Source organism: Pseudomonadota bacterium (assembly GCA_030860485.1).
In the GTDB taxonomy this organism is placed as follows: Bacteria; Pseudomonadota; Gammaproteobacteria; order JACCXJ01; family JACCXJ01; genus JACCXJ01.
The window spans coordinates 1-57,671 of record JALZID010000194.1 but is presented as its reverse complement, the minus strand read 5'-3'; the positions used below and the strand labels follow the sequence as shown (position 1 = coordinate 57,671).

53 protein-coding genes and 2 pseudogenes (1 of these 55 running past the window's edge) are annotated in these 57,671 nt (G+C 65.9%); 34 read left to right on the top strand and 21 right to left on the bottom strand.

The window, feature by feature from the left end; genetic code table 11:
* From M3461_10820 to hemB, 10 genes are all read left to right on the top strand, one after another.
* Positions 1-968 carry the 3' portion of an NAD(P)H-hydrate dehydratase gene (locus tag M3461_10820; protein ID MDQ3774808.1) on the top strand. The gene continues 526 nt to the left of window position 1, outside the view, so only the last 968 of its 1,494 coding nucleotides appear in the window; its start codon lies off the left edge, out of view; its stop codon occupies positions 966-968.
* 12 nt (positions 969-980) lie between these two features.
* Positions 981-1,487 carry a tRNA (adenosine(37)-N6)-threonylcarbamoyltransferase complex ATPase subunit type 1 TsaE gene (tsaE, locus tag M3461_10815; protein MDQ3774807.1) on the top strand — a complete coding sequence of 169 codons (507 nt, stop codon included), beginning with the start codon at positions 981-983 and terminating at the stop codon, positions 1,485-1,487.
* 124 nt (positions 1,488-1,611) lie between these two features.
* Positions 1,612-2,964, top strand: a complete 1,353-nt coding sequence (locus tag M3461_10810) for a cytochrome c family protein (GenBank protein MDQ3774806.1) — start codon at positions 1,612-1,614, stop codon at positions 2,962-2,964.
* Positions 2,965-3,029: 65 nt separating this feature from the next.
* Positions 3,030-5,462 (top strand): cyclic nucleotide-binding domain-containing protein, encoded by a 2,433-nt coding sequence (locus M3461_10805; protein MDQ3774805.1) that lies wholly within the window; start codon positions 3,030-3,032, stop codon positions 5,460-5,462.
* A 20-nt stretch (positions 5,463-5,482) separates the two neighbouring features.
* Positions 5,483-6,400, top strand: a complete 918-nt coding sequence (locus M3461_10800) for a hypothetical protein (GenBank protein MDQ3774804.1) — start codon at positions 5,483-5,485, stop codon at positions 6,398-6,400.
* Between the two features lie 9 nt (positions 6,401-6,409).
* Positions 6,410-8,281, top strand: a complete 1,872-nt coding sequence (locus M3461_10795; protein ID MDQ3774803.1) for a hypothetical protein — start codon at positions 6,410-6,412, stop codon at positions 8,279-8,281.
* Between the two features lie 175 nt (positions 8,282-8,456).
* Entirely contained in the window at positions 8,457-9,257 is an 801-nt protein-coding gene (locus M3461_10790; GenBank protein ID MDQ3774802.1) for a Stp1/IreP family PP2C-type Ser/Thr phosphatase, read from the top strand.
* A 9-nt stretch (positions 9,258-9,266) separates the two neighbouring features.
* Positions 9,267-12,824 carry a protein kinase gene (locus M3461_10785; protein ID MDQ3774801.1) on the top strand — a complete coding sequence of 1,186 codons (3,558 nt, stop codon included), beginning with the start codon at positions 9,267-9,269 and terminating at the stop codon, positions 12,822-12,824.
* A 164-nt stretch (positions 12,825-12,988) separates the two neighbouring features.
* The gene (locus M3461_10780; GenBank protein ID MDQ3774800.1) at positions 12,989-13,756 is read left to right on the top strand and encodes a hypothetical protein; all 768 of its coding nucleotides are present in this window, start codon (positions 12,989-12,991) and stop codon (positions 13,754-13,756) included.
* A gap of 220 nt (positions 13,757-13,976) precedes the next feature.
* A complete protein-coding gene (gene hemB, locus M3461_10775) occupies positions 13,977-14,933 on the top strand; it encodes a porphobilinogen synthase (GenBank protein ID MDQ3774799.1) in 957 nt (318 codons plus the stop codon).
* 16 nt (positions 14,934-14,949) lie between these two features.
* Here hemB and ntrC read toward each other — a convergent pair whose 3' ends face one another.
* From ntrC to M3461_10745, 6 genes and pseudogenes are all read right to left on the bottom strand, one after another.
* On the bottom strand, positions 14,950-16,359 hold the full coding sequence (gene ntrC, locus M3461_10770) for a nitrogen regulation protein NR(I) (protein ID MDQ3774798.1): 1,410 nt from the start codon (positions 16,357-16,359) through the stop codon (positions 14,950-14,952).
* Positions 16,360-16,374: 15 nt separating this feature from the next.
* The gene (gene glnL / locus M3461_10765; GenBank protein MDQ3774797.1) at positions 16,375-17,418 is read right to left on the bottom strand and encodes a nitrogen regulation protein NR(II); all 1,044 of its coding nucleotides are present in this window, start codon (positions 17,416-17,418) and stop codon (positions 16,375-16,377) included.
* Between the two features lie 237 nt (positions 17,419-17,655).
* Complete coding sequence (locus M3461_10760) at positions 17,656-18,222, bottom strand: DUF4124 domain-containing protein (GenBank protein MDQ3774796.1); 567 nt, start codon at positions 18,220-18,222, stop codon at positions 17,656-17,658.
* 207 nt (positions 18,223-18,429) lie between these two features.
* Positions 18,430-19,677 (bottom strand): diaminopimelate decarboxylase, encoded by a 1,248-nt coding sequence (gene lysA, locus M3461_10755; GenBank protein MDQ3774795.1) that lies wholly within the window; start codon positions 19,675-19,677, stop codon positions 18,430-18,432.
* On the bottom strand, positions 19,655-19,846 hold the full coding sequence (locus M3461_10750; protein MDQ3774794.1) for a lipoprotein: 192 nt from the start codon (positions 19,844-19,846) through the stop codon (positions 19,655-19,657). The genes lysA and M3461_10750 overlap by 23 nt, the downstream gene beginning before the upstream one ends.
* A 286-nt stretch (positions 19,847-20,132) precedes the next feature.
* Positions 20,133-20,324, bottom strand: a pseudogene (locus M3461_10745) (IS1634 family transposase).
* Between the two features lie 227 nt (positions 20,325-20,551).
* Between M3461_10745 and M3461_10740 the strand changes: the two are divergent.
* The 7 genes from M3461_10740 to M3461_10710 all read left to right on the top strand — a co-directional run bounded on the left by M3461_10740 (position 20,552) and on the right by M3461_10710 (position 25,816).
* Positions 20,552-20,866, top strand: coding sequence for a transposase (locus M3461_10740; protein ID MDQ3774793.1), 315 nt, complete (start codon positions 20,552-20,554; stop codon positions 20,864-20,866).
* Between the two features lie 831 nt (positions 20,867-21,697).
* Positions 21,698-22,033: a hypothetical protein gene (locus M3461_10735; protein ID MDQ3774792.1), complete on the top strand. Its 336-nt coding sequence runs from the start codon at positions 21,698-21,700 to the stop codon at positions 22,031-22,033.
* Positions 22,034-22,137: 104 nt separating this feature from the next.
* Positions 22,138-22,383 (top strand): acyl carrier protein, encoded by a 246-nt coding sequence (locus tag M3461_10730; GenBank protein ID MDQ3774791.1) that lies wholly within the window; start codon positions 22,138-22,140, stop codon positions 22,381-22,383.
* On the top strand, positions 22,380-23,624 hold the full coding sequence (locus M3461_10725; protein ID MDQ3774790.1) for an acyl--CoA ligase: 1,245 nt from the start codon (positions 22,380-22,382) through the stop codon (positions 23,622-23,624). Before M3461_10730 ends, M3461_10725 begins: the two co-directional genes overlap by 4 nt.
* Complete coding sequence (locus tag M3461_10720; protein ID MDQ3774789.1) at positions 23,621-24,355, top strand: SDR family oxidoreductase; 735 nt, start codon at positions 23,621-23,623, stop codon at positions 24,353-24,355. The genes M3461_10725 and M3461_10720 overlap by 4 nt, the downstream gene beginning before the upstream one ends.
* A gap of 177 nt (positions 24,356-24,532) precedes the next feature.
* Entirely contained in the window at positions 24,533-25,540 is a 1,008-nt protein-coding gene (locus M3461_10715; GenBank protein ID MDQ3774788.1) for a hypothetical protein, read from the top strand.
* 54 nt (positions 25,541-25,594) lie between these two features.
* Positions 25,595-25,816: a hypothetical protein gene (locus tag M3461_10710; GenBank protein MDQ3774787.1), complete on the top strand. Its 222-nt coding sequence runs from the start codon at positions 25,595-25,597 to the stop codon at positions 25,814-25,816.
* 190 nt (positions 25,817-26,006) lie between these two features.
* Here the strand turns inward: M3461_10710 and M3461_10705 are convergent.
* Positions 26,007-26,266: pseudogene (locus M3461_10705) on the bottom strand (IS3 family transposase).
* 418 nt (positions 26,267-26,684) lie between these two features.
* On the opposite strand from M3461_10705, the gene M3461_10700 reads away from it, so the two are divergent.
* The 6 genes from M3461_10700 to M3461_10675 all read left to right on the top strand — a co-directional run bounded on the left by M3461_10700 (position 26,685) and on the right by M3461_10675 (position 33,174).
* Positions 26,685-27,716 carry a hypothetical protein gene (locus M3461_10700; protein MDQ3774786.1) on the top strand — a complete coding sequence of 344 codons (1,032 nt, stop codon included), beginning with the start codon at positions 26,685-26,687 and terminating at the stop codon, positions 27,714-27,716.
* On the top strand, positions 27,698-29,089 hold the full coding sequence (pabB, locus tag M3461_10695; protein ID MDQ3774785.1) for an aminodeoxychorismate synthase component I: 1,392 nt from the start codon (positions 27,698-27,700) through the stop codon (positions 29,087-29,089). Before M3461_10700 ends, pabB begins: the two co-directional genes overlap by 19 nt.
* Entirely contained in the window at positions 29,076-29,681 is a 606-nt protein-coding gene (locus M3461_10690) for an amino acid kinase (protein ID MDQ3774784.1), read from the top strand. Before pabB ends, M3461_10690 begins: the two co-directional genes overlap by 14 nt.
* 31 nt (positions 29,682-29,712) lie before the next feature.
* Positions 29,713-31,188, top strand: coding sequence for a mannose-1-phosphate guanylyltransferase/mannose-6-phosphate isomerase (locus tag M3461_10685; protein ID MDQ3774783.1), 1,476 nt, complete (start codon positions 29,713-29,715; stop codon positions 31,186-31,188).
* A gap of 70 nt (positions 31,189-31,258) precedes the next feature.
* On the top strand, positions 31,259-32,167 hold the full coding sequence (gene galU / locus M3461_10680; GenBank protein ID MDQ3774782.1) for a UTP--glucose-1-phosphate uridylyltransferase GalU: 909 nt from the start codon (positions 31,259-31,261) through the stop codon (positions 32,165-32,167).
* A gap of 38 nt (positions 32,168-32,205) precedes the next feature.
* Entirely contained in the window at positions 32,206-33,174 is a 969-nt protein-coding gene (locus M3461_10675) for a L,D-transpeptidase family protein (protein ID MDQ3774781.1), read from the top strand.
* Between the two features lie 92 nt (positions 33,175-33,266).
* Here the strand turns inward: M3461_10675 and M3461_10670 are convergent, their stop codons facing one another.
* The 3 genes from M3461_10670 to M3461_10660 all read right to left on the bottom strand — a co-directional run bounded on the left by M3461_10670 (position 33,267) and on the right by M3461_10660 (position 35,685).
* Positions 33,267-33,557, bottom strand: coding sequence for an Lpp/OprI family alanine-zipper lipoprotein (locus M3461_10670; protein MDQ3774780.1), 291 nt, complete (start codon positions 33,555-33,557; stop codon positions 33,267-33,269).
* A gap of 228 nt (positions 33,558-33,785) precedes the next feature.
* On the bottom strand, positions 33,786-34,952 hold the full coding sequence (locus M3461_10665) for a pyridoxal phosphate-dependent aminotransferase (GenBank protein MDQ3774779.1): 1,167 nt from the start codon (positions 34,950-34,952) through the stop codon (positions 33,786-33,788).
* 160 nt (positions 34,953-35,112) lie between these two features.
* Positions 35,113-35,685: an HNH endonuclease gene (locus tag M3461_10660; GenBank protein MDQ3774778.1), complete on the bottom strand. Its 573-nt coding sequence runs from the start codon at positions 35,683-35,685 to the stop codon at positions 35,113-35,115.
* 188 nt (positions 35,686-35,873) lie between these two features.
* Here M3461_10660 and mazG point away from each other — a divergent pair, with 188 nt between their 5' ends.
* Positions 35,874-36,638, top strand: a complete 765-nt coding sequence (gene mazG / locus M3461_10655; GenBank protein MDQ3774777.1) for a nucleoside triphosphate pyrophosphohydrolase — start codon at positions 35,874-35,876, stop codon at positions 36,636-36,638.
* Between the two features lie 331 nt (positions 36,639-36,969).
* On the opposite strand, the gene folE2 is transcribed toward mazG, so the two are convergent.
* The 3 genes from folE2 to M3461_10640 form a co-directional block, all read right to left on the bottom strand.
* On the bottom strand, positions 36,970-37,809 hold the full coding sequence (gene folE2, locus M3461_10650) for a GTP cyclohydrolase FolE2 (protein MDQ3774776.1): 840 nt from the start codon (positions 37,807-37,809) through the stop codon (positions 36,970-36,972).
* Positions 37,810-37,911: 102 nt separating this feature from the next.
* Positions 37,912-38,805 carry a (2E,6E)-farnesyl diphosphate synthase gene (ispA, locus tag M3461_10645; GenBank protein MDQ3774775.1) on the bottom strand — a complete coding sequence of 298 codons (894 nt, stop codon included), beginning with the start codon at positions 38,803-38,805 and terminating at the stop codon, positions 37,912-37,914.
* Positions 38,806-38,943: 138 nt separating this feature from the next.
* On the bottom strand, positions 38,944-39,192 hold the full coding sequence (locus M3461_10640) for an exodeoxyribonuclease VII small subunit (protein MDQ3774774.1): 249 nt from the start codon (positions 39,190-39,192) through the stop codon (positions 38,944-38,946).
* A 277-nt stretch (positions 39,193-39,469) separates the two neighbouring features.
* Between M3461_10640 and M3461_10635 the strand changes: the two genes are divergently transcribed.
* From M3461_10635 to parE, 4 genes are all read left to right on the top strand, one after another.
* Complete coding sequence (locus tag M3461_10635) at positions 39,470-39,883, top strand: rubrerythrin family protein (GenBank protein ID MDQ3774773.1); 414 nt, start codon at positions 39,470-39,472, stop codon at positions 39,881-39,883.
* A 124-nt stretch (positions 39,884-40,007) separates the two neighbouring features.
* Positions 40,008-41,342, top strand: a complete 1,335-nt coding sequence (locus tag M3461_10630; GenBank protein MDQ3774772.1) for a heterodisulfide reductase-related iron-sulfur binding cluster — start codon at positions 40,008-40,010, stop codon at positions 41,340-41,342.
* A gap of 18 nt (positions 41,343-41,360) precedes the next feature.
* A complete protein-coding gene (locus M3461_10625; GenBank protein ID MDQ3774771.1) occupies positions 41,361-41,948 on the top strand; it encodes a DUF3501 family protein in 588 nt (195 codons plus the stop codon).
* Between the two features lie 44 nt (positions 41,949-41,992).
* Positions 41,993-43,885: a DNA topoisomerase IV subunit B gene (gene parE, locus M3461_10620; protein MDQ3774770.1), complete on the top strand. Its 1,893-nt coding sequence runs from the start codon at positions 41,993-41,995 to the stop codon at positions 43,883-43,885.
* Positions 43,886-44,399: 514 nt separating this feature from the next.
* On the opposite strand, the gene M3461_10615 is transcribed toward parE, so the two are convergent.
* The 3 genes from M3461_10615 to gspD form a co-directional block, all read right to left on the bottom strand.
* Positions 44,400-44,858 carry a hypothetical protein gene (locus M3461_10615; protein MDQ3774769.1) on the bottom strand — a complete coding sequence of 153 codons (459 nt, stop codon included), beginning with the start codon at positions 44,856-44,858 and terminating at the stop codon, positions 44,400-44,402.
* Positions 44,859-44,989: 131 nt separating this feature from the next.
* Complete coding sequence (gene glnA / locus M3461_10610) at positions 44,990-46,402, bottom strand: type I glutamate--ammonia ligase (GenBank protein MDQ3774768.1); 1,413 nt, start codon at positions 46,400-46,402, stop codon at positions 44,990-44,992.
* 388 nt (positions 46,403-46,790) lie between these two features.
* Entirely contained in the window at positions 46,791-48,989 is a 2,199-nt protein-coding gene (gspD, locus tag M3461_10605) for a type II secretion system secretin GspD (protein MDQ3774767.1), read from the bottom strand.
* A 319-nt stretch (positions 48,990-49,308) separates the two neighbouring features.
* On the opposite strand from gspD, the gene M3461_10600 reads away from it, so the two are divergent.
* A complete protein-coding gene (locus tag M3461_10600) occupies positions 49,309-50,904 on the top strand; it encodes a B12-binding domain-containing radical SAM protein (protein ID MDQ3774766.1) in 1,596 nt (531 codons plus the stop codon).
* A gap of 31 nt (positions 50,905-50,935) precedes the next feature.
* On the opposite strand, the gene M3461_10595 is transcribed toward M3461_10600, so the two are convergent.
* A complete protein-coding gene (locus M3461_10595) occupies positions 50,936-51,373 on the bottom strand; it encodes a phage holin family protein (GenBank protein MDQ3774765.1) in 438 nt (145 codons plus the stop codon).
* 288 nt (positions 51,374-51,661) lie between these two features.
* On the opposite strand from M3461_10595, the gene M3461_10590 reads away from it, so the two are divergent.
* Together M3461_10590 and M3461_10585 are read left to right on the top strand one after the other, a co-directional pair.
* On the top strand, positions 51,662-52,111 hold the full coding sequence (locus tag M3461_10590) for a hypothetical protein (GenBank protein MDQ3774764.1): 450 nt from the start codon (positions 51,662-51,664) through the stop codon (positions 52,109-52,111).
* 37 nt (positions 52,112-52,148) lie between these two features.
* Complete coding sequence (locus M3461_10585) at positions 52,149-53,177, top strand: hypothetical protein (GenBank protein MDQ3774763.1); 1,029 nt, start codon at positions 52,149-52,151, stop codon at positions 53,175-53,177.
* Here M3461_10585 and M3461_10580 read toward each other — a convergent pair.
* From M3461_10580 to queD, 4 genes are all read right to left on the bottom strand, one after another.
* Positions 53,158-53,367, bottom strand: coding sequence for a hypothetical protein (locus M3461_10580; protein ID MDQ3774762.1), 210 nt, complete (start codon positions 53,365-53,367; stop codon positions 53,158-53,160). The two genes, M3461_10585 and M3461_10580, sit on opposite strands and share 20 nt — an antisense overlap.
* 24 nt (positions 53,368-53,391) lie before the next feature.
* On the bottom strand, positions 53,392-54,399 hold the full coding sequence (moaA, locus tag M3461_10575) for a GTP 3',8-cyclase MoaA (GenBank protein MDQ3774761.1): 1,008 nt from the start codon (positions 54,397-54,399) through the stop codon (positions 53,392-53,394).
* A 236-nt stretch (positions 54,400-54,635) separates the two neighbouring features.
* Positions 54,636-54,998 carry a 4a-hydroxytetrahydrobiopterin dehydratase gene (locus tag M3461_10570; protein MDQ3774760.1) on the bottom strand — a complete coding sequence of 121 codons (363 nt, stop codon included), beginning with the start codon at positions 54,996-54,998 and terminating at the stop codon, positions 54,636-54,638.
* A gap of 32 nt (positions 54,999-55,030) precedes the next feature.
* Entirely contained in the window at positions 55,031-55,405 is a 375-nt protein-coding gene (gene queD, locus M3461_10565) for a 6-carboxytetrahydropterin synthase QueD (GenBank protein ID MDQ3774759.1), read from the bottom strand.
* 43 nt (positions 55,406-55,448) lie between these two features.
* On the opposite strand from queD, the gene M3461_10560 reads away from it, so the two are divergent.
* The 3 genes from M3461_10560 to M3461_10550 all read left to right on the top strand — a co-directional run.
* Positions 55,449-55,865, top strand: a complete 417-nt coding sequence (locus M3461_10560) for a hypothetical protein (protein MDQ3774758.1) — start codon at positions 55,449-55,451, stop codon at positions 55,863-55,865.
* A 674-nt stretch (positions 55,866-56,539) separates the two neighbouring features.
* Positions 56,540-56,641, top strand: coding sequence for a TonB-dependent receptor (locus M3461_10555; GenBank protein MDQ3774757.1), 102 nt, complete (start codon positions 56,540-56,542; stop codon positions 56,639-56,641).
* Positions 56,642-56,818: 177 nt separating this feature from the next.
* The coding region (locus M3461_10550; GenBank protein MDQ3774756.1) for a DUF11 domain-containing protein at positions 56,819-57,671 on the top strand (853 nt) is incomplete at its 3' end.

Genomic DNA, 57,671 nt, shown 5'->3' with positions numbered 1-57,671 from the left:
GTCGCGCGGTGATCGCCGAGGCCACCATCACCTTCATTGGCGTGAAACAGGGTCTCCTGACCGGGGCGGGGCCGGACCATTGCGGTCGCTTGTACCATGACGATCTGGGTGTCCCGGCGGCGGTGTATCGCGGCGTCGATCCCTCGGCCGAGAGGCTCGATCTCTCGCGCTGGTCAAGGTGGCTGCGGCCGCGACGCCGTTCGGCTCACAAGGGCCATTTTGGCCACGTGCTCGTGGTCGGCGGTGAGATCGGCTATGCGGGTGCCGCGCGCCTGACCGCCGAGGCGGCGCTCCGGGTCGGGGCCGGGCTCGTGAGCCTCGCCACCCGTGCCCGGCACGCGGCGGAGGCCGGCATCACGCGGCCGGAGATCATGTGCCATCCGATCGAGGGGGCCGCGGCGCTCGGGGCGTTGTGCGAAAAGGCCAATGTGATGGCCATCGGTCCGGGGCTCGGGCGGAGCCCCTGGGCCGTCGCGCTTTTCGCGCGAGCGCTCGATTCCGGATTGCCGCTGTGCGTGGATGCCGATGGCTTGCATCTCCTCGGTGACGAGCCTACGCGCCTCGCGGACTGGGTCTTGACCCCGCATCCCGGCGAGGCGGGTCGTCTGCTCGGGTGCCGCCCAGAGGCCGTGCAGGCAGACCGCTTCGAGGCCGCGCGAGGGCTGCAGCGCCGCTATGGCGGGGTGGTGGTCTTGAAGGGCACCGGCACCTTGGTGTGCGACCGAGTGGGCCGGATATCGGTGTGCGACCTAGGCAATCCGGGCATGGCGAGCGGCGGCATGGGCGACGTCCTGACCGGCGTGATCGCCGGCCTCATCGCCCAGGGGCTGTCACCCGATGAGGCCGCGGCGCTCGGCGTGTGCCTGCACGCGCTGGCCGGCGATCGCGCCGCGCTGGCGGGGCAGCGCGGCACCCTGGCCATGGACCTCATGCCCCATCTCAGGGCGCTCGTGAACCCAGGGGAATAGCAGGGGCCGGCGTTGGCCGAGGCGCGCTTCGAGGTCCCGAGGCCCGAGGACATGGAGGCCCTGGGCGCGCGCCTGGCGGGTGCCATTGCGGGTTCGGGCGCCACCTTTTTCTCTGCTTTGGCGGGCTCGGGCGGGGTCGTGTTCCTTTCCGGCGATCTCGGCGCCGGCAAGACCACCCTGGTGCGGGGATTCCTGCGGGCGCTGGGACACCGCGGGGCGGTGAAGAGCCCGACCTTTACCCTGGTCGAGCCCTATGAGCTGGAGGAACCGGATGGGAGGCGGGCCGTGAACCACTTCGACCTCTATCGGCTCTCCGGCGTCGCCGATCTCGAAGGGCTCGGTTTTCGCGATTACCTGGACGGGACCGCGCTATGCCTCATCGAATGGCCGGAGCGCGGGGCACGGGCCGCGGTCGCGCCCGACCTCGAGGTGCGCATCGATATCGTCGGAACGGGTCGCGTCGTCGTGATGTGCGCTCGGACGCCGTGGGGGAGGGTGGTCCTGTCGGCCCTGGGTTAAAAGAAGCTCGGGTTAGACCTTCGGTCGGGGACCGGGAAACCGCAGCAAGCGTCGGTTGAACTGTAGGTTCGCTGTGCAATAATGCCGTGTCCTACCCCACCGGAACGGTTAACGGAGGGTCGATATGCCACAGACACCCGCGCTCCGCAAGGTTAAACCGATTATCGTCGTCCTCGCCTGGCTCTCCGGCAGCGCGACGGCGCAGTCCGAGGCGCCGACCTTGCCCCAGTACGGTGGCGATTCGCATCTCGGTGTCGTGACCTGCGCCGGCAGCACCTGTCACGGGGCCACGCGGCCGTTCCAGAACGCCGCCATCAATCAGAACGAGTTCGTGATCTGGCAGCGCAAGGACAAGCACGCGCGCGCCTACAAGGTGCTCCTGAACGACCAATCCAAACGCATCGCCCGCAACCTCGGGCTCAAGGCGGCGCACGAGGCCGAGATCTGCCTGGACTGCCATTCGGACAATGCCGCGGAGGACCGGCGGGGCAAGCGCTTCCAGCTCTCCGATGGCGTCGGCTGCGAGGCCTGTCACGGCGGTTCCAAGCGTTACCTCGGGCCCCATGTATCGGGGGAGAATACCCGGCAACAGAACCTCGATGCCGGGATGTACCCCACCGAAACGCCCGAGTCGCGGGCGCTCCTGTGTCTCTCGTGCCATCTCGGCACCGATGATAAATTCGCCACGCATCGCATCATGGGTGCGGGGCATCCGCGCATCAGCTTCGAGCTCGACACCTTCACCGAGCTGCAGCCCGCGCATTACAAGGTCGACGAGGACTATCGCAAACGCAAACAGGTATTCTCCGGCGTGCAGGTGTGGGCGATCGGTCAATTGATCGCGGTGGAGAGGTTCCTGAAATTACTGGCCAGCCCCAAGTATCGGGGCATAGGCCCGTGGCCGGAGCTGGCGTTCTACGATTGCCACGCCTGCCATCACCCGATGAGCGATCGGCGCTGGCGGCCGCGCGAGTTGACCCGTGCGCTCGGGCCCGGTGTGGTGCGGCTCAACGATGCCAATTTCCTGATCCTAAGCCAGATAGCCAGCCGGCTCGCCCCCGATCTCGGCGAGCGTTTCAAGCGTGCCGTCGAAGACCTGCACCAGGCGACGATAAAGGACCAGGCCTCGGTGCAAGCCGCGGCCGCCCGGCTCGGCGAGGTGACGGCGAATCTGCGCGGGATTTTGGTCCAGCACAGTTTTTCCGCCGCCGACATGAAGGCGATGTTGCAAGTCATGGCGAGCCAGGGGGCCTCCGGCGAGTACAACGATTACGGGGCAGCGGAACAGGCCGTGATGGCGATGGCGTCGATCAAGGACGTGCTCGAAGAGACCGGGTCGTTGACGGCCGGCGAGAAGGCCGAACTCACGGAGGTCATGAACAGGCTCTACGCGGTCCTCGAAGACCCCGATAAGTATCGGCCCGAGCAACTGTCGACGGTTCTCCAGACCCTGGCGGCTCGGACCCCGAGGTCGTGACGTCTCCATGACTATCGGGATCCGGTCGGGATCTGTAGAAAACCGGCACGGCACCCGTTCCCCGGATGACGGCAAAAGCCTATAAGATAGCGGTCATCGGTGCCGGTCCGGCGGGACTCAGCGCGGCTGCGCGGGCCGCCGAGCTCGGGGTTTCGCACGTCCTCCTGGAAGCCGCGCCGCACCTCTCCAATACCATCTATCGCTATCAGAAGGGCAAGCTGGTGATGGCGGAGCCCACCGTCCTGCCCTTGCGCAGCAGCATCGGTTTCGAAGCCGGCTCGCGCGAGCTCGTGCTGTCGGTGTGGGACGAGGCCAAGGAACGGCTGCGCGTCAATGTGCGGCACGGGGCCGAGGTCGCGGTCGTCGGGGGGACACCAGGCAACTTCAGCGTGAGCCTCGCCGCCGGGGAGGTCGTGAGCGCCGAGTTCGTGGTGCTGGCCACCGGCCTGCAAGGCAACCTGCGTAAGCTCGGTGTGCCCGGGGAAAACCTGCCCTTCGTTCAATATCAGCTCGACGACCCGGACGAATACGAGAACGAGACCATCGTCGTGGTCGGGGCCGGGGACTCCGCCATCGAGAACGCCGTCGCGCTGGCCGCGCACAACAAAGTCATCATCATCAACCGCCGCGATGATTTCGACCGCGCCAAGGAAGGCAATCGCAACGGGATAGAGCGGGCCATCCAAGACGGCGCCATCGAGTGCCTGTATAACAGCGCCCCGGTGCGGGCCGAGGCGGCCTCCGACCGGAACGGGAAACCGGGTGTCCTCTTCGTCAAGACAGCGGACGGCGAGGTGGCCGTCGGCTGCGATCGCGTCATCGCACGCCTGGGCGCCATGCCGCCCCGGAAGTTCGTCGAGTCCTGCGGGATCGAGTTTCCCAATGATGACCCGAACGCCGTGCCGGCCGTCAGCGCCCAATATGAATCCAATGTGCGGGGCCTTTACATCATCGGTGCGCTGGCCGGTTATCCGCTCATCAAGCAGGCCATGAATCAAGGCTATGAGGTCGTCGAGTTCATCGAGGGCCGGGCCATCGAGCCGGCCGATGAACCGGTGTTGCGCGACAAGTTCCGCGCCGTGGTCGAGATCCGCAGCGTGGCCTCGGCCCTGGAGGTGATCAAGAAGAACGTGCCGGTTCTATCGGGCTTGACCACCTTGCAGTTGCGCGAGTTCCTGCTCGACAGCGTGATCCGGGCGCCGAAACGCGGCGAGGTCCTGTTCGAGCTCAATGACTACTCGGATACCTTCTTTTCGATCGTGCGCGGAGGGGTCGATATCCATGTCGATCCGAACGACGCCTCCAAGCGCGTGGCTTTGACGAAGGGGGACTTTTTCGGCGAGATGGGCCTCATCTCCGGACGCCGGCGCAACGCCACGGTGACGGCCGGTGAGCGCTGCATCTTGATCGAGACGCCGCGACGTTCGATGAACAAGCTCATCAATTCCGTGGCCTCGGTCAAACGCATCATCGACGACACCTTCCTGCGGCGCGCGATTCAATCGCAGATCGCGCCGGAGCTGCCCGCCGAGGCCCTGCGGGAGGTGGTGGCGAGCGCCCGCATCGAGCGCTTCGATGCCGGTAAGGTATTGTTCAAGGAAGGCGATCCCGGCGACAGCCTGCACCTGATCCGCAAGGGATCGGTCACCGTGGCGCGCGACATCGGGGGGCGGGAAAGGGTGCTCTCCTATGTGGCGGCAGGCAACTATGTCGGAGAGATGGCGCTCTTGACCGACAGCCCCCGTTCCGCGACGGTGCGTGCGTCGATCGAAACGGAGACCATCCGGCTCGATGGCACGGCCTTCAAGGCCCTGCTGTCGCGTTGGCCGGATATCGAGGGCAAGATGCAGAGCAAGGCGCGGGATCTGCTGGCGGGGCAGTCGGCCAAGGTCCAACAGAGCCCCGAGGGCGCGGGCGATCTCATCTCCTTCCTGGTGAATCAGGGGGTCGGCGAGGCAACGGACGTGTTGCTCATCGACGAGACCTTGTGTGTGCGCTGCGATCACTGCGAAAAGGCCTGCGCCGAAACCCATGGCGGCACCTCGCGTCTGGACCGGGAGGCGGGCCCGACCTTCGCTTTCATCCATGTCCCGACCTCGTGCCGGCACTGCGAGCACCCGCACTGCATGAAGGACTGCCCGCCGGATGCCCTGCGCCGGGCACCCAATGGCGAGGTCATCATCCTGGACAGTTGCATCGGTTGTGGGAATTGCGAGACCAATTGCCCCTATGGGGTCATTCAGATGGCGGTGAAGGAAGAGCCGAAGCCCGTGAATCTCCTGTCATGGTTCCTGTTCGGCAAGGGGCGGGCGCCCGGAGAGGAGATCTCCGGCCATCACGATGCCGGGGCAGCGAAGATAGCCACGAAGTGCGATATGTGTAAGGACCTGGCCGGGGGTCCCGCCTGCGTGCGGGCCTGTCCCACGGGCGCGGCGATACGCGTGAGCCCGGAACAGTTCCTGACGGTGACACGCGGCACGACGCTCGACAGGTCCTAGGGACGAGCGGGGGACGAGCGGTGCACGAGTCGTTTCTGGCTTACCGCAAGTTTTTCTATCTCAAGCTCGGCCTGGGACTCATCGTACTCTCGATCCTGGCCTACGCGCTCCACGATCCACCGCACGGTCCCAACGGGGGCACGTGGCTGGGCTATACGCTGGGCACCATCGGGGCCGGTCTGATCCTGTGGCTCTTGTGGTACGGGATCCGCAAACGCCAGTATCACTCGAAGCTCGGTCAGGTGTCCGGCTGGTTGTCTGGACACGTGTATCTGGGATCGGCGCTCCTCGTCGTCGCCACCCTGCACTGCGGATTCAAGTTTGGCTGGAACGTTCATACCTTGACTTACGTGCTCATGATCATGGTCATCGTGAGCGGCGCCTATGGAATTTTTACGTATGTCCGCTATCCGGCCCGCCTGACGGACAACAAGGGCGGCATGGCGATCGACGCCATGCTGTCGGAGATCGGCGATCTGGACCGGCAATGCCTCCAGATCGCGGCAGAGATGGGCGACAAGGCCCATCAGATGATCCTGCGCTCCATCGAGCGCACGTCGTTCGGCACGACGTCGTGGCGCGATGCACTGGGCGGCGTGAGCAGGGGGCTGGAGGACCTCGGCCGTGAGATCAAGTCCATCGCCGGGGATGCCGAACCTCCGGCGCCGCTACCGGCCGTCGTACCGCAGATCGGAGGCGAAGCCACGGTGTTCTTCGTGGCCGATCAGCTCGCCGGCTTTCGCGACAGTGCCCGCGCCGCCCTGGGGCACCGCTTGCTCGATCTCGTCACCAGCAAAAAGGCCCTGGTGATTCGGGTGCAGCGCGATATCGTCTACCGCAAACTCCTCAAGTCCTGGCTCTATCTCCATCTGCCCTTGTCGATCGCGCTGCTCGCGGCCCTGACCGTTCACGTGGTCACGGTCTTCTTTTACTGGTAAGCGCCGTCGATGCGTTGCCTCTTGCGCGCCGTCGTCCGGAGGAGTCGAGGCGTCGTCTCCCACCAGGACCGAAGGTTCGAGGGCGACCATCTCACCATTGGGCGGTCCACGGACCAGGACCTGTACCTTTCGGACCTGCGCGTGGCCCTGCACCATGCCACGGTGGTCGGGGCGGGCCCCGGGCGTTTCGTGATCCAGTCGGCGGTGCCCTCCGGGATCCGTCACAACGACGAGCCGGTCCAGTCCGCCTTCCTGGCCGTGGGCGATCAGGTGGGCATCGGCGATCACCGCATCACCGTGCGGCCTCCGGAGGGCGGTCATGACCTGGTCCTGGAGATCGCGCAGGTGCGTGCCGATCCCGACCAGGAGGTCGAGAAGCGCGTCGCGTCGGCCTCGGGCAGCGGCCCGGAAAAGGGCCTGCGCCTCGGCGTGCGCGGCTGGTCCTGGATCCTGAGCATCACGATCCTCACGCTGTTTTTCGTCGTGCCGCTCGTCGCTCACCAGTGGGCAGCGATGCAGGGGTTCCTGCGCGGGACCATCCCAGGTGTGAGCGATCACGCGTGGAGCACCGGGGGGCTCACCGAGGGCCATCGCTATTTCAGCGACGATTGCAACAAGTGTCACGAACGGGCCTTCGTCTCGGTACGCGCGAGCGCCTGCGCCGAATGCCACAAGGACCAGCCGCATCACTTCGATGTCGAGCGCTTCAAGCTCCCGGCACTCGCCGACAAGCAATGCGCCGCTTGCCATAAAGAGCACGGCGGGGCGCCGGCCCTGACCCGGCAGGACGAAGGCCTGTGCCTCGACTGCCACCGCGATATGAAAGAGACCGCGGCGGATTCCAAGCTCCTCGACATCGAAGGGGGGTTCGCGGATGACCACCCGGAGTTTCGCGCCACCTTCGTTACTCACGTGGGTGGGAAAGACCAGTCCGAGCGCATCGGAATGGAACGATGGGAGGCACTGAAGGAGCGCTCGAACCTGTTCTTCCCCCACGAAAGCCATCTCGACAAGACGGGGGTCCAGGGGCCTGATGGCAAGGTGGTGGTGCTCGACTGCGCGAGCTGCCACGTCCCCGAACCGGGGGGACGGCTCATGGCGCCCATCCGCTTCGAGCAGCATTGCCATCGCTGCCACCAGCTCGCCTTCGAGATCGACGATCCGAAGCGCGAGGTGCCTCACGGCCACGTCGGCCGGGTGCTCGACGACCTCAAGGCCTATTACGGCCTGCGTACCCTGGAGCGGTCCGATATCGATACCGGCGAGCCGGATGTCCTGTCCCGGCGCCGCCCCGGGCGGCAGGCCACCCCGCCGGAGCGCTCCGAGGGCGTGGAAAGCGCGGCGCGGCGGGCCCGGCAGGCGGGTAAAGAGCTTTTCGAGTATCGCGCCTGCGCGAAGTGCCACCAGGTCGATGAGAAGGCACAATCGGTCTTCGGGTGGGACATCGTGCCGGTGCGCATCGCCCGTACCTGGTACCCCTTGGCCCGCTTCGACCACGGCCGGCACGCCACGGTGGCATGCGCGGACTGCCATGGCTTCCGGCCCGCCGATTGCGGCCCCTCTACATTGCATAGGGGCGTGGCGGATCCCGAGAAGCGCACGGCCGATTGCATCAAGAGCGTGGCCGATTCCGAGAACAGCGAGGATGTGCTGATCACCGGTATCGCGACCTGCCGGGAGTGCCATGGCGATCCCGGGTCGAGGGATCGGGTTCAGTCGACCTGCATCTCCTGCCACGGCTTCCATATCTCGCCGAAGTTCGCGATGGATGGCCGGGCGCGGACCCAACCGGGCGACCTAGCCCCCCCTCGCCAGGCGGCGGCGGTGCCGTCGGCGGATCTCACGGATGATCCGGCCGGCCAGGCGTCGATGGAGCAGTGATGCGCCCCTTTGGCACGGAACCGGCCTTCCTTCCGGAGTATTTTCCCGGTCCCGGTGAATCTTTCGCACCGGCGTGCTAACTTAGACGGGTTTATGGGATCGAGCCGGACGGGCTCGAATGGGTTCCCGTATGGCGAATCGGCGCTTGTTTCGGGTCTTGGGTCGAACCGGGTCGATGAAGACCGCGGCGGATCAGCGCGTTTTGCATGGACTCACGTGCCGGATAGACGCGAGTATCGCGACCGACACCGGTTGCCAGCGCGACCACAATGAGGACCACATCGACTTCTTCGCGGCCGATGACCCCGCGGTACGGAGTAGCAAGGGTGCCCTTGCGGTGGTCGCCGACGGTATGGGAGGGCACCTCGCGGGCGGTTTAGCGAGCGAGCTGGCCGTCCAGGTCGCGCGCCGCATTTACTACCAGGAACCGGGAGAAGGCCGCAAAGCCCTAGAGACCGCCCTGGAGAGGGCGAACCGGGAGATCTATGACCTGTCGCTCACGGACGAGACCTATCATGGCATGGGGACCACCTGCACCGCGCTGGTGTTGACCGAATCGCTCGCCCACTGCGCCCACGTCGGCGACAGCCGCCTGTATCTCATCCGCGACGGGCAGATCCGTCTGATGACGGAAGACCACTCCTTGGTTCGGGAGATGGTCAAGGCCGGGATCTTGAGCCCGGAGCAGGCGCGCTCTCATCCCAACAGGAACGTCATCTCCAGGGCCTTGGGGGTGCGCCCCAGCGTCGATCTCTTCGTGTGGAAGGATCCCGTGGAGCTCCGCGACGGCGATACCTTCGTCCTGTGTTCCGATGGCCTGCATGACCCCGTGCGCGAAGACGAGATCCGCGGGGCGTGTTTGGCAGAGGGGCCCGAGGCGGCGTGCCACAGTCTGGTGGACCTGGCGAAACAGCGCGGCGGCCACGACAACATCAGCGTGGGGGTCTTCCGGGTGAGAGCCGAGGCGGCGCCGTAGATAGCTACCATGCTCAACGAAGTGATCGCCAACTGCTACCAGATCGTCGAGAAGATCGGCGAGGGTGGAATGGGGGAGGTGTTCCGGGGCGTGGACATCAACCTCGATCGCGATGTCGCCATCAAGGTCATGCGTACCGAGCTCGCGCGCCGACCCGAGATCCTCCAGCGTTTCCGCAAGGAAGCGGTAGTGCTGGCCAAGCTCAACCATTCCAATATCGCGACCCTCTACAACTTCATCCATGACGGTAACAACTATTACATGGTCATGGAGTTCGCGCCGGGCCAGACCCTCGACGTCCTCGTCGCGGACTGCGTCGGTGGGCTGCCGTGGCGATACGCGCTGGAGCTCTTCATGGATGCGCTCCGGGCCATCGACCACGCCCATAAGCAGGGCATCATCCACCGTGACATCAAGCCGGCCAACATGATGGTCAGCGAGCGCGATACCCTGAAGGTCCTGGATTTCGGGATCGCGCGTGTCCTCGGAGAATCCGGATTCACCAAGGCGGGCATCGTGGTCGGGACGACCAAGTACATGTCCCCCGAACAGATCCTCGGCCGCAGCATCGATACGCGTTCGGATATCTACGCGCTCGGAATCGTGCTCTACAAGATGCTCACCGGGCATGTGCCGTTCGAGGGCCTGGGTGAGTTCGAGCTCATGAAGGCGCAGGTCGAGGAACGCGCCGTGCCGGTACGCCAGATCATTCCCGATCTGCCCGAAGCGGTCGACGAGGCCATCATGCGGTCCCTGGAGAAGGCGCCGGAAGACCGATTTCAGCGGGCCTCCGAATTCATTGCCGCATTGGTGCCGATACTGCGCGACGATGTGGTCGGCTGGGAGTTGCACCGCAGGGGCTCGCGCGACCAGGATTCAGGCCCGCGCGCGCCTCGTCAGCGGGGCGGGCAGAAACGCCCGGTGGTCGTCACCGACGGCAACCTGGCGCACAAGCAGGCCGAGATGCCCACTTCGAGCAGCCGTAGCGGGCTCATGGACGACGCCTATCAGGCGCCCCCCCGTCAGGCCCCCCACCATCAGCCCCCGGGCCCGAGGCTCGAGGTGGTGCGCACTCCGGTGCCGAAAAGCGCGTCCCAGGTGCCGACGCAGGCTTTGGACACGCAAATCGGGGCGGAGATCGTGCCACCGCTGCAACCACGCGCCCCGGTGACCACTGAGGCCGGGGCGACCACGGTCGATGAGCTGTCCACCTTCGGGACCCGGCTCGGCACGGTCATCGACGCGAAGAAGGCCCCGGGGCTCGGGAAACCCATCGCATCGCCCGCACCCTCGTGGGGTGTCCGGATCGGTGAGGGGTTGCGGCCGGTGCTGGGATGGCTGTCGCGGCTCGGGTGGCGGCGCGTCGCGGGCGCTGCACTGGGACTCGCCGTACTGGTCGGCGTATCGCTGGGGGTCCGTGAGCTGATGCGACCTCCCGATCCGGAGGAGATAGCGCGGTGGCTCGCGCAGGCGAAGCAGGCGCTGGCGGCGGGAAAGGTGGTTGGGCCCGGTGACACGGCCGTGTCTCTGGCACAGGACGTCTTGAAGTGGGTACCGGACCAAGGCGAAGCAAAAGACATCGTGATCACGGCCGTCGCCCGTCTCGTGACCGCCGGGCAGTCGGCGCTCCAACAGGGCAAGCTGACCGACGCCAAGGCGCGGCTCGCCGAGGCGGAGACCCTGGTCAGGGACTATGCGCTGGATGACCGTAAGCTGGATAAGCGCAGTGTGGTGGCGCTCGTGGGCGGTATCGCCGCCGAGGAGTCGCGGCGCACCGCGATCGAACGGGCAGAACGGGAGAAAGCAGAACGAGAACGCCATATCGGCGAGCTGATCGCGGCCTCGCGGGCGGCGCTTGCGTCGGAGAAGTTCACGGAGGCCGCGGCGCGGGCCCAGGAGGTCTTGGGCCTGGTGCCGGACCAGACCGAGGCGCGGCAGATCCTCGACGATGCGCTCCAAGGGGCGCTCAAGGGGATGGAAGAGGCGCTCGCCCGCGGCGACCTCGCGGCGGGCGGCGCCCGTGAAGCAGAAGCACGTGCGTTGGTGCAGCGGTATGGTCTCCCCGAGGCCAAGCTCAACGACCTGACCGCACGGCGCGCCGCAGAAGCGCGGCGACAGGGCGAGGAGAAGGAACGCTTGGCTGTGCAGCAGCGCGCTGTGGAAGAACGGACGGCGCGCGTCAGGGGGCTTCTGGACAAGGCGCGGGCCGCCGCCGAGGCGGGCCGCTGGACGGCCCCCGCCGAGGACAGCGCCGTCGGGCATGCGCGGGCGGTGCTGGGCCTCGAACCCAAGAACGCCGAGGCCCTGCGCGTGATCGGCAGTGTCGTCGATGCCGTGGTCCATGAGGCCGATGGAGCGCTCGGGGCCGGTGATATGGAAACGGCCAGGGGCCGGCGTGACACGGCCGCGAAGCTGGCCTCCGACTACCAGGTGCCGAGCCAGGGCATCGCGAAGCTGTCCGAGCGGATCACCGAGGCCGAACGCCTTGCCCGTGAGACGCAAGAAGAGAAAGCGGCGCTGGCGGGCCGCGAAGTGAAGATCGAGGATCTGGTCGAAAAGGCCACTCGGGCCATCGCCCAGGACCGCTTGACGGCGCCCGCGAACGACAACGCCCTGAAACACCTGCGCGATCTGGTCAGCCTGGATCCGGGGAACTTGGAGGCGCAGGGTCTTGCTGCCGGGGTGCGCGACCGTTACATTGCACTGGCCGACAAGGCGGTGGCCGATGCGGGCTTCGCGAAGGCCCGTGACTTGGAGCGCCAGGCGGGGGACATCGCCTCGGAGTTTCGCCTGAGCGTCGACCCGATGCGTGATCTCACGGCCCGGATCGCGGCCGCCGAGCACGGCAACGCGACCGCCGTGATCCAGGCGCGCGAAAAAGCCGAGCGCGACAGGGCGGCAGAGGATAGCCTGGCACAGGAACGCGATAGGCTGGAGCGGGAAAGGCTGGCCAGGCAGAAAGCGGAATCGGCGCAGGCGGAGCGCGACAGGCTGGAGCGTGAAAAGCTCGCCCGGCAGAAGGCGGAGCAGGCGGAGCGCGAGAAGCAGGAGCGCGAAACGGCGCTCGCGACGCAGTTGCAGCAGGAGCAGGCGGAGGCCCGCCGCCGCGAGCAGCAGCTCGCGGATCTACGCAAGAAGGCGCGGTCGGCGCTGGCCGGCAACCGGCTGACCAGTCCCGGGGGTAACAACGCCGTGGAGCTTGCCGCCCAGATGCTCACCCTGGATAAGGGCCGCTATGAAGGCCTTCAGATCCTCCAGGAGGTGGTAGGCCGCTATGTGGCGATGGGTGAGTTGGCCGTGGCCGGCGAGGATCTCGCGGTAGCGGACGGTCATTATCGGGCCGCCGAGCGCGTCGTGAAAGGTTACCGGTTGCCGGACGTGGAACTTCGTCGCCTGGATCGGCGTCTTAGCGCCAAGCGACACGAGATCGCCGAAGTGGAACGGCGTGCGCGTGAGAAGCGGACGCCGATCGTCTCGCCACCGCCCCCGGAGGTTTCGCCCCCGGCGGCTCCGCCGAAGGAGCCGGTGGGGGAGAGGTCGAAGGTATTCGTGCCTCCTTCGTTCTAGATGATCGCAGAATCCAGGCTGTACAAGGCGAATTCGACGCGGGGAGAAGGTTGCCGTGAAAGTCATCTTTCACTTGTCCGGAGTGACGACAAGACGACATGACCGTTAGGATGAGGGAACTTTCCCATGTATTGGGTAGATTCAGCTTGTTTCGAGGTCTCGACATGACCATGATCTCAACCAACTTCCGGCGCGGAATGGTCGTGTGGGTATTCGTGCTGGCGGCCTACCCGGGGCTCTCCCCGGGTGCCGAACAGAAGCGGCCGGGTCCATCCGCCCGCATCGCAGGCATTCTCGTCCAGGCGGATCGCGCCTTGGCGGAGGATCGGCTCACCCTCCCCTCGGGCCATAATGCCGTCTCCTATGCCCAAGAGGTGCTGGACCTTGCGCCCGGTCACCCCGAAGCCCGAGGGATCCTTCGCGCCGTCGTCGCGCGCTACGGTCTTATCGCCGACGCCGCTCTGGACCGGGCCGAGGCGTTGAGGCAGCAGGAACTGGCCAGGGCGCAGGCGTATCGGTCGCGGGGGCAGGGCGTGGCGTATCGATTCAATCTCAGCACGGCGCCGTTGAGCGCCGTGGCGGAGCGCATGGATGGCGTGGAAGCCCGTCCGCATGGGGCGAGCGCGGTGGCCCTGCAACGCCAGCCCCTGGCGCACCGGGTGCTCGCCCGACTGGTCGGCCAGTACCTGCATGAGAGTGAGGTCGCACTGGGGGGTGGCCGGGTGCATGACGCCCGACGCTACTGGGAGGTCGCAGGTCAGATCGCGAGGGATCACCGAGTGTCGAATCCGGGCCTCGATCGGCTCGAGCGCCGTGTCGCCGCGGCCGAGCAGGAACGGGACGAAGGCCGGGTCGGGGCGCGTGTGGACGCCGAGGCCCTTTCTGCGCAGGGCCGGTTGCTCAAGGCCGTGTTCATTCCGCCCAGCTTCTAGCCTACATTTCTCACCACCACCCTATTGCGACCGCCGATCCGCTCGGTCTGGCGGGCCGGCGCCTCGGCGGTCTCGCGACGGGCCGTCGTGAGAAATGCGGGCTAGCCGACTTCTCCGCGCCTCGCCGTGGCGCTGGCCTTACGACACTGCCGAGCGTCGCCTGGCGCTCGGGCGCAGGAGATCGCCGGTGAACCCGGTCCTCTTGAGGCGCCCGCGCCGCATGCGGCGCGACGCCTTTTCCCGCAGGCTCATGCGGGAGCACCGCCTCACTGCAGATGATCTCATCTGCCCCCTATTCGTCGTGGAAGGCGAGGGCAGGCGCGAGCCCATCGGCTCCATGCCCGGGATCGAGCGCCTGAGTCTCGATCTCCTGTCGGCGGAGGCCCAAGACCTCGCGCGTCTCGGCATACCGGCCTTGGCCCTGTTCCCCGTGCCCGAGCCCCAAGCGAAGAGCGCCGACGGCCGGGAGGCCTACAACCCCGAGGGTCTGGTGCAGCGCGCGGTGCGCGCCTTGAAGGCCACCGTGCCCGGTCTCGGGGTCATCACCGATGTCGCCCTGGACCCTTACACCACCCACGGCCAAGACGGGCTCATCGATGACCAGGGTGACGTCTTGAACGATGCCACCGTGGAGGTCCTGGCCCAGCAGGCGCTCTCGCATGCGCGGGCGGGGGCAGATGTGGTCGCGCCCTCGGACATGATGGACGGGCGCGTCAAGGCGATCCGTCGGGTCCTGGAGGGCGAGGGTCATGTGAATACCCGGATCCTGGCCTACTCGGCCAAATATGCCTCCGGTCTCTACGCTCCGTTCCGGGATGCCGTGGGATCGCGGGCCGCTCTCGGCGGTGGTGACAAGCTGAGCTACCAGATGGACCCGGCCAACAGTGACGAGGCGCTCCGCGAGGTCGCCCTGGATATCGCCGAGGGCGCCGACATGGTGATGGTGAAGCCGGGGCTCCCCTATCTCGACATCGTCCATCGCGTCAAACGCCGTTTCGGTGTGCCGACCCTGGTCTATCAGGTCAGCGGCGAGTACGCCATGATCGTCGCGGCGGCCGGGAACGGCTGGCTCGACGAGCGCGCCGTGGTCCTGGAGTGCTTACTCGCCTGCAAGCGAGCGGGTGCGGATGCCGTCCTGACCTATTTCGCCAAGAAGGCGGCACAGTGGTTGGCCTGACGCGGCTGCGGCCGGGCTAGACATCCCGCATTCCGAGCTCCTGGATCTTGCGGGTCAGGGTGTTGCGGCCCCAGCCGAGGAGCTTGGCCGCGTCCTGCCGGCGCCCGCCGGTCCTTTCCAGGGCGGTCGAGATCATCACCCGCTCGAAGCTCGGCACGGCCTGGTCGAGGATCTGCCGTTCGCCCCGTGCCAGGGCCTGTTCCGCCCAGCGCCGCAGCACGGCCTCCCAGTCGTCGCGCTCGCCGTTGACCGGCACCTCGCGCAACTCCGGCGGCAGGTCCTCCAGGTGGATCTCCTGGGCCGGCGCCATGACCGTGAGCCAGCGACACACGTTTTCCAGCTGGCGTACATTGCCGGGCCAATGGTAAGTGGTCAAGTAACTGCCCGCATCGGGGTGCAGCACTTTGGCCTCGACGCTCAGCTCCCGGGCCGCGGCCGCCAGGAAGTGATCGGCGAGCAGCGGGATGTCGCTGCGCCGCTGGCGCAGCGGCGGGATGCGCAGTCGGATCACGTTCAGGCGGTGGAACAGGTCCTCACGGAAGCCGCCCTCCTGGACGCGCTGATCGAGGTCCTGGTGGGTGGCGGCGATGACACGTACATCGACCTTGAGGGGCTCGTGCCCGCCCACGCGGTAAAACTGACCGTCGGCCAGGACCCGCAACAGCCGGGTCTGGAGCTCGGGGGGCATGTCGCCGATCTCGTCGAGGAACAGCGTCCCGCCGTTGGCCTGCTCGAAACGTCCGATGCGCTGGCTGCTGGCCCCGGTGAAGGCGCCCCGCTCGTGGCCGAACAGCTCCGATTCCAGTAATTCGCGCGGGATGGCGGCGGTGTTGAGGGCGACGAAGGCGCGCTCGGCGCGTGGGCTGTGACGGTGTAGGGCGCGCGCCACCAGCTCTTTCCCGGTCCCTGATTCGCCCGTTAACAGCACGGTGACATGAGAGCGCGACAGTCGCCCGATGGCCCGAAACACCTCCTGCATCGCCGGCGCCGCGCCGATGATCTCGGGCTCCCCGCCGCGCCCGGCCCCCGCGATCCCGGGGCTTTGGATAGGCACCGGTCGCTGGCGGACCGCGCGGCGCACGATGGCGATAGCCTCATCGACGTCGAAAGGCTTCGGCAGGTACTCGAACGCGCCGCCCTGAAACGCGGCCACGGCCCGTTCGAGATCGGCGTAGGCGGTCATGATGATGATCGGGATCTCTGCGAATCGGCGGTGGACGTAGTCGAGCAGGGACAGGCCGTCCGTGCCCGGCATGCGGATGTCGCAGACGATGGCGTCGGGGGGGCCGTTCGCGAGCCTGCGGATCGCGCTGTCGGCGTTTTCGAAGCTGACGACGTGCATATCCACGCGCGTCAAGGCCTTCTCCAGCACCCAGCGGATCGCGCGGTCGTCATCGATGACCCAGATTTCATCTTGATTGCTCATGGTTTTCGAGCCATATCAGAGAGTGGGCAGGCGCACCGTGAAGCGTGTCTCGCCCGGTTGGGAGGTGAATTCGATGAGCCCCCCGTGGCCGTAGATGAGGGCCTGGGCGATCGAGAGTCCGAGTCCGGTGCCGTCGGCCCGGCCGCTGACCATGGGGTAGAAGATATCGTCGCGGACCTCCGCAGGCACGCCCGGCCCATTGTCGATGATGTCGATGCGGATCACCATCCGGTAGCGGTTTACGCCGATGGTAACCTGGCGATCGGCGCGCGTCCTCAACACCACTTTTCCAATCCCGCACAGGGCCTGCACTGCGTTGCGCACCATATTGAGGAAGGCCTGGATCAACTGGTCGCGGTCGGCGAGCAGCGCCGGCAGGCTCGGGTCGTAGTCCCGCTCCACCGTCAAGGTGGGCGGACCCTCGGCGCTCACCAGGGTGCGCACGTGCTCCAGGACCTCGTGGATGTTGATGGTGCGTTTGTGCGGGCGGTAGTTCGGGACCAGCATGCGGTCCACGAGACCGCGCAGCCGGTCCACCTCGTCGACGATGAGGCGAGTGTACTCGGCGTATTCGGGTAGCTCGCGTTCGAGCAGTTGTGCCGCGCCGCGGATCCCGCCCAGCGGGTTCTTGACCTCATGGGCCATGCCCTTGAGCATGGTGCGAATGGCGTTCTGCCGGGTGGCCACGGCCTCGTCGCGCAGCACGCGACGGTAGCGATCGGCATTGGTCATCTCGACCAGGATGTGCGATATCCTGGTGCCCTGGAACAGCGGGGCGGCCGTGAAATCGAGTGAGATCCTCGTGCCCCAGGGGGTGGTAAGGTCCACACCCCATTCGGTCACCGGCTGTCCACTGGCCTGCACGCGCTCCAGGGCGGTGGTGAGCGCGGTGTCCCGAAACAGTTCGTCGGAGGCGCGCCCGAGCACCTTGCGCGCGCTTGCCGACAAGAGATGCTCGCCGGCGGCGTTGATGAGTATAAGTCTGGTCTCGTGATCGAACAGCAGCACGGCGGTGCAGAGATTATCGAACAACCAGCCCGCCTGAGCGTGCTTGATCATACCTTTCTTCCCTGCGACGCACCACGCCGGTGCGTGCCATGACGCACCATGACGCTCGCCTCGAGGATTAGATAGATCAGCAAAATCGCGGGCTTACGTTTATGCCCCGGGATCCGGTGGGGGTAGGCGGCGCGTGCCGGTGCGGCGCTAATGGGCAGTGGGCAAAATCCAGACCACGCGAGAGGAGTGTGCCCCCCACGACGCGCCGCCGGTCGGGGTCCGGATCAAGGCGCGGTGTTACGGGGTTGCGGGAGGCGCCGCAGGTGGCGCTGCCGGGGCTACGGAGATGCGCTTCATATGGAACACCGAGGGCGGTGATTCGCCCAGCACCTCGCCACCCGCATCGACGATCCGCGCGTGTAGTGTGTAGGTATTGCGATCGAGGTTGGTCACCGTGAAGCTGGTGGCGGTAATCGGTTCACCTAATGGGATCCCATTGAGCAGCACGACCAGCTTGTGGCCCAGCGTCCCTTGCAGTGCCGGCGCCACGGCGATCTCGATGGACACGTTGCCGGAGTTGTCCCACACCGTGCCGTCATTGGGTGGGTTGACGACCGCGATCTTGTCGTATCCGGCAAACTTGGGTGCAGCCGGGTCCGAGGACGCCGGATCGCCGGCCGGTGCCGCCCCCGGTGGGGGTGCCGGCGCCGGGGCGGCCGGCGCCTGGGGGATCCGGATCACCTGAGCATTCGGTCGGGGCTGATCGGAATACTGGATGTTGCCGTCGGGATCGACCCATCGGTAGACCTCCGCGGCGGGCGAGGCCGCGCTCCAAAGCCCTAGACACAAGACCAGCCGATGCATGCAGGGAGCATAGACAAGCGCGCGGCGCGGGGCAAGATTCTAGCCCGGATTTCCCACCACCGCCCTGCTGCGAGGGCAGTGGTGCGGTGGACGCCAGTTGCCGGCCCACCGTCTCGCGGAACGCTCGCATCGGAGGAGCGTGCGCACCGATGATGTGCATTGCCGGTTCCGCGTGCACCACCCTCGCCGTGATAGCCCTTGCCGCGCCTAGGCCGGCGGGATCACCTCTCCGCTCATGAGGTCCTGCACGGTTCCGCGGCGCCGGACCAGATGGATGCGCTCGCCGTCCGCCAGGACCTCGGCGGCGCGCGGCCTTGTGTTATAGGTCGAGCTCATGGAGGAACCATAAGCCCCCGCGGCACAGACGGCCAGGACATCGCCGGGCGCGAGGTTCAGGGCGCGCCCCGAGCCGAGCAAGTCGCCCGATTCACACACCGGCCCGGCGATCTCATAGCGGCGCTCGGGACCCGGGCTGCGTTCGACCGGTACGATGTCGTGCCAGGCGTCGTAGAGCGCGGGTCTCACCAGATCGTTCATGGCGGCATCGACGATGGCGAAGTGCCTCTGCTCCACGTCCTTCAGGTATTCGACGCGCGTCAAGAGCACGCCGTTCGGCCCCACCACCGCGCGTCCCGGCTCGGTGATGACCGAGAGCGGCGTGCCGCCCAGGCGGGTCAGGATGGCTTTCGCGTACGCCGCGGGCGTCGGCGGCGATTCTTCGCGGTAGCGGATGCCTAGGCCACCGCCGATGTCGATATGCCTCAATGCGATGCCTTGTGCATCGAGCCGTGCCACGAGGCCGAGTACCTGGTCCAGAGCCTCGAGCACGGGATCGAGGCGGGTGAGCTGCGAGCCGATGTGCACGGCGATCCCGCGCACGTCGATATACGCCAGGTCTATGGCTTCTGCATACACGGCCTCCGCGTCTCGTGCGGGGATACCGAACTTGCTGGCCTTCGTGCCGGTGGCGATGTAGGGGTGGGTCTTCGCATCGACATCGGGGTTGACGCGGATCGCCACCGGCGCACGCACGTCGATCCTCGACGCGATCTGATCCAGGCGCCTCAACTCCGGCAGGGATTCGATGTTGAAGCAATGGATCCCGACTTCCAGGGCGTGCAGCATCTCATCGGCGCGCTTGCCGACCCCCGAAAACACGATCTTTCCCGGGTCTCCCCCGGCACTGAGGACGCGCTCCAGCTCGCCCCCCGAGACGATATCGAAACCCGAGCCCAGGCGCGCCAGGAGGTTCAGGACGGCGAGGTTGCCGTTGGCCTTGACGGCGTAACAGACGAGATGCGGATGGCTGCCGAAGGCGCCGTCGAAGGCGCGCCAGGCGCCCTCGATCCCGCCCCGAGAATAGACGTAACACGGGGTCCCGAACTCCTCGGCGATGGCCGTGAGCGCTAGCCCCTCGACGTAGAGCGCGCCGTTACGGTAATAGAAAGGCTGCATCCGAGGTGAGGCGTGACTCGGGTTTCTTCTCGCGATACAGGCTGCCCTTCTGGCCACAGGCCACGAGGAAGGAGAGGAGCAACAGGCCGACGATGAAACGCCGGGCCGGCCCGCTGTGGGGCAACCGGATAGGCGCGGGACGAGGGCTGGTGTCACGGGGTGTGCGCATGGGCAGAGGATACCAAAGTCCAGGACGTGGAGTGGCATTGCCCGCATTCACCAGACGGAGGGCCTGTGAAAAGATCTGCTGCGCTCGGGATCTCCCGCCACATCCTCGGCGCGCCCGACAGGGCAGATCCCCGGCCGCGGCTTTCCGGCCGTTCAGCCATCCAGGCCCGGACGTGCGGAGCTTGATGGAGGCTCGGCGAGCAAGGTTTTCGGCGCCACGCTCTAGGTCGTGGTGTGCGAGGTGGCCGTGACCCATGTGCACGCGCTGCCCGAATACCCGCCGCGTCGAACAAGAGCGGCGCGAGCGCTTGACGCATGTGCCACTCGACGTAATAGGCGAGCATGCAGAGAAAGACGTGGGCACGGACCCGATCGGCCAAGTGATGGTAGATGAGGCGGACCTTGAGGTCGAGGGTCTTGTAGCTGCGAAACGCCGGCTCGACGTGGGCCAGGTCTTTGTAGGCGCGCACGGTCTCCTCGGGTCGAACTCTGATCGTGCCGTCAATGTCGGAGACGATTGACAGGCCCCGCGGCTCGATCATGCGGGCGCGGCCCTTGCCCTCAAAGCCTTCGGCGGAGGCCGTGAAGGACAGCCACCCGGAGGTTGACTGCTGCGCGTCCAGAAGCTCGCGGGCTTTCCCGGCGGGAATCTCCAGGTCGTGCCGGATGAGGCCGTTGAAGTCGGTCGCGCTCGGCAGGACTGCGTTTGATCGTCCGGGTCGTCGTCGAATTTCACGCTCACCGCTTCGCCGGAGTCGTCGTCGGCGACGAAGTGCTTGAGAAGCGACATGTGGCGGTATTGTGCCCGCCCGACCTTCGCCAGCGAGCGGTTAGCTTGGGCGCCGCGAGGCCAGCGGGTGGTCTATTCACTCCCAAGGCCCGCCACGACGGGCAGACGGTGCTCGCCTTCACGCCCCTGGAATTCCTGGACCGGCTGGCGGCTTTGGTCCCATCCCCGCGCCGGCATCGCCATCGGTATCACGGCGTGCTCCCGCCTAACGCCCCCTCTGTGCTGCAGTGACCGCCCGCGCAGGGCTTATGAGTTCGATCAGCTGAGCGGGTAAGCGCCTTCCCACTCGGACGCTTCCTGCCGGTTAAAGTGCCTTGTCCGACACCGAGGGACTCTCGTCCGAGCACCCGGCTCTCGCTTGTCCGTTCGGCTATCCGTCACCCCACAGCCCCTACACCCACCCGAAATCCGGCCCGGGTCAGCCCGAACGCCTCTTCCCACCCCCTCCGGGACCACCCAAGCACCGGCCGGCCCGTCCGACCCGACAACACCTGTTGCTAACTCGCGTTGAATTGCCTATCCTTTGAACTATGTGCAGTTCAACGCCGACACGCTGGTGCCGCAATTGAGGCGCGATGTGAGAGCGTCCTTGCGGGAAGGTAAGATCGGCTAGGAAGAGGCAGGGCGGCTGATGACATTGTACGAGGACGGCCTGTGCGGCTAAACGTATCTGGAAGACACGCACAAGTGGTAGCGCTGGGCGCTTTTCAGCGCCGGTTCCGTGAGAACTTTCATTCCGCGGCGCACTATATCTCTAGTTGCCAATGAGGCACGGGACCCTGATCGTGTCGCTGGACTGCGAAGGCAAGTGGGGGATGGCGGATCACTTGTCGGCTCATCACGCTACCGTCATCACCAACCGGAATCTGGCGCGTGTGTACTCGGAACTGCTTCGAGCGTTTGAGCGGCGCAAGCTGAGAGTCACGTTCGCTTTCGTCGGCGCATTTACGATGGAGCCGGAGGAGTATCGGGCACACCCGGACCTGTTCGGCGACTCAGTTAGCGCGGGAGGCAAACATTTTCTCGCGCAGGCAAGAGCACTCCCGGCACCCCGATCCGGACATGCCTGTCGCCATTCCTCCCGGATTTTTCCTGAGCTGGCGTTTTGGAATCAGGAGGCGAATACCGACCGCGGTTACCCTGACGCGCTGGAAGCGCATACTGGACCATGCCACCGAGTCCGGGGGAGTCGCGCTGGTGTGGACCCATCCGCACAATTTCATTGACGGGGAAGGGCAGTTGGAGCTGTTTGAAGCAGTGCTGGATCATGCGGCCGGATTGATTCACCGCGAATTGATGGTCAACTGCACACAGAGCGAGTACGCTGATGCCGTGCTGAGGCGTCGAGGGATTCAGGCCCACGAACCAGACCACGTAGTCTCAGCAGGAATCCAATGAGAGGCTGTCTTGATGTCCGGGTATCATATCATTATAGCTGAGTAAGGCGGGGGCGGGTCTTGGGCACAACAGGAAAGGACAGTTTGGGAGCCATCCGGGAGAAGATTACCAGGAACTTTCTCGAGGCCCTTCGAGTTCGCAAGGTCGAACTCGCCAGTCCACTGGACGACGACGCGGTCCTGCTCGAGACCGGGCTGGATTCGCTAGGATTCGCGATCCTGGTGGTGAAGCTCGAGGAGGAACTGGGATACGATCCGTTCACGATGATGGAGGAGCCAGTGTATCCCAAAACCTTTCGAGAGTTCGTCGAGGTGTACGCCCGCTTTGCGCCCTCGGCAGGTCCGGCATGATGGACGAAGCGCTGGCGCGGCTGGATCCGGGCCGGGAGCTCTGGATTGCGGAACGGGGCGTGGTCACCGCCGGAGATGCCGTACGGATGCGACAAGGGCGCGGCGCGGCGGAACGGGTGATCATCGGGAGTCACGATCCGCTGGAATGCGCAAAGGCGATGGCGTGCGCCGAAGCCCGCGCCCGGATGGTGCTGATCGTCCCTTCTGACCTGGAGGAACCCGTAGCGCGGCGCTTGACCGAGGTATTCGAGTCCGAACCGTCGTGGCTCGGGGAAACCCGTTGGGTGATCGCGACTTCGGGAACTACGGGAACTCCCAAGCTGGTCTCGCACACGCTGCGCTCGCTGACGCGCACGTCCAAGAAGGACCCGCAAGCGGGCGCTCGCTTTCGCTGGGGACTTCTCTACGATCTGGCGCGGTTCGCGGGACTACAAGTGTTTTTCAACAGTCTGCTGTCCGGGTCGAGCTTGATCTTGAGCGACCCAACCCAGCCGCTGGAGCGCCGGCTGGAGTGGCTGGCCCGGAACCACTGCAACGCGCTCTCGGCGACTCCGACAATGTTGAGAAAGATTCTGATGTCCACAGCCGCCGAGAAGTTCGCGTTCCGCCAAGTCACGCTGGGCGGCGAGATCAGCGATCAGCCAATTCTCGATGCGTTGAGGCGGAAGTATCCGCAGGCGCGGATTTCCCAAATCTATGCCTCGACCGAAGCGGGTGTGGGCTTTGCCGTGAATGACGGCCGGGCCGGCTTCCCGAAGAGCTTCGTGGAGCATCCCCCGGCCGGTGTAGAGCTGCGAGTGGATACCGAGGGATTCCTGCTGGTGCGGACCGAAAACCGGGACCAGGGTTATCTCGGGGCTCGCGAGTCCCTGTTCGACAAGCAGGGCTGGATCAACACTGGCGATCTGGTAGCCGGAGAGAGCGACCGGTTCGTGTTCCTGGGACGCGCGAACGGCGCCATCAATGTGGGCGGGAACAAGGTACAGCCGGAAGAGGTCGAGCGGGTGATTGGCTCGTTTCCGGGAGTGCGGATCGCGGCAGTTTATGGAAAGAAAAGCGCCATCACCGGCCAGGTGGTCGCCGCCGACGTGGTGGCCGATGTGGGGAACGAAGCCAGTAACTGGAAACGGGAGCTGGCTGCCCACTGCGCCCTTCACCTGGCCGGGCACAAGGTTCCGGCGCTGATCCGGATTGTGGACGACATCCCGGTGACACAGGCTGGAAAACTAGCCAGGCGATGAGCGGAGAACAGTGCATCCTGGTGACGGGCGCCACTCGCGGTCTGGGACTGGCGATTGCGCGCCGTCTGAAAAGTGCCGGGTATGCCGTGGTGGCGACGGGCCGAAAATGCACGGCCGAGCTGGAGTCGCTGATCGACGAACAGGGTGCGGGACGAGTGCTGTTCCGCGAATTTGACTTGCGGGAGACCGGGGCTATCCAGAGTTTTGTCAAGGGCACGGTCGCCGAGACCGGCGGGCTGTACGGATTGGTGAACAACGCGGCGATTGGCCACGACGGCGTGCTGGCGACGATGCACCAGACCGAAATCGAGGAACTCATCCGGGTGAACCTGCTCTCGGCAGTGCTGTTGACGAAGTACGTGGTGCGATCGCTGCTGCTGGGAGGGGGCGGAAGAATCGTCAACATCTCGTCGATCATCGCCAGCACGGGCTTCAACGGGCTGTCGGTGTATGGAGCCACCAAGGCTGCGATGGCAGGATTCACGCGCTCGCTGGCGCGCGAACTGGGCAAGGCCAACATTACGGTGAATACCGTGGCGCCTGGATACATGCAGACCGATATGACCGGGTCGTTGGATGCGGAGAAGCTGAAATCGATTCAACGGCGGAGCCCCCTAGGGCGGCTGGTGTGCGTGGAGGAGGTGGCCGCGGCGGTAGCGTTTCTCGTGGGCCCCGACGGCCGGTCGATCACGGGCGCCACGTTTACGGTGGACGCGGGAAGCACGGCGTAGGGATGGCCAGAGCCGGGTGGAGATTTCCGGGGGGCGGTGAGTATTCAAACAGTACACAAGCGGAAGTGGGTAAGGGCGGTTGCCGGCTGGGTGTGTGTTCCGGCGAGCATCCTGAAAGCCTTGGATCTTCTGTAGGCGATGGAAACACCTCGCTGGGTTACCTTCTCGGATCAGTACTTGGACAGCTACCGACGGTTTGCCGAAGAGCAGTACGGAAGAGGGTGCTATCAGGGGCTTAAAGAGTACCTGGACTGGCTCTATCGTTGGAATCCCAGCGCGATCGGCTACGATGACTTCCTCGTCGGCGTGATCGGCGAGAGCGAGGTGGTGGGATGCATCCACCGTATGCGATTGCCCTGGCTGATCGACGGCAAGGAATGTTTTTGCCCGACGTTGCACAACTTGGCGGTGCGTCCGGAGTATCGCTTCGGCACCGGATTCTGGCTGCTGAAGAAATCCCTTCACCTGCAAGAGCACGCGTTGATACCCGGCGTTGTGCCGCCGTTATCGGAGGCCTACCGCCATATGCAGTGCCAGCCCGTGCCCAGCCGCTGGTTTCGGCGCGTGACCAAGAAGTTCTCGGGAGCGCTCACCCTTGGCCTGAGCCGTGCGACCGGGGGCGTCTTGCAGCCGCGGCGGTACTTTGGAACCGAGGTGAGAGAGGTAGAAGGTTGCCGCCTGACAATGGATCCCGGTTGCGATCAGCTGGAGCGTCTGGCGGCATCACTGAATCGCTCCGCCATGAGGGACCAGGTGCGCTGGGACCGAGAGCTGGTTAAATGGAGGTTCTTCCACCGTCCCGGCCCGCGGCACGCCCTGGTGGAAAGCGCCGGCGATCCCGAGGCGCAGGCCGTGGTATCGCTGGGTCCGCGGTCGGGAGTGACGGTGGGCCGAATCGTTGTGCTCGTGGAGGCCTGGATCCGGATGGGCACACCGGGTATTCAGACCCTCAGTCGGATTCTGCGGCGGAATGGGGCTCACGTCGTGCTTGCCATGACGACGCGTGATGACGTGGCGAGTCTGCTGGCGCAAGCGCGATTCGCGGAGTATCCCACGCAACCTGAAACCTACCTGTTCCACCGGGACCGGCGGTTCACGCAGCAATCCGTCGTGGGGTCGGAGATGACCGACATCGGGCTGGAGAGCATACCAGCCGGGGGTCGCGCGGGTGGCCGGCGGGGCTGAGGATCCGCAGGCTGAAAACCTGGGCCACTGGCGGCTGCCTACAATGGAATTGCAATGCATCGATTCTTCACCACGCTTGCCCTCGCGATTGCTGTAGCCTCGGCCTCCGACACTAAGAAGCCAGCGCAATCGGCTATTGAAAAGCCCGCGCTGGAAGCGTACGTGCGCCACCTGTTTGTCTGGGTACCCCACATCAAGGTCGAGATCGACGACCCCAAGCCCGCGCCCATGCCCGGCTTTGTGACAGCGTTCTTCACCCAAAGGCTCAGAGTTTAAGAGCGGCAACTGCTTGCTTCGCCCGGGCACCTTGCTCACGGTGCGCATCGAAGGCACCGACTACAGCCTCCTGTTCCTGCATACCAAGAGCAGCCCTGGTCCCGTGGGATTCGGGATCCTGAACGACCAGTTCAGCCGGGCGATCGGTTTCAAGAAGGGTACCCCGCAGCGCCTTCGGGTCCCGCGTGATGGCGGGGCGTCCCCGCTTGTGCGGCGCCAGGGCCGCCTCCAGAGCGGCGTCGCGCTCACGACGCCACTTGGTCAGATGGAGACGAGTACAAGCACTCCTGGCGCAGCAGCGCCCCGATCTGGCCGGGCTGTGCAGCGGTCGGCCCGCTCCAGAATGGCCCGTTTGTACGCCGCGGTGAACGCCCGACGCTTGGCCTTCGGCAGGACTTCGGGATCGGGCCTGACGGCGCTCCGGTGGGCGCCGCCGGCTGGCGACTCCAGTCGCCCTACGGGCTCCCTCCGTCGCCAGCCCCGGCCCCATGGATCCCGTGCTGTTCACATGGTCAATCATTGCTGAGTACCTCACTGCTCTACAGTAATTTGGCGGTGCCTCACTTACATTGGTACCGACGGCCGGCGCTCGAGCCCCTGGCCCGGGCGATTCGCCGGGACAACACCGCTCGCGGGCCTATGTCGGGGTGGATCTCATCCTCACGCCCTCGGGTCCGCTCCGATCGTGGTCGAGGTCAATCCGAGGCTCACCACCACCTATGTCGGGCTCACCGAGGCCTTGGATATCAACGTCGCCGCCGCGATCCTCGGGGTCTTCGACCAGGTTCTCGCACTGGCGCCTTAGGCCATCGGGACCGGTACGGAGACGGTGGAGGTGGTCCACGGTCCATCGCCCGGTGATGACCCCATGATCGCGGGCTGGGACATCGGGGGTGCCCACCTCAAGTGCGCGGCGCTCGACGCGGCGGGGCGGCTGGCGGGCGTCTGGGAGGTACCGTACCGGCTCTGGGAGGGCCTCCATCGGCTCGAGGGCGCCCTCGCTACCCTGCCCACCAGACTCGGCAAAGACACGCATCGCCATGCGCTCACCATGACTGGAGAATTGACCGACTGCTTTCGTGACCGCGAGGAAGGCGTGCGGGCACTGGTGAGCTACATGGTCCGGCGCCTCGGTAGCCATCGCATCCTGGTCTATGCCGGCCGCCGGGGCTTTATGGGCGCGGCACGGTCCGGGGACCACGCCCTCGATGTGGCCTCGGCGAACTGGCATGCGAGCGGCGCCTTTGCCGCGTTGAAGGCCGAGCGCGGGGTGCTTATCGACATCGGCAGCACCACCACCGATCTCGTCCGCTTCGGCGGGGGACGGGTACAATACCAGGGCTATACCGACGGGGAGCGACTGCGGAGCGAGGAGTTGGTCTATACCGGCGCCATCCGCACCCCGATCATGGCGGTGGCGGACCGGGTCCCGTTCGCCGGGGAATGGCAGCGCTTGACCGCCGAGCACTTCGCGACCATGGCCGACGTCTACGGCCTCCTCGGTCGGCTCGGGGAGCGACCGCGCGAGACCGCGGACGGGGCCGGCACGGCGCCCGAGGACTGCGCGCGGCGCATCGCACGGATGCTGGGGCGCGACCTCACGGCTGCCCCGATGCGCGCCTGGCAGGCGCTCGCCGCGTATCTGGCGCAGGCGCAGCTCGTGACCGTGCGCGAGGCCCTAGAGCGGATGCTGTCGCGGGATCCCGAAAGCCGCGTGCCGTTTGTCGGTGCCGGCGTCGGGCGTTTTCTGGTGCGGGAATTGGCGAGACAGCTCGATCATCCCTACGTGGACTTTTCCGCGTTCCTGGAAGGGCCGGACCCGCTCCGCGAAAAGGGCGCCCGGTGCGCGCCTGCGGCGGCCCTCGCCTACCTCATGAAGGCATGCCCTACCCCCGAATAGAAGAGATCGACTACGAGCGCGATACCGGGGCACGATTCGCGGGGCTCGCCCACCTGCCCGGCTCGGTGTTCCTCGACAGCGGCGGTTTCGGCGGGGGCCGGGGGCGCTACGATGTCTTCGCCGCGAAGCCGTACCTGACGCTCACGAGCCGCGGACGCCATACCGAGATCCGGTCTCGATTGGTAACCCGGGTCTCCGAGGCCCGCCCGTTCCAGTTGCTCAAAGAGGCGCTCTCGCCGGTCGAACCGCCAACCTCGGCACTGCCGTTCGGGGGCGGGGCCATCGGCTACTTCGCCTATGATCTGGCGCGACGGCTGGAACGCCTCCCGAGCCTTGCGGCGGCGGATCTGGACGTTCCCGACCTCTGCATCGGCCTCTACGACTGGGCCGTGATCGTGGACCATGCGACACGGCAGAGCCATCTCGTGTGTGCCGGCCGGGATGAGCGTAGCCTCGATGAATGGGGGCCGATCCGCGCGCTCGTCCTCGGCGGCGCGGCCCCGGCACCGCGGCGGCCGTTCCGGGTGCTCTCCACGGTGGTCTCTAATATGGACCACGGAGACTACCGGCGTGCGTTCGACCGCATCAAGCGCTATATCCGGGACGGGGACTGCTACCAGGTCAACCTCGCCCAGCGCTTCTCGGCACCGGCCGAGGGCGACGCCTGGAATGCCTACCGGACATTGCAGGGGCTCAACCCGGCGCCGTTCTCGGCCTATCTGCGCCTGCCCGAGGGGGCGGTCTTGAGCACCTCGCCGGAGCGCTTCCTGGAGGTGAGAGGGGGTAGGGTCGAGACCCGGCCCGTCAAGGGCACCCGCCCCCGCTCCGCAAACAAGGTGCGCGACCGCGCACTGGCCCTGGAGCTCTGCGTCAGCGCCAAGGACATCGCCGAGAACCTCATGATCGTGGATCTGCTGCGAAACGACCTCGGCAAGACCTGCGCGCTCGGCTCTATTCGGGTGCCCGCCCTCTTCGAGATCGAGAGCTTTGAGACCGTGCACCACCTGGTCAGCACCGTGACGGGTCGGCTGGCGCCCGGCCGCCACGCCCTGGACCTCTTGGAAGGGTGCTTCCCGGGGGGCTCGATCACGGGCGCGCCCAAGCTCCGGGCCATGCAAATCATCGAGGAGCTGGAACCCCACCGGCGCGGGGTCTACTGCGGTGCCATCGGCTACATCGGCTTCGACGGGGCCATGGACCTGAACATCGCCATCCGCACGCTGGTCTACCAGGGGGGCTGGATCCATGCCTGGGCCGGGGGCGGGATCGTCATGGACTCGGACCCGGAGGCCGAGTACCAGGAGACCCTGGACAAGGCCCAGGCCTTGTTACGACTCTTGAGCTACGTGAGCAGATCGCATGTGGGTGGTTAAGATCGGCGGGAGCCTGGCGTATGCGGCGGAGTTGCCAGCCTGGCTCGCGGCACTCGCCCTGCAGGGCGGGGGGAGGGCCGTGATCGTGCCGGGCGGGGGACCGTTCGCCGATCTCGTGCGGCGTGCTCAAGCGCACCAGGGCTATGCCGACACGAGCGCCCATGCCATGGCGCTCTTGGCCATGAGCCAGTACGGGCTCATGATGGCGGGGATCGAGGGGCGGCTCGTGGCCGCCACCGGCCTGTCACAGATCCGCGAGGCACTCGCCACGGGCCGGGTGCCGGTGTGGATCCCGGGATCGGACGGCGCGCCGGGGGTGCCTGCGTCCTGGGAGGTGAGCTCCGACAGCCTGGCGCTGTGGGTCGCGGGACAGATGGGTGCGACGGATCTGGCGCTGGTCAAATCGCGCGCGCCGAGTCCGGGAATTCACCGGGCCCCGGATCTCTCTGCGCAGGGATCCCTGGACGCCGCTTTCCCCGGTGCCCTGGCGTGTACCGCCGTGGAGGCGTGGTGGCTCGGGCGCACCGACCACCGTGCGATCGGACCGATCGTGCGGGATGCGGCGCGACCCGAGACGCGCATTGCCTCATGAGGATTTATCTCATTATTGTTGGCGACGATCGATGACCATGCTCTATCCGATCATCCTGGCCGGCGGGGGCGGCACCCGCCTGTGGCCCTTATCGCGGGAGCATTATCCCAAACAGTTCCTGGATCTCTTGGGCACCGCGACCTTGCTCCAGCAGACCGTCACCCGGCTCCGTGGCTTCGGAGACGATCGGCGTGCCGAGGCCGGCGGGCTGAGCGTCGCGGACCCCCTCATCGTCTGTAACGAGGAGCACCGTTTCCTGGTCGCCGAGCAGGTGCGGCAGGCGGGGATGCGCCCGTCCCGCATCGTGCTCGAGCCCATCGGGCGCAACACCGCGCCGGCTTTGACCTCGGCGGCCCTCCTCTGCAACCAGGATGGGCAGGACCCGTTGCTGCTCATGATGCCCTCGGACCACATCGTCGGCGATCTCGCCGCCTTCCTGCGAGCGGTGGCCGGTGGTCTCGGACCGGCCGACGAGGGGGCGCTGGTGACCTTCGGTATCGTGCCGGACCGGCCTGAGACCGGCTACGGCTACATCCGGCAGGGCGCTGTCTACCGTGGCATCACCGCGATCCCACGAACGCCGGAGGGGCGCATCCACGAGATCCACCGGATCGATGCCTTCATCGAGAAACCCGATGCGCCCACAGCCGCATCCTATCTGGCCGCCGGTGGCTACCACTGGAACAGCGGGATCTTTCTCATGCGCGCCTCGGCGTGGCTCACGGCCATCGAGGCGCACCGGCCCGACATCCTCGCCGCGTGCCGGACGGCCTGTTACGGGGCCGCCGAGGACAGCGACTTCCTACGCCTGGACCCGGACGCCTTCGCCGCCTGCCCGAGCGACTCCGTCGACTATGCCGTCATGGAGCGGATCGCCGGCGCCGACGGTCAGGCCGTGGTAGTCTCGCTCGGCGCCGGATGGTCCGACGTCGGTTCCTGGCAGAGCCTCTGGGAGGTGTCTGAAAAAGACCCCGACGGCAACGTCGTCCACGGTGACGTGTGCGCCATCGATTCGCGCCGGAACGTACTGCGCTCGGAGTCGCGGTTCTTGGCGGCGCTCGGATGCGAAGACCTGGTCGTCGTCGAGACCGCGGACGCCGTCCTGGTGGTCGCAAAGGAGCGCGCGCAGGACGTCAAGCAAATCATAGTTTGGCTGAAGGATCATGGCCGCGAGGAACGACTGTACCACCGGCGGGTCTATCGCCCCTGGGGGAGCTATGAAGGGCTCGATGAGGGAGAACGCTTCCAGGTCAAGCGCATCGTCGTCAAGCCTGGCGGCAAGCTGTCGCTGCAGATGCACCATCATCGCGCCGAGCATTGGATCGTGGTGCGCGGGACCGCCCGAGTCGTACGCGGGGATGAGGCGTTCCTGCTCTCGGAGAATCAATCGACCTACATACCGCTCGGGGTCAAGCACCGGCTGGAGAACCCGGGCACCATCCCCTTGGAGGTGATCGAGGTCCAATCGGGGCCTTATCTAGGAGAGGACGACATCGTGCGCTTCTAAGACGCCTATCAGCGTGCATAACCGTATACGAAGGAAAGGGCAAGCGAAATGCCTTGGAGAGTCGAACACCATGACACAAGCGATCAAAAAGGCCGTATTCCCGGTCGCCGGGCTCGGGACCCGGTTCTTGCCGGCGACCAAGGCCAATCCCAAGGAGATGCTGCCGATCGTGGACAAACCGCTCGTGCAGTACGCGGTCGAGGAGGCGGTGGCGGCCGGGATCACCGAGCTCATCTTCGTCACCGGGCGCAACAAACGGTCGATCCCCGACCACTTCGACAAGGCCTATGAGCTGGAGGTCGAGCTCAGCAAGCACAACAAGGCCAAGCTGCTCGACCTCGTCCAGAACATCCTGCCGCCCGAGGTGTCCTGTATCTATATCCGCCAGGCCGAGCCACTCGGGCTCGGGCATGCCGTTCTGTGCGCCAAGCCTGTGGTCGGCATCCAACCCTTTGCGGTTTTGCTCGCCGACGACCTGATCGCCGGCCGCGAGCGCGGCTGTCTCACCCAGATGGTCGACCTCTACAACCGCTACAACTGCGGTGTCCTGGCGGTGGAACCGGTCCCCAAGAAGGAAACCAACCGCTATGGGATCGTCGAGACGCAGACCATCGAGCCGCGCGTCGGCAAGATCCACAGCATCGTCGAGAAACCGGCTCCCGAGGTCGCGCCGTCGAACCTCGGGGTCGTGGGACGATACATCCTGCCGCCCGACATCATGGTGATCCTGGAAAACACGCGGCAAGGTACCGGCGGCGAGATCCAGCTGACCGACGCCATCGCCAAGTTATTGACGAAGAGGACCGTGCTGTCGCTGGAATTCGAGGGCAAACGCTATGACTGTGGCTCGAAGCTCGGCTATCTGCAGGCCACCGTCGAGTACGCTTTGGAGCACCCGGAGCTCAAGCAGGACTTCGAGCGCTATCTGCACTGTCTCATGGCGGAGAGCCTGTCACCGGCGCAACGCAAGGCGGGCTGAAGACCGTCGGATCCTCACAAGGTGGTTGCCGTAAGCCCATGAAGACATTATTTTCCCTTGCCGCGCTCTCTGCCCTGAGCGCGCTCTTCTGGGCGACCCCGGCGCGTCCCGATACGGTGTTCTTACCCGCGAACGGCGATACCGTGGTCGGTTCGATCGGCGTCACGACGAGCGAATACGAGGACACCCTCCTCGACATCGGGCTGGCCTACGATCAGGGCTATCAGGACATGCGGCTCGCAAACCCCAAGGTGGATCCGTGGATCCCGGGCGCCGACACCGAGGTCATGATCCCGAGCCAGTACATCCTGCCCCAGGCGCCGCCCGAGGGGATCGTGATCAACGTCCCGGAGATGCGGCTCTACTACTATCCCAAGGCCAAGCCGGGGGAGCCGCGGGTCGTCATCACCAATCCCGTGAGCGTCGGCCGCCAGGACTGGAAAACCCCCCAGGGCGTGACGCGCATCGTCGCCAAGACCTTAAACCCGGCCTGGTATCCGCCGGCGTCGATACGGAAGGAACACGCCGCGGATGGCGATCCTCTGCCCAAGATGGTTCCGCCCGGTCCGGACAATCCGCTCGGGCAATATGCCCTACGGCTCGGGCACGACGGCTATTTGATCCACGGAACCAACAAGCCCTTCGGGATCGGCATGCGCGTGACCCATGGCTGTCTGCGCCTGTATCCCAAGGACATCGAACGGCTGTTCGGCGAGGTGCGGGTGGGGACGCCGGTGCGGATCGTCAACCAGCCCTTCAAGCTCGGTTGGCTCAGCGGGGGTCTCTATATCGAGACCCACCCCCCGCTCGACGAGGATGCGGCCGCCTTCCACGATGGTTTCACGCAGGTGGTCGGTCTGGTCACCGAGGCGACCCGCGACGGCGGGCATGCGGTCGACTGGGACGGGTTGCAGCAGGCCGTGTCGGACCGGAAGGGCATACCGGTGCGCATCAGCCGGGCGGTGGGTGTGGAGGCGGGGGTCGGCTTTCGGGACGCGCCTCAGTAAGCCTCTGAGCATTAACCAAAAAGAAACCCTGTAACGCCGTGGTATAGGTAACGTGGGCGTTACAGGGTTCCCGAGTACGGTAAGGTTCGAGACTACTTCCGCATCCCTTTGTCCCAAGCCCGATCGAGCTTGTCGTTGGTCTCGTTGCAGCAAGCCTGAGCCGCATCGGCCGTCCGCTGGGCCTCCGCCGCCGCCGCCGCCGCATCGTTGGCCGCGCTCTGGGCACTGGTGGCAGTGTCCGTAGCCGTTCGTGCCGCGGTCGCAGCGTTTGTGGCGATTCCCTCCACTCTCTCGAGATCCCCACCCGTCGCGCAGCCTGCCCCCAGTCCCGCTACGAGGGCGATGGCCGCACTACGTGCCGCTAGCTTCAAGGTGTGTTGCATAGCTGTCTCCTTCTAACTTATTGATCGGTGGCCCCAATGCATGGTGACATGCATTAGGATAATCATGAACCATTTTTTCGCGATGCGCAAATCATACGCCCTTGCAGCGCGACAGGCGGGATGCGACGTCCCCTGGCGGGTCAGCCCAGGGTCCGGCGCCCCGGTGTCAACGGCCCGTGCTCGAGCCCCGACGTCGCCCGGATGCCGAGTAGCCGGGCCCATCGTCCGTCAGGCCAGCGCCCGCAGGCCGCGCACCAGACGGCGCACGCCTTCGTCGGCAGTGTCGCGGTCCAAGGCCCCGAAGGACACCCGGAGGTAACACCCTCGGTCCATGCCGAAGGTGTGCCCCGGGATCACCGCGACGCCGTGATCGGCTATCAAGCAACGTACCAGATCCATCGCCGACAGGGCCGTGTCGATCCGGGTGAACACGTACAACGCACCCTCCGTCGGCCCCACCTCACATCGTGATCCGAGCGCGGTCAGGCCGTCCAGGACGCTGCGCCGCATCCGGTCGATGGCTGGCAGCCGTTCGCGGCAATAGGCCGCGCCGATCTCCAACGCGCCCATGGCTGCATGCTGGGAGATCACGGGGGCGCAGATCAGGTTGGTGTCCTGGATCTTCAGAATGGCGGGATAGAGGTGTTCCGGGACCACCATATAGCCGATCCGCCAGCTCGCGAAACCGTAGGCCTTGGACAGCGAGAAGAGCGAGATGGTGTGCTCGCAAGCCTCTGGGATAGAGCCCGGCGAAAAATGGCGGGCGGCGCCGTAGGTGAAGTACTCATAGGCCTCGTCGCTGATGTGGTAGAGGCCACGGGCACGGCACAGCGCATTGATCGCTCGCAAGGTCGACTCCGGGTAGACCGCGCCGCTCGGGTTATTGGGCGAGATCGTGGCCAGCGCGCGGGTCTTTTCGGTAATGGCGCGCTCGATGAGGTCGGGGCGGGGCTGAAACCGCTCGTCGGTCGCGACCACGACCGGCGTGCAATCGAGCATGCGTATCGCCATCTCCTGGTTGAAATAATAGGGCAGGGGCAGGATGACCTCATCGCCGGGATCGGTGATGGCGCAGATGGCATTAACGAAGCCCATATTGGCGCCGGCCGTGACGATGACGCGGTATCCCGCCCCGGCGGCGGCCCCCGCGGTGATCCCCGCGGTGATCAAGTTCTCGCGCGCCAGCTTGGCCTCGATGAGCGACAAGAGCCCCGGGATCCCGTGCACCGGACCATACTTATGGTTGTCCGGGTCGGCGGCGAAATCTTGGATATGCGCGATGGCGGCGGGCGGCGGGCCATAAAAAGCGACGCCCTGCCCCAGCGAGATGGTGCCCGGATGCGCGCGGATGAGATCCGCGACGAAGGGGATCACGGGATCCTGCACGGCGTGCATCCGCCGGCTGCCGCGCGCCCCCGCCCATCGAACCGGCGCGCGCAGCCGCTCGGGGAGCGGTCCCGTGTCCTCCACCCCATGCGGTTCTTTGCCGAAGGCGCTACTCATCCCGGCAAAGCGCGATCGTGCCGCCGGCCCTGGTTTTTATTGGCCCCGATGTTTATTGGAAACTGAGTAGACGTTTGTGGCTATTGAACTGCGTCTTCAGAAACTGCATCTGGTCCGCCAGTATGCGGCGATTGGAGAGCGCCAGGAACTCCGCCCAGTTCGGGACGTAAGGGACGGCGAGCAGGCCGACCCCGGCCTCTTCGGGCGTGCGGCTGCCCTTGCGGGTGTTGCAGTGCTTGCACGCGGCCACGACGTTCGACCAACGGTCATCTCCCCCACGGGACAGCGGGATCACGTGGTCGCGAGTCAGGTGCCCATCGGGAAACTCGTCACCGCAGTACATGCACAGGTTGCCGTCGCGCAGGAACAATTCCCGATTGTTGAGCGGAGGGACCCCGCGCTTGGTCGCCTTCAGCCTCCGCGTACGTTTGACCGCGACGATCGAGTTGACAGAGACCGAAGAGCGGCAGCCGGTGCGCCTGCAAGTTCCCCCGAAAAAGGTGAACACCCTCTCACCCGCGGTCCACGCGATCATGTCCCTGCTGTAGAGACATACCGCGTCCTGCCACGGGATCCACCTGATGGGGGACCCGGTGACGTCCAGGCGCAAGATCAGTGGTGCCATGTCGGGGACCGTCGCAACCGCCGTTGCTTGGGGCTATGATGATGCTGCACCCTCGTCCAGCATCCCGCTCGATGCAATCTCGTTTTTTATGCTAAATGCGTTACGAAATCAAGTAGACACCCGGCCAGTAGACCGGGAACGAGTCGGCGGAGGGGGTCGTGCAGGCCATCGATGAGCTCGTGGAGATCATGGCGTGTCTGCGGGATCGGAATTCCGGTTGCCCCTGGGATCGCGAGCAGACCTCCGCCTCGCTCATCCCGTTTACCATCGAAGAGGCCTACGAGGTCGCGGACGCCATCGACCGGGGCGCCCTGGACGACCTCAGGGACGAGCTGGGCGACCTGTTGTTCCAAGTGGTCTTCCACGCACAGATCGCTGCCGAGGGCGGGGGTTTCGACCTGGCAGCGGTCGCCCGCGGCCTTGCGGCCAAGCTCGTGCGCCGACACCCGCATGTGTTTGCGGATGCCGCGGGCCTGGATGCCGGTGCGCAGGCCGCCTGGGAAGCGCGCAAGGCCACAGAGCGGGCGGCGCGGGTCCAGCAAGGGACCTCGAGCCGGCTGGATGGCGTGGCGCTTGCCCTGCCCGCCATGACCCGGGCCTACAAGCTCCAGAAGCGCGCCGCCGAGGTCGGCTTCGATTGGCGTGAAACGAGCGCCGTCCTCGATGCCGTGGGAGAGGAGCTTGCGGAGGTCCACGAGGCCCTGGTAGGCGGATCGGAGGCCACGAGCGCGACGGTCATGGAGGAGATCGGCGATCTGATCTTCGCCTGTGTCAATCTCGCCCGCTTCGTCGGCATGGACCCCGAGATGGTCCTACGGCGGGCCAACTCGAAATTCGAGGCACGCTTCCGTTTCATCGAGCGTCGGCTCGCGAACGCGGGGCGAGGGTTGGGCGATGCGGACTTGGCGGAGATGGATGCCCTGTGGAATGAGGCCAAGGCCGAGGGCTACTGACCGGGTGCCGGCTGGGAACGGCTGCTGAAAAAAAAGAGAGGGTGCGGAGAGCACCCTCAACAACCAATTAAGGAGGAAGCACTGTCTGTTAGGACACGTGCGCGCTGATATACAAGCACGAGTCGTGCTCTGTTAGAATGCGTCGTTCCTATACAATGAGTTAGCTATAGGATCCGGTCCCCTGACAGAGGCTTCGTCAACTATCTGACGGGCGTTGACGCCGCGATCCCCCGCCAGGCGTCGGGATCTTGACGGGTGGCGCCCGGCCTGGCCGAGCCCCCGCCGCTCGGCAGTGCCCGGCGTCCGGTTTTGGGGGACGCCCCCCGGGGACTTACGTCCTGGAGAAGTAATCCCTGGCCGGCCGCGCGGCGTCTTTGTCGCGCTCGAGCATGGCATACGCCGAGTGGTTGTGGATGGACTCGAAGTTCTCGGATTCCACCACATAGGCCGCCACGCGCGCGTCCTCATTGAGGCGCACGGCGACATCGCGCACGATGTCCTCGACGAACTTCGGGTTGTCGTAGGCGCGCTCCGTGACGTATTTCTCATCGGGGCGCTTGAGGAGGCCATAGAGCTCACAGGACGCGACCGACTCCACGATGTCGATGATCTCCTCGATCCACAGGAAGTCCCGGATCCGCACCAGCACGGTGACATGGGAGCGCTGGTTGTGGGCGCCGTAGTCGGAGATGTCCTTGGAGCAAGGACACAGGGTGGTGATGGGCACCACGACCTTGACCTGGATGCTCGATACCCCCTCCTGGACTCGGCCGATGAAGGTCACGTCGTAGTCGATGAGGCTCTTGACCCCGCTCACGGGCGCCGCTTTCATCACGAAGTAGGGGAAGGTCATCTCGACGTGGCCGACCTTGGCATGCAGGAGATCGGACATCTCCGCCATCATGCGCTTGAAGGACTGGACCGTGATCTCGTACTCATGGTGGTTCAGGATCTCGACGAAGCGCGACATATGGGTGCCCTTGAAGTTGTGGGGCAGGCCGACGTACATGTTGAAGCTCGCGACCGTGTGCTGTTCGCGCCCGGAGCGGTCCCGCACCACCACGGGGTGACGGATGTCCTTGATGCCGACGCGGTCGATGTCGATCCGGCGTGTATCCTCGCTGCTCTGGATGTCCGGGATCTCGGGGATGGCGTGCGCCCTTTCGTTCATCGCTTCGATACCCTCGATGGGAATGGTCTCTGTGGGGTGACCGGCGTCGGGCACCGCGTGGATCTTAAACGCATTCGGGCCCCCCCGCTACCCGGCGCCTCCCTACCGGTCCCGATGGGTGATGTAGGCCGCCATGTAACGCAGCGGTTCGCCGGCCTCGCCCAGGGGCTCGATCCCGGCGAGCGCCTCGGCGTGCAGCTCTGCCGCGACGCGCCGCGCCCCCTCCAGCCCTAGGAGGTTCGGGTAGGTGGGCTTGTCGCGGGCCATATCCGAGCCCTGGGGTTTCCCGATGACCTCCGTCTCCCCCTCGATGTCCAGGATGTCGTCCTGGACCTGGAAGGCCAGCCCGATGTGCTTAGCATAGTGGTCCAGTCGCGCCACGACCCCCGCCTCTACCTCCGGGCTCGACATCGCGGCCAGCACCACACTCGCGCGGATCAAGGCCCCGGTCTTATGGATGTGCATGTTCTCCAGCTCGGCCACGGTGAGGGTGCGGCCCACGGCGGCGAGGTCCAGTGCCTGTCCCCCGGCCATACCGCGCGAGCCGCTCGCCACCGCGAGCGTGTCGATCATCTGGACGCGGTGCCCGGCAGACGCCAGCATCGCCCCATCGTGGGCCAGGACATGGAAGGCCAGCGCCTGCAAGGCATCGCCGGCCAGGATCGCCGTGGCCTCACCGAAGGCCTTGTGGCAGGTCGGCTGGCCGCGCCGCAGATCGTCGTCGTCCATGGCCGGGAGGTCGTCGTGGACCAGCGAATAGGCGTGTACCAGCTCGACGGCGCAGGCCGGGCCGTCCAGGGCCTCGCGCGGGATCCCGAGCGTCGCCCCGGTCGCGTAGACCAGCAGCGGCCGCATGCGCTTGCCGTTGCCAAGCACGGCATAGCGCATGGCCTGGTGCAGGTCCGTGGGCGCGATGCTCGGGGCCGGTAACCAGCCCTCCAGTGCGTGTTCGACGGCCACCGCGAGCTCCGGCAGGCGTGCGGAGAATGAAGACATGGGTAAGTCTCCGATGTGGTTGGCCCGATGGTGTCGGCCCGATGCGAGGCCAGGATATGGTTGGCCCGATGTGGTGGGTCGGCGGCGGAGGCGCGCGCCGTGCTGCCGCGGCATCCCGTTGGCCCGCAGCATGCCCGACTAGGTCGGACCCGGCGCTGGCGGCTCGAACGGCGCGAGCCGTTCGCGACCGTCCGTCTCGATCAAGACCTTGACCCGCTGTTCGGCTTCGGCCAGAGACTTCTGGCATGCCCTGGTCAAGGCGATCCCACGTTCGAAGTGCGTGAGCGACTCCTCCAGCGACAGTTCCCCGCTCTCCAGTTTCTCGACCAAGGCCTCTAGCGCCGAGAGCGCTTGTTCGAATTGGAAGCCGGTCGTTCTCTTCGCCATCTACGTTCGCATCGCCGTCTATGTTCGCATCGATCTTCCGAGCGCCTGTTTCACCACCGGAACTTACGTTAGCGCACGACCTTCGAGGGGTCAACGCGTACCCGGTGGCCGCGCGCTTAGAGTTGACATTGCAGCGGGGGGGTCCTAGACTCCTTTCCACCCTTTAGACTTAGTCTAAATCGACCTCGGGGCCGAAGCGTCGTCGCCCCGATCGTCGAGCGCCAGTTCGTACGTCACCCCAACTCATCTATATGCAGACCATCGAGGAGCAAGTCGCATGGCACTCAAAGGCAGCAAGACCGAGGACAACCTCAAGCACGCCTTCGCGGGCGAGTCGCAGGCCAATCGCCGTTATCTCTACTTCGCCCAGAAAGCGGATGTGGAGGGCTACAACGATGTGTCGGCGGTGTTTCGCTCGACGGCCGAGGGCGAGACCGGGCATGCCCACGGGCACCTGGAATACCTGGAGGTGGTGGGCGATCCGGCCACCGGCCTGCCCATCGGAGACACCGCGCACAACCTCAAGGCCGCCGTCGCCGGGGAGACCTACGAGTACACGGACATGTATCCGGGTATGGCCAAGACGGCCCGCGACGAGGGCTTCGGCGAGATCGCCGACTGGTTCGAGACCCTGGCCAAGGCCGAGCGTTCTCACGCCAACCGCTTCCAGAAGGCCCTGGACACCCTCTAGAACCGGGCCGGGCCCCGCCCCGCGGTGTGAGGGGTGCAGCGGTGCCGACCACCCTGCAAGGTGAGCCGGGCCGCGGGCCCGGCTCGGCATTTCCAGGCCCAGGATACGGACGAGCGGAATGAACATGAGTCAGCGATCCGAGGGCCATCGCGAGGGCAGTCTCGAGGCCCCCACCCGCCATCCGATCCGATGGAAGGAGCCCGGTTTCTACGACGAGGCCGCGCTCAACGCCGAGCTCGCGCGCGTCTTCGACGTCTGCCATGGCTGCCGGCGCTGCGTGAGCCTGTGCAATGCCTTCCCGACCCTCTTCGACCTGGTCGACAACTCGCCGACCTTGGAGGTCGATGGGGTCGATAAGGCGCACTACCCAAGGGTCGTGGAGCAGTGTTATCTCTGCGATCTCTGCTACATGACCAAGTGCCCCTACGTGCCCCCGCATCCTTGGAACATCGATTTCCCGCATCTGATGCTGCGCGCCAAGGCGCATTCTCACCACGCGGGCCGGACTCGGACGCGCGATCGGATCCTCGGCGCCACGGACGTTGTCGGCCGCATCGGCACCATCCCAGTGGTCGCCGCGCTGGCGAATGCGGCTACCCTGAGCCGTCCGGTCCGCCGCCTCATGGACAAGGCCCTGGGCATCCATCCCGACGCCCCCTTGCCGGTGTTCCATAGCCCAACCTTGCGCAAGCAGGAGCGCTGGCGTGTGGGTCCGGCCGCCGCGCCGACCGCCGAGACGACCGGAAAGGTGGTGCTATTCGCCACCTGCTACGGGAACCGCCACGAGCCCCGCATCGGCGAGGACCTCATCGCCGTCTTCGAGCACAACGGGGTCCCGGTGCGCCTCGCCGAAGACGAGGTGTGCTGCGGCATGCCGCGGCTGGAGCAGGGCGATCTCGAAGCCGTCGAGCGCCAGGCACGCCGTAACGTGGCGGCGCTCCTGCCCTGGGTCGAGGCCGGTTGGGACGTCGTCGCCGTCGTCCCGTCCTGCGTGCTCATGTTCAAGAAGGAGCTGCCCCTGTTGTTCCCGGGCGATGGACCCATCGAGCAGGTCGCGGCCCGGTTCTTCGACCCCTGCGAATACCTGGTCCTGCGCCACAAGGCAGGGCGCCTCAAGACCGACTTCAAGCACGCGCTCGGCACGATCGCCTATCACGTCCCTTGTCACCAGCGGGTACAGAACATGGGCCCCAGGACTGCCGAGGTCTTGGCGCTGGTACCGGGCACGAGCATCGATCGCATCGAGCGTTGCTCCGGGCATGACGGTACCTATGGGGTCAAGCGTGAGACCCACGAAATCGCGGTCAAGATCGGTCGGCCGGTGGTGAGCCGCATGGCCGGTGCCGATCGCTGCACGAGCGACTGCCCGCTGGCCGCGAGCCACCTGGAACACGGGCTGTCGGGCGAGATGCCCGTGAGCCACCCGCTATCCCTGTTGCGCTTCGCCTACGGCATCTGAGCCCTACCGGTTCTGAACATAGTGCAGCGACTGACGCGCGCCGATCTCCTGGGCCTCGAGCAATACGCCGTCGAGCGCCCGCGCTTCCGCGCCGAGGTGATGGCGCACAAGCGCAAGCGCATTGTGGGTATCGGGCCGCACGTGAGCCTCCATTTCGAGGACCGGCTCACCGTCCAGTATCAGATCCAGGAGATGCTGCGCGTCGAGCGGATCTTCGAGCGAGAGGCGATCGAGGCTGAGATCGGGACCTACAACCCCCTGATCCCAGACGGCACCAACCTCAAGGCCACCATGATGTTTGAGTACGAGGACCCGGCCGAGCGAAGCCGCGCCCTGGCGCTCTTGATCGGCGTGGAAGACCGGGTATGGCTGCGGGTCGATGGCCATGCCCCGGTATTCGCGATCGCCGATGAGGACCTCCCGCGCGATACCGCGGAAAAGACCTCCTCCGTCCACTTCCTGCGTTTCGAGCTCGATCCGGAGATGCGGGTCGCCCTGAGAGGCGGCGCCGGTCTTTGCGCAGGCATCGACCACGGCGCCTATCGCCATGCGCTCGAACCGATCCCATCCCAGATCCGCGATGCCCTCCTCGCGGACCTCGACTGACCTTATCCGGTGCGGATGCTCGGGGTCCAGCGACCCGTATCCGCGTGAACCGGCGCTACGACGCCTCCGACATCGAGGTCCTCTCAGGCCTCGATCCGGTCCGCAAGCGGCCGGGCATGTTCACCGACACGACCCGTCCCAACCACCTGGTCCAGGAAGTCGTGGACAACAGCGTGGACGAGGCCATCGCGGGCCATGCCAAGCGCATCGAGGTCATTCTCCATAGCGACGCCTCCGTCACCGTCACCGACGACGGCCGGGGCATGCCGGTCGATGTCCATCCCGGGGAGAAGGTCACTGGTGTCGAGGTAATCCTGACGCGCCTGCACGCCGGCGGGAAGTTCACCACCGGAAAGACCTATCGCTTCTCGGGCGGGCTGCACGGCGTCGGCGTGTCGGTGGTGAACGCGCTCTCGCAGCGCCTCGAGGTGTGGGTGCGCCGCGGGGGCCGGGAGTACCACATGGGCTTCGAGGGCGGGGAGAAGAAGACCGAGCTACAGGCCGTGGGCCCGGTCGCCAAACACAATACCGGCACCGCGGTGCGCTTCTGGCCCGACCCGCGCTACTTCGACGCGCCACAGATCGCAATCCCGAGATTGAAACACGTGCTCCGGGCCAAAGCGGTCCTGTGCCCCGGTCTCTCGGTGCGCCTGTTTGACGAAGACAGCCGCGAAGAGATGGAATGGCGTTATGAAGACGGCCTCGCAGGGTATCTCGGCGAGGCCCTCGCCGGCCTGGAGCGCGTCCCCCGCGAGCCTTACACGGGGAGCCTGGAGGGCCCGCACGAGGCGGTGGACTGGGCTTTCGTATGGCTCACCGAGGACGGCGAGACCATCACCGAGAGCTATGTCAACCTGGTCCCCACCCCACTGGGCGGCACGCACGTCAACGGCCTGCGCCAAGGGCTCACGGACGCCGTCCGGGAGTTCTGTGAGTTTCGCGACCTGCTCCCGCGCGGGGTCAAGCTCGCGCCCGAGGATGTCTACGAGCGCTGCGCCTATATCGTCTCGGTCAAGATCGAGGATCCCCAGTTCGCCGGCCAGACCAAGGAGCGGTTGAGCTCGCGCGCCTGCGCGGCCTTCGTCTCCGGGGTGGTGCGCGATGCCCTCTCCCTGTGGCTCCACCAGCATGTCGAGACCGGCGAACGCATTGCCGAGATCGCGATCCTACGCGCCCAGAGCCGGCTGCGCGCCGACAAGAAGGTGGTGCGCAAGAAGATCACCGGTGGCCCGGCGCTGCCCGGCAAGCTCGCCGACTGCACGGCGGAAGGACCGGCCCTCTCCGAGCTGTTCCTCGTCGAGGGCGATTCGGCCGGCGGCTCCGCCAAGCAGGCGCGCGATCGGGAGTTCCAGGCCGTCATGCCCCTGCGCGGCAAGATCCTGAACACCTGGGAGGTCGAGCCTGGCGAGGTCCTAGGCTCCAAAGAGGTCCACGACATCGCCGTCGCGATCGGGGTGGACCCCGGTTCGCAGCGGCTCGAGGGCCTGCGTTACGGCAAGATCTGCATCCTCGCCGACGCCGATTCCGACGGCCGCCACATCGCGACCTTGCTCTGTGCCCTGTTCGTGCGCCACTTTCGGCCGGTAGTCGAAGCCGGGCATGTGCACGTCGCGATGCCGCCGCTCTATCGCATCGATGTCGGCCACGAGGTCTTCTACGCCCTGGACGAAGAGGAGAAGCAGGGGCACCTGGATCGCATCGCCGCCGAGAAGCGCAAGGCCCGGCCCAACGTGCAGCGTTTCAAGGGCCTGGGCGAGATGAATCCGCTGCAACTCCGCGAGACCACCATGGCTCCCGAGACCCGCCGCCTCCTGCAGCTCACCCTCGCCTCGGGCGACGAGACCGACGGCATCCTGGAGATGCTGCTCGCCAAGAAAAAGGCCGCCGAGCGGCGGGTGTGGCTAGAGGAAAAGGGCGATCTGGCGACGGCGGAGTAGCCAGCGGCTGAATGAAACGGAACCCGGAGCTTTTCTGGGCTTAGCGATCTCCGCCACTGCGCCGACCAGTGCCATTGGTGATCACGTGCTCACTACATTGGTCACCGCTACCCTTCGTAAATTCTTAAGGGCGCTCGTGAGAAATGCCGGTACCTACCCAATGGCCTACGGCCCGTTACTTCGGTCGTACAAGAAAGTGCGTCGCTCTTCCGTATAACGACCCTTCGACTCCTTTCAGATCATGTTCTAAATCGATGTTGCTACCGCACGTTGCTACATGAGCGCCAGCACGCGCTCGGCGCGTTCGGCCTAGAATTCGATGCGCATGATGGCGCGAAACGGGTGGATCAATCGCAATGTGCCCGTGCGTCAAAAGGACCTTCTCGGTCTCGCTCGATCTCTACCCCGGCCTCCACTGTCACCGAGCAGTTCTGCACGAAGGGCGTCACGGGGATGACCGTCACGCGGGCGGCCCCCCGGCACCGTACCCCCGTAGATCGGCGTCCACCGGCGCTCAGTGCCGGGTGCGCGAGGGGCGGTCTGTGTGCGGGGGCATGTCCACCAGGAGACCGCGCCGGACGCGCCTGCCGAGCAGCACACAAGCGTTCATGAAGGCCTGCTCGGCCTCGGTGGCGCACCAGTCCCAGTCCGCGGGGCTGCCCGGTGCGCGCGCCCGCCAGTGGGCCATGAGGTAGACGTTCCCCAGCCGGAGCTCGATGGTCCAATCGTGCCAGGTGTCGTCGGCCGCATCGGAATCGGCGTATTCCTGCTGGGCCAGGCGGCAGTGATCGGCGCTCGCCTCATCGGCGACCACCGTCTCCTCGACCACCAGCGCATCGTCGACGCACGACTCCCACCCGGTGTGGACGCTTCCCGCGGAGACGAACACCGTGTTCATGATGGTCTCAGGGGTCAAGGTCACCGCGATGGGGGTATCCCAGGCGGGTGACTCGTCGCTGACGTCGTCGCTCATGATGGGGCCCTGCTTGCTCTGGCACATTACCTTTAAGCACGCCGAAACGCCACCTCATAATCAGCTCGCAGGCGGAGGTGGCGTCGGCCTGCCGATCTCGCCAGTCGCCCGCCGTTAGCAATCGCCCGCGGTTAGCAGTCGTAATACAGGGCGAACTCGTAGGGGTGGGGACGCAGGCGCACCGGATCACACTCCTTGGTGCGCTTGTAGTCGAGCCAGGTGTCGATGACGTCCTGGGTGAACACATTGCCTCGGGTCAGGAACTCATGGTCCTTTTCCAGGGCAGCCAGCGAGGCCTCCAAAGAGGCCGGACAGCTCGGCACCTTCGCGAGCTCCTCGGGGGGCAGGTCGTAGAGGTTCTTGTCGAGCGGCTCGCCCGGGTCGATCTTGTTTTCGATGCCGTCCAGCCCCGCCATCAACATGGCCGCAAAGGCGAGATAGGGGTTGCAGGACGGATCGGGAAACCGCACCTCGATGCGCTTGGCCTTGGGGCTCGGCGAATAGAGCGGTATGCGGACCCCCGCCGATCGATTGCGCGAGGAATAGGCCAGGTTGACGGGCGCCTCGAATCCCGGCACCAGGCGCTTGTAGGAGTTGGTGGTGGGGGCCACGAAGGCGCACAGGGCCGGCGCGTGCTTCAGGATCCCGCCGATGTAATGCAGGCACAGATCGCTGATCCCGGCGTACTTGTTGCCAGCGAACAGCGGCTGCCCGGCCTTCCAGATGCTCTGGTGGGTGTGCATCCCCGAGCCGTTGTCGCCGAAGATGGGTTTGGGCATGAAGGTCACGGTCTTGCCGTAGCGCAGCGCCACGTTCTTGCAGATGTACTTGTAGAGCATCATCTTGTCGGCCATGCGGGTTAAGGAGTCGTAGCGCATGTCGATCTCGGCCTGGCCCGCCGTCGCCACCTCGTGGTGGTGCTTCTCGACCTGGATGCCCGCCTTCTCCATCTCCAGGATCATCTCGGTGCGGATGTCCTGCTGTGAATCGGTGGGCGCGACCGGGAAATACCCCTCCTTGTGGCGGGGCTTGTGCCCGAGGTTGGGACCCTGGTCGCTGCCCGACTCCCAGATCCCCTCCTCCGACTCGACATAGTAAAAGCCGCAATGGGCGTTCTGGTCAAAGCGCACCCCGTCTAAGATGAAGAACTCCGCCTCCGGCCCGAAGTAGGCGACATCCCCGATGCCCGTGCTTTTGAGATAGCTTTCGGCCTTGTCGGCGATGTAGCGCGGGTCGCGTGAATAGCGCTCACGGGTCACCGGGTCCACGATGTTGCAGATCAGGGAGAGGGTCGGCCGTTCCGTGAAGGGGTCGACGATGGCGGTCACCGGGTCGGGCACGACCATCATGTCGCTCGCGTGAATGGCCTGCCATCCGCGGATGCTGGAGCCGTCGAAGCCCAGCCCCTCATCGAAGATGTCGGGTGTCACCTCGCTGATCGGGATCGAGAAGTGCTGCCAGGTGCCCGGAAAGTCCTGGAACTTGAGGTCCACGATCTCGATGTTCTTGCCTTTGATAAGGTCCATCACTTCTTTGGGTGTCATGCAAAGCCCTCCAACGACCGGTCTGGAACGCGCGTGCAATATCGATCCGCCCCTCGCCCCGGGGACGACCTGGTGGAAGCCCCTGAATGAGTTCTGGGGATGATATCGGGGAACGATGGGCGGTACGCGCGATATGGTTCTTGTGTGCCGGCGGAGCCTCACGCCCGCGGCGGGCGTGAGTATAGGTCAATCGGCGACGGTGGCGTTACCCCCCCACCCTAACCCTCCCCCGCTTCGCAGGGGAGGGAACTCGAAACTCTCTCCCCTGTCCGTGCTTTTCGCGGACAAGGGTCGGGGTGGGGGTCAGCCCGCCGCCAACGGAAACGGCGTTCGCCCCACTCTAAACCTCTCCGTGTTTCCGAAGGGGTAGACTTGCAGGGCCTTCTTCTCAAGGACGACCGGGCCCGCGGCGGACCTCGCCGGGGCCAGCCTTCTCGAGTTCCTTGAGACGCTCCCGGAACTCCTTGGTCACGGCACGCGCCTCGCCCTGATCGCGCACCGCCTTGGGAGTCAACAACACCAGCAACTCGGTGCGCCGCAACGTGTCCGAGGTCGAGCCGAAGATGCCCCCGAGCACGGGCATGTCTTTGAGGAAGGGGATCCCGGTCTCGGAATCCGACTTGTTCTCGCCGATGAGCCCTCCGATCACCAGGGTCTCACCGCTCTGCACGGTCACGGAGGTCTCGACTTTCCGCTCAAGAAACGACGGATTCCCCCCCGGAGCACCTGGCGCGGGCGGAATGGGGTCGCTCACCTCCTGGCTCAGGTCGAGCGTAATACGCCCGCTGGCGTTGACGCGCGGCGTGACCTCGAGGATCACGCCGGCCTTCCTGAAGTCGACCGAAGCGAGCACATTGGGGATGTTGTCCACTCCACCCGTGTCCAGCACTGCCTGCTGCTGTCCGGTGGTGATGGGTACGTCGGTGGCCACCTCGATCGTGGCGGTCTGGTTGTCGAGCACCATCAGCGACGGCGAGGACAGCACGTTGAGCTTGCTCTCACTGGCGATGGCGTTGATGACGGCCCTGACCCTGCCACCGTCGGCGAACAACGCATAGGAAAAATTGGGTGCGCCGAGTGCGGCGAGGCCTGCAGCACCCGCCAGGTCGAGCGTCCCCACGGCGGTATCCTCGCGCACGCTGTGCCTGAAGAACCACTCGACCCCGTAGCTCAGATTGTCGTTCAAGGTCACCTCGATCACGCTCGCCTCGATCAAGACCTGGAGGGGCACCACGTCCAGGTTCTTGAGCGCCGTCTCGATCATCTTGTAGTCCTGGGTCCGGGCCAGGATCACGAGCGCGTTGGTGGACTCGTCGGCGATGATCTTGAGGTTCTCGGTCGAGACCACGGACACCGCCGGCTCCTTCGAACCCTTGCCGGTGCGGCGCTTGCCGCCCCCCATCTCCTCACCCCCCAGATCTCCTTCGCGCTCGGAGGTGCGCGGGTCGCCGCTGTCCAGGGTGGTCGGCTCTTCGCCGGGGGCGAGCTCGGCCGCGGGCGGTCCGCCTTCCTTCGTCGCCTCGGCGCCGAAGATCCCGCCGAGGACGGTCGCGAGGTCCGCGGCCTTGCCGTTCTGCACCCGGTACACGAAGAGGCGCGGTCCCACCGCGTCCGCGACTTGGTCCAGGCGCTCGACCCATTCGCGGGCATGTTCCAGGTAATCGGGCCGGGAGGTCACGACCAGGAGGGCGTTGAGGCGCTCCACGGGGACCATGCGCACCACCCCCGAGACCGGGCTGTCCTTGTCCCCGAAGATCTTCTCCATCTCCGCGTGCAGGGTCTTCACCTCGGCGTCCTTGAGCTTGAAGAGACCGACCGACATGCCGTTCAGCCAGTCCACGTCAAAGATCTCCACGAGCTCCATGGTGGATTCGAGCTCCTGCTCTGTCCCCGTCAGGATCAATAAATTGCGCTGCTCGTCTACGATCTGGGGCGCATCCGGGGGCAGGAACGGCTCGATGAGCTTGTGCAGCTCGCGCGCCGAGACAAAGCGCAGCGGCACGACCCGGATCCCATACCCCCGCGCGGCCGCGACGCGCTGCACCGAGGCCGGCGGCGAACCGCGGGTCGCCTGGGCCCCCGGCATGACCTTGTAGAGGCCGTCGGAACGCAGCAGCACGGCCCCGTTCAGGCGCAGCAGGTTCTCGAGGGTGGGCAAGAGCTCGGCGCGTTTGAGCGGCCGGCTGGTCTGGATGGTGACCTGACCGGTCACCTTGGGGTCGATGAAATAGCTCTCCTTGAGGAGGTCGCCGATGACCACCTTGACGACCTCCTGGAGATCGGTGGCCTCGAAGTTGAGCGTGTATTCCCCGCCCGTGTCCGGCGGCCTGGGTGCCACCGCCTTCGGGTTCACGAAGGTCCCGGTGCCGGGGTACATTTCGACGTTCGGACGCGGCGGTTTCTTGTCCTCGTCTTCGAGCGTGATCTCGGTCATCGCCGGCGCGGGGGTCTTGCCGGCCTCGGCCCGCGGGGCGCCGGTGATCGGCCGAGGCGGCGGTGGCTGCGCGCGCTGCGACGCCGTCGTACACGCAGAGAGCGCGACGGCGCCCACGCACAGCACAACCCACCAGCGGGCGGCATTCGTCATTATCCGGCGTGGGACCGGCGGCATGCCGGCCGGCTGGCGTTCGCCACCATCGTTCGCAATCCCCTCCCAGCTACCGAGCCTACCATAACGTGCCGGAAGTAAGAACCCATGGCTCATCATATTAGCCGCGCTTATTGAAGCGGGTTCTGGGTGCCGGGGACGCCCCTCGGGCGTGATTTGACAAGCGCTCGGATCGGGATACCCTAGCCCTCGCGCCCATTCACCTTTATTTAGGCCGCGGGCCACGGCGGACCGCTCGCATGCGTGACGGGTGGCATAACAACGACAAGGCAGACCCCATCTCCCCACGCGGAGGAGCATGAACATACTCTTCATCTACCCCAAGATGCCGTTCGCGTTTTGGTCCATGAGCCAGCTCCTGAAGATGGCCGGCAAGCAGGCGAATTATCCGCCGGTCGGGCTGCTCACGGTGGCCGCCATGTTGCCCTCGGAGTGGAACAAGCGGCTCGTCGATCTGAACCTCGGGCCGCTCGTCGATACCGATCTCGCCTGGGCCGATTATGCCTTCATCGGGGCCATGAACGTCCAGGCCGGCTCGGCCCGAGAGGTGATCGCGAGCTGCCGCCGGGCCGGCGTTAAGGTGGTGGCAGGGGGACCGCTCTTCACCCACGAGCACCAGAACTTCCCCGGGGTCGATCACTTCGTCTTGAACGAGGCCGAGGTGACCCTCCCGCCCTTCGTCGCGGACCTCGAAGCGGGCTGTCCGAAGCCCCTCTATACCTCGTCGGAGCTGGCCGACGTACACCAAACGCCGGTCCCGCTGTGGGAGCTCTGCGATCTCGACCGTTACGGTTTCGCCATCGTCCAGTATTCCCGCGGCTGCCCGTATATGTGCGATTTCTGCGATGTCACCGCCCTCTTCGGCCGCCGCCCGCGGACCAAGACCGCCGCGCAGATGATCGCGGAGCTCGAGGCCCTGGGGGACCTCGACCGCTTCGATCTGGTGGTGTTCGCGGACGATAATCTCATCGGCAACAAGAAACTGCTCAAGTCCGATCTGCTCCCCGCGCTCATCGAGTGGCGCAGAGAGAAACACCCCGCCGTCGGTTTCGCGACGCAGGTCACGATCAACCTGGCCGACGACACCGAGCTCATGGACCTCATGCGCCAGGCCGGTTTCCGGCACATCTTCGTCGGCATCGAGACCCCGGACGAGGTCGGCCTCCTGGCCTGCAAGAAGAGCCAGAACACGCGCCGCAACATGCTCGACAACGTGCGCGCGCTGCACCGGGCCGGCTTCCTGGTCACGGCCGGCTTCATCGTCGGATTCGATACCGACACCCCGACCATCTTCGACCGCCAGATCGAGTTCATCCAAGACAGCGGGATCGTCATCGCGGGGGTCAGCGTGCTCAAGGCCCCCCCGGGCACCGAGCTCTACGAGCGCATGAAGCGCGAGGGTCGTCTGGTCTACGAGTTCGACTTCCACGAGAGCCAGACCAACATCGTGCCCAAGATGGATGCCCGGGTACTCTCGGCGGGCTACAAGAAGGTCCTGCGATCGATATACGCCCCCGAATTCGTCCGCGAGCGCGCCAAGACGATGCTGCTGGATTACCGGCAAAGCCCGATCGCGTCGCACGAGAACGTCGGCGGCTGGACCCTCCCCTTGCTCCGGCGCTACCTCGGGATCGTGGTCCGCATGGTCTACCACATCGGGATCAGGGGCAAAGGCCGGCGAAATTTCTGGGCACTGGTGCGCTGGACCCTCCTCCATCGCCCGAGGCACGTGGACCTGGCCTTCTTCTTCGGGCTATGGATGCACGAGTTTCAGGAGATGTACCGGAGCTACGATGTCTCCGGACACTTCAACATCTACAAGGTTCCCATGGCCCTGTCCAGAGAGTTCGAAGAGTCCAAACGGTTCGAGGCCGTGGCCCTTAAGCGCGCGTGATGACGCGGGGACGAGGGTCCGCTCCAGGCAATCAGCCGGGCAGGGGACCCTCGCGGGCCGTGCCCTTGAGATCCATCAAGCGCCGCACCTGAGCCCGCGCGAAACGGAGGCACAAGAGGGCCCCGGCGCCCCAGATCACCGCCAGGACCAGCGCCGCCCACGGCAGCGGCAATATCTCCCTCAGCAGACCGAGGAGCGCGACGTTTGCAAACCCCAGCGCCAGTAGGCCTCCGAGCGCCGCGACGCAGAGCGCCGCGAGGCCCTTGCCGACCGTGAGGAGCTCCGGCCTGAACAGGGCGGCGAGCCGCCCGACCTCGTCCCGCACCACCACCGCGATGTCGCTCGCGGCCTCGCCCGCGACCTTGCCGATCCGGCCGCTGGCCTCGCGCACCACGCGCGCGATGCGCGCCTGCGGGGAACGCGTCGATTCGGACAGCGAGCCCGCCTGCTGCTCGGTGATGTTGGGCATGGCTACTCCTCCGCTCGTGCTCGGTCTATCTATCGTTCGTTGAGGGCCCCGCGAGCCATTGTGCCCGCTCGGCCTCTGCCAGGCAATCGCTCCCCCGGGAGCGTCTGCCCCCAGGTAGTGCTGGATTGATAGTCCTGGATCCGTGGTCCTGGAATTCGCGTTCGTCGTGGTGTAGATTCGCGGGCAAGATCTCATTGCTTCTGTTTGGCCGGGGAAGCGCCGCGCGCGCGGGAGATATAACCTCGGAGATATCACCGGGTCAACGGTCACTTGGTGGGTGGAGCATCGATGAAAACAAAGATGATGTGGTGTGTCCTGCCGCTCGTTGCGAGCGCTCTCAACGGCTGTAGCGAGATCAACGCGACGCCGGCCGATCCCGCCCTGACACGCTTCGATGGCGTGTGGGACGTCCTCGGCAAGACCGCCGTGTCCCGTCCGGGGGCCGCAGAGGACTGCGGCTACGGGACCGGTACGGGCCGGCTCACGATCAAGGGCTCGACCATTACGGGCGAGCTACGAGACGACTCGGGCTACGGCTACGTGCTGGAAGGGAAGATCGACGCCCGCGGCCGCATGACCGGGGCGTTCACCTACGAGGGCTATGACGCCGCCACCTTCGAGGGCACGCTGGGGGACCGGGCGGGGACGGGGAGCTGGCAGGACATCTATGGGTGTCCCGGCAGTTGGGAGGTCCATAAGGGAAAGGCGGCCGCCGACAACATCGCGTCCCGCCCCTGACCGACACCCATTCCTGCCGCCGAGCGCTCCTTCACCGATGGAACCGAGCACCGTGGAACCGAGCACCGTGCAACCAAGCACCTTGGCCGACCGTCTACAGGACCTCTCGCTCACCGAGCTGATCCGCCTGCAGAACGAGATCTCGCGCCTCCTGTCTCAGCGTTTCGAACGCTCGATGGCGCTGGCGTTCTCCGACATCGTGGGCTCCACCCCCTATTTCGCGCGCTTCGGGGACGAGGCGGGGCGCAAGCTGCAGCAGCGCCACGTCGATCTGGTGGGCCAGATCGCCCGCGGTCAGGGTGGCCGCATCGTCGACACCGCGGGGGACGGGGCCTTCATCTGCTTTCAGGCGGCCGAACAGGCCGTCAGTTCCTTCATCGAGCTGCAGACGGCCTTGGCCCGCGAGAACATCGCGCGCACGCGCGACCACCAGCTCACCGTGCGCGTCGGCCTGCACTACGGCCCGACCTTGACCGACGGGACCATGGTCACCGGGGATTCGGTGAACCTGTGCTCGCGGGTTGCGGGCACCGCCAGCGGTTCCGAGATCCGGCTCACCCGCGCCGCATTCCAGGAGCTGTCGTCCGCGCGCCGTCGCTCCTGCCGTGCGCTCCCGGCGGCGACGGTGAAGGGCGTGTCGCAACCCGTGGAGATCTTCGTGCTCGACTGGCGCGATCGCAGTCTGTTCCCGACCGCCATGTTGGTGGAAGAGAGCGGTGAGGTTCTGAAGATACCCGAGCAGGATGCCGTGACCTGTGGCCGGCTCGCCGAGTTCGAAGGTGCCACGGCCAACGATATCGTGCTGTCTTCTCCAGACTCCCACCAGTTGCAGCGCATCGGGCGGTGGCACTTCGAGTTGCGACGCCGACCCGAGGGCCTATACCTGTATCAGGTATCCGACGGGACCACCGCTATCGACGGCGCCGCGGTATCGAAGGGGGCGTCCGTCCAGATCCGCGCGGGGGCCCGGATCGAGGTCGGCCGGGTCCTGACCCTGAAGCTCCTCCAGGTGGCCAAGGCCTCCAGCGCCGATGACGCCACCATCCTCACCGATAGCCCGCGCTAGCCCCCGGCGCCTCGCGCCCGTTCTCCTTCGGCCGCTGGTGCTCCAGAGGCTGAGGCTGCGGGAGATCCTGAATGTGATCACCGGCTATGTCGCTACCTTCGTGCCCGGTGCACCCGAGCGAGATGAAGGACAGCCAAGCCGTGACGAGCCACCCTCCCGCGAGCACCGCCGGCTGTCGGGTGTGGGTCATGGCGCCGTTGCAGGACCCGCGGGCTCAACCGCCCACGCGCGACATCTCGACCTTGCGGAGCCCCACGGTCTCGGCACTGCGCCGCTCCGAATAGCGATCGGTGCGCCGGTGCCACAGGGCGCCGAGGAGAGCCGCGATATCGTCGTCGCTCGCACCGCTACGCAGGAGGCCGCGCAGGTCGTGGCCGCGGGTCGCGAACAGGCAGGTGTAGAGCTGTCCATCGGCGGTCACCCGCGCGCGGGTACAGGTGCGGCAGAAGGGTTGGGTCACGGAGGCGATGATACCGATCTCGCCGCCGCCATCCCGATAGCGGTAGCGGCTCGCGACCTCCCCGAAATAGGTCGGCGTGAGTGCTTCGAGCGGCCATTCCGACCCGAGGATCGCCAGGATCTCGGGCGCCGGCACCACGTCCTCCAGTCGCCAACTGTTGCTGTGGCCCACGTCCATGTACTCGATGCAGCGCAGGACATGACCGGCGGCTCGGCAGTAACCCGCCATCTCCGGGAGTTCCCGCTCGTTCACGCCGCGCTTGACGACCATGTTGATCTTGATGGGGCTGAACCCGGCCTGCGCGGCCGCGGAGATACCTTCGAGCACCCGCTCCACGGGGAAATCGACGTCGTTCATGGCGCGGAAGACGCCGTCCTCCAGGGCATCCAGGCTCACGCTCAGGCGCGTCAGACCCGCCGATCGGAGTCCCGCGGCCATGCGCCCGAGGAGCGAGCCGTTGGTGGTCAGCGTCACATCCCGTACCCCGTCGATATCGACGAGCCCGGCGATGAGCTTCGGCAGATCCCGACGCAGCAGCGGCTCGCCTCCGGTGACGCGGATCTTGCTCACCCCGAGCCCCGCGAACAGGCGCGAGAGACGCGTGATCTCCTCGAAGGACAGGAGCTCGCGGCGCGGCAGGAACGCCCATTCCCGCCCGAACACCTCCTTGGGCATGCAATAGGGACAGCGGAAGTTGCAGCGGTCCGTGACCGAGATGCGCAGATCGCGCAGCGGGCGTCCGAGGCTATCGGTCAGTGCCATGAGGTCTTCTCGGGGGCGGGGCGCCGGGTGAGTGACCAGGAGCGACCGAGGCTCGCTCTCCCGCTTAGGGAACAGGGAGAGCCGGGCACCACGTCCCCGGCGTGGGTTCCCGCCGAACCCATGGCGTGACTACAGTGGAAAGACTGCTGCCTCATGATTGCTCGCCAACGGAGCGGTTAGTATACCCGGCCGATCGGCCGCGTCGCGATGAGCGGGCCGGTCACCGGCCCACCCGGCTAGATCGGTCCGCTCGAGCCCTCGGGGGCTGCACCGAAGAGCAGATCGACCTTGGCCGCGCAGATGAAGTCGTTCTCCGACAAGCCCGAGATGGCATGGGTGGTATAGCGCACCTCGCACTGCCGGTAGCCGACGATCATCACCGGGTGATGGTCCTCCCGGTGGGCGATGAAGGCCACGGCGTTGGCGAAGGCCAGGGTCTCGTAGTAGTTTCGAAACGGGTAGACCTTGCTGATGGTCCCGCCCGGCTCATCGAGCCGCCAGCCGGGGGTGTCGCGAAGGAGCGCCTGGGCCTCCGCAGCACTGAGCCGGGGTGTGCCGCCTTCACACGGTTTGCAACGCCTTCCGGCAAGCTGGGTCATCGACGCCTCCTGGTGTGGTGTCTTAAAAATACCTATGTATCGCTCTGTTCGGCCTCCCCGCGGTAGACACAGCCGGCATTGCAGGTCTCACGGATCACGATCTGGGTGAGTCCCGGGATCTCGGGTGCGAGCCGCGTCCACACCCAGCGCGCCAGGTTCTCGCTCGTCGGGTTCTCGAGCCCTTGGACCTCGTTCAGGCAATAATGGTCCAAGCGCTCGAAGAGCGGCTGAAACTTCTCCGTGATGTCGCCGAAGTCCATGACCCAGCCGCTCTTGGGGTCGCAATCCCCCCTCACGTACACCCCGATCCGAAACGAGTGCCCGTGCAGCCGTCGGCACTTGTGGCCCACCGGCAGGTTCGGGAGGTAGTGGGCCGCCTCGATCGAAAACTCCTTGAATATCTCCATGCCGGAAGTCTAGCTAAGCCGACTTGAAATCGTAAGCTACCTCGTGTCCCGTCCCTCTGGAAACGAGGACGTCGCGCGCCGCCTCATCCGCCGTGAAGGGGCCTTCGAAAGGGCGCCGGGCGATCTGCTTCGGACACGTGCGATCTGGTGCTTGCCGCGTAGAGAGGCGACGCTCTGCCGGGTGAACGGATTGCCCGGGCCCGAACGCCGGCGCCGTGGCGTCGGGGACCCTGCGGCCGGTAACCGTGGCCCCGAGCGGCGAGGAGAAGGTCATCGAGCGGTACGGGCCGGGAGGGGTGCTGGGCGGATCCAGCTGGTACTCGGCGGGGCGTGGACGACGACCGTCGAGGCAGAATCCCCCTGCCTGCTTTACCGGCTCAGGCGTGTCGTGCTCGATGCGCTCTCGGACCGCGAGGCGAGCTACTGGAGCCGCTGGTATGGATCATCCGGAGCCGCCTAGGGCGCGCGCAGCTGGCCGAGGTGCTCCCGCCTTCTTCGGCCCCTTCGGCGCGCGCGAGATCGAGAACTTGGAGGAGCAGGCGCAGTGGGTGACGGTGCGGCGGGGCGAGGCCCTGTTCCGCCAGGGCGATCCCGCGGACGGTTGGTACATCGTATCGGCGCTCAAGACGCTCACGCGGACGCTCATTCAGAAGAGCATCGTCGCGCAACACGCCTCACAGGCCAGCGGAGGGCGAGCACCCGCTACTTCACCCTCGTCCCGACCGGCCCGAGCGCACCGGCGGCGGCGTTTGCGCGGGCGCTTCGGGAGGAGCTTTCCAAGTCCGGGCCGACGCTGTATCTCAACGCACAGGAGCTTTCCACCCTCGGCGTCCTGCACGATGTGGCTCGCCTGCCCGAGGGCCACCCGCAGTGGCTCCGATTCAGCTCCTGGATGGAGGACGAGGGCCCGCGCGGAAGAGCCCTTTCCGGGATAGGGCCTTTGCCGTTGGACCACCATTCCCCTACGTCCCCCGTGGGAAGCCGTTCCTCCGGCCATAACGAGAACAGGATTTTCCGCTGCTCTTTGGATTACCCACGCCAACCGTGGACCTGTTTAATCCTCAACTTGGCAGGGTGGGACCTGGCCGCAATTCAAGCCCAGCCTTTCAGTTTCTTTAGCAAAGAGGGGCAACTTTGGCATGGGGCGCTTACTTTCAGGATCAAATCACGTTCTGGGACAAGCTGCATATCCTGGGTGGCGGGCGTTACGACTGGGCAAAGACGAGTGGTGGTTGAACAAGTTAGCGACGAAGAAACAAAAAACGGACACCGCTTGTCAAGCCCCCCATTTGGGGGGGTGCGCATAGTTAGCTGATACCGTATGTATTACCAATGCTGCTCGTCTTCCCGATTGGGCTCTGGATCTTATCGTTCGTACCGATGCTTCATTCTCGTCAACCCCAGAGACTCAGCTTGTTCGGCCTCCTGCTCGCGCTTTCCTTGGTGCATGTGAGCCCTTCCGCGCAGGCGCGCATGGAGCCGGGTGGTATCGATCTGGTCGGCGTCGCAGTGGTGTCGGAGCCATCCCACCACCGTGGGGGCGACGATGACGATGACGATGACGATGACGATGACGGTGACGATGACGATAATGACGACGATGACGACGATGACGGCGGCGGCGGACCGCCACCACCGTCACCGCCACCAGCGCCACCGCCGTCACCACCGCCGCCCCCGGCAGGCCTTTCCCTTACCGTGACCGATGCGCCCGACCCGGTGGCCGCTGGCCAGCAGCTCACCTATACCCTCATGATCCGGAACAACGGAGCTAGGCGCGCCACGGGCGTCACGCTCACCGATGAGCTGCCCGCGGGCGTCACGCCCGGGGCGGTCACGACGACCCAAGGCTCTTGCGGAGGCACCGACCCCGTAGGTTGCAACCTCGGCAGGATCGCAAGCGGCGCCCAGGTCACCGTGACCGTCAGGGTCACCCCTACGGCGCCGGGCACGATCACCAATCAGGCCTCGGTCGCCGCGAAGAAGAACGATCCGAATGCGGGGAACAACTCGGTCTCGACCGCTACCACGGTCGTCGACGTGATCCGCACGACGCCGTTGGGTCTGGAGAATCCTCTGCCGGCCGGTTGCGGTTTTGAGAATGGGGAGATCGCCTGTCCTGAGACGGCCTCTTCGAGCTCCATCAGCTTCGATGTCGATATCCCAGCCGGCGCGAGCTTTATCGAGTTCGACTATGCGTTCGCCGACGCCGATGAAGGGGATTACGGGACCGTGTTCCTCGATGTCCCTGCGGCAGTCTCCGAGC

Coding starts and splice junctions, on each gene's coding strand:
- M3461_10810 (MDQ3774806.1), top strand. CDS start 1,612: ATGCCACAGACACCCGCGCTCCGCAAGGTTAAACCGATTATCGTCGTC.
- M3461_10805 (MDQ3774805.1), top strand. CDS start 3,030: ATGACGGCAAAAGCCTATAAGATAGCGGTCATCGGTGCCGGTCCGGCG.
- M3461_10795 (MDQ3774803.1), top strand. CDS start 6,410: ATGCGTTGCCTCTTGCGCGCCGTCGTCCGGAGGAGTCGAGGCGTCGTC.
- M3461_10790 (MDQ3774802.1), top strand. CDS start 8,457: ATGAAGACCGCGGCGGATCAGCGCGTTTTGCATGGACTCACGTGCCGG.
- M3461_10785 (MDQ3774801.1), top strand. CDS start 9,267: ATGCTCAACGAAGTGATCGCCAACTGCTACCAGATCGTCGAGAAGATC.
- M3461_10780 (MDQ3774800.1), top strand. CDS start 12,989: ATGACCATGATCTCAACCAACTTCCGGCGCGGAATGGTCGTGTGGGTA.
- hemB (MDQ3774799.1), top strand. CDS start 13,977: ATGCGGCGCGACGCCTTTTCCCGCAGGCTCATGCGGGAGCACCGCCTC.
- ntrC (MDQ3774798.1), bottom strand. CDS start 16,359: ATGAGCAATCAAGATGAAATCTGGGTCATCGATGACGACCGCGCGATC.
- glnL (MDQ3774797.1), bottom strand. CDS start 17,418: ATGATCAAGCACGCTCAGGCGGGCTGGTTGTTCGATAATCTCTGCACC.
- M3461_10760 (MDQ3774796.1), bottom strand. CDS start 18,222: ATGCATCGGCTGGTCTTGTGTCTAGGGCTTTGGAGCGCGGCCTCGCCC.
- lysA (MDQ3774795.1), bottom strand. CDS start 19,677: ATGCAGCCTTTCTATTACCGTAACGGCGCGCTCTACGTCGAGGGGCTA.
- M3461_10750 (MDQ3774794.1), bottom strand. CDS start 19,846: ATGCGCACACCCCGTGACACCAGCCCTCGTCCCGCGCCTATCCGGTTG.
- M3461_10735 (MDQ3774792.1), top strand. CDS start 21,698: ATGCCTGTCGCCATTCCTCCCGGATTTTTCCTGAGCTGGCGTTTTGGA.
- M3461_10725 (MDQ3774790.1), top strand. CDS start 22,380: ATGATGGACGAAGCGCTGGCGCGGCTGGATCCGGGCCGGGAGCTCTGG.
- M3461_10720 (MDQ3774789.1), top strand. CDS start 23,621: ATGAGCGGAGAACAGTGCATCCTGGTGACGGGCGCCACTCGCGGTCTG.
- M3461_10710 (MDQ3774787.1), top strand. CDS start 25,595: ATGCATCGATTCTTCACCACGCTTGCCCTCGCGATTGCTGTAGCCTCG.
- M3461_10700 (MDQ3774786.1), top strand. CDS start 26,685: ATGATCGCGGGCTGGGACATCGGGGGTGCCCACCTCAAGTGCGCGGCG.
- pabB (MDQ3774785.1), top strand. CDS start 27,698: ATGCCCTACCCCCGAATAGAAGAGATCGACTACGAGCGCGATACCGGG.
- M3461_10690 (MDQ3774784.1), top strand. CDS start 29,076: ATGTGGGTGGTTAAGATCGGCGGGAGCCTGGCGTATGCGGCGGAGTTG.
- M3461_10685 (MDQ3774783.1), top strand. CDS start 29,713: ATGACCATGCTCTATCCGATCATCCTGGCCGGCGGGGGCGGCACCCGC.
- galU (MDQ3774782.1), top strand. CDS start 31,259: ATGACACAAGCGATCAAAAAGGCCGTATTCCCGGTCGCCGGGCTCGGG.
- M3461_10675 (MDQ3774781.1), top strand. CDS start 32,206: ATGAAGACATTATTTTCCCTTGCCGCGCTCTCTGCCCTGAGCGCGCTC.
- M3461_10670 (MDQ3774780.1), bottom strand. CDS start 33,557: ATGCAACACACCTTGAAGCTAGCGGCACGTAGTGCGGCCATCGCCCTC.
- M3461_10665 (MDQ3774779.1), bottom strand. CDS start 34,952: ATGCACGCCGTGCAGGATCCCGTGATCCCCTTCGTCGCGGATCTCATC.
- M3461_10660 (MDQ3774778.1), bottom strand. CDS start 35,685: ATGGCACCACTGATCTTGCGCCTGGACGTCACCGGGTCCCCCATCAGG.
- mazG (MDQ3774777.1), top strand. CDS start 35,874: ATGGCGTGTCTGCGGGATCGGAATTCCGGTTGCCCCTGGGATCGCGAG.
- folE2 (MDQ3774776.1), bottom strand. CDS start 37,809: ATGAACGAAAGGGCGCACGCCATCCCCGAGATCCCGGACATCCAGAGC.
- ispA (MDQ3774775.1), bottom strand. CDS start 38,805: ATGTCTTCATTCTCCGCACGCCTGCCGGAGCTCGCGGTGGCCGTCGAA.
- M3461_10640 (MDQ3774774.1), bottom strand. CDS start 39,192: ATGGCGAAGAGAACGACCGGCTTCCAATTCGAACAAGCGCTCTCGGCG.
- M3461_10635 (MDQ3774773.1), top strand. CDS start 39,470: ATGGCACTCAAAGGCAGCAAGACCGAGGACAACCTCAAGCACGCCTTC.
- M3461_10630 (MDQ3774772.1), top strand. CDS start 40,008: ATGAGTCAGCGATCCGAGGGCCATCGCGAGGGCAGTCTCGAGGCCCCC.
- M3461_10615 (MDQ3774769.1), bottom strand. CDS start 44,858: ATGAGCGACGACGTCAGCGACGAGTCACCCGCCTGGGATACCCCCATC.
- glnA (MDQ3774768.1), bottom strand. CDS start 46,402: ATGACACCCAAAGAAGTGATGGACCTTATCAAAGGCAAGAACATCGAG.
- gspD (MDQ3774767.1), bottom strand. CDS start 48,989: ATGACGAATGCCGCCCGCTGGTGGGTTGTGCTGTGCGTGGGCGCCGTC.
- M3461_10600 (MDQ3774766.1), top strand. CDS start 49,309: ATGAACATACTCTTCATCTACCCCAAGATGCCGTTCGCGTTTTGGTCC.
- M3461_10595 (MDQ3774765.1), bottom strand. CDS start 51,373: ATGCCCAACATCACCGAGCAGCAGGCGGGCTCGCTGTCCGAATCGACG.
- M3461_10590 (MDQ3774764.1), top strand. CDS start 51,662: ATGAAAACAAAGATGATGTGGTGTGTCCTGCCGCTCGTTGCGAGCGCT.
- M3461_10585 (MDQ3774763.1), top strand. CDS start 52,149: ATGGAACCGAGCACCGTGGAACCGAGCACCGTGCAACCAAGCACCTTG.
- M3461_10580 (MDQ3774762.1), bottom strand. CDS start 53,367: ATGACCCACACCCGACAGCCGGCGGTGCTCGCGGGAGGGTGGCTCGTC.
- moaA (MDQ3774761.1), bottom strand. CDS start 54,399: ATGGCACTGACCGATAGCCTCGGACGCCCGCTGCGCGATCTGCGCATC.
- M3461_10570 (MDQ3774760.1), bottom strand. CDS start 54,998: ATGACCCAGCTTGCCGGAAGGCGTTGCAAACCGTGTGAAGGCGGCACA.
- queD (MDQ3774759.1), bottom strand. CDS start 55,405: ATGGAGATATTCAAGGAGTTTTCGATCGAGGCGGCCCACTACCTCCCG.